48 protein-coding genes, 1 tRNA gene and 2 pseudogenes (2 of these 51 running past the window's edge) are annotated in these 57,671 nt (G+C 69.8%); 18 read left to right on the top strand and 33 right to left on the bottom strand.

The window, feature by feature from the left end; genetic code table 11:
* Positions 1 to 561: the beginning of an ABC transporter ATP-binding protein gene (locus tag ACTRO_RS27015; protein WP_034267491.1), read on the bottom strand. Its footprint begins 1,281 nt before the window's first position; the window shows 561 of its 1,842 coding nt (coding positions 1-561); the start codon lies at positions 559 to 561; its stop codon lies beyond the left edge, outside the window.
* Between the two features lie 304 nt (positions 562 to 865).
* On the opposite strand from ACTRO_RS27015, the gene ACTRO_RS27010 reads away from it, so the two are divergent.
* The gene (locus ACTRO_RS27010) at positions 866 to 1,069 is read left to right on the top strand and encodes a cold-shock protein (RefSeq protein WP_034267488.1); all 204 of its coding nucleotides are present in this window, start codon (positions 866 to 868) and stop codon (positions 1,067 to 1,069) included.
* A gap of 673 nt (positions 1,070 to 1,742) precedes the next feature.
* Entirely contained in the window at positions 1,743 to 2,582 is an 840-nt protein-coding gene (fdhD, locus tag ACTRO_RS27005; protein ID WP_034267486.1) for a formate dehydrogenase accessory sulfurtransferase FdhD, read from the top strand.
* Between the two features lie 63 nt (positions 2,583 to 2,645).
* On the opposite strand, the pseudogene ACTRO_RS51100 reads toward fdhD, so the two are convergent.
* The 4 genes and pseudogenes from ACTRO_RS51100 to ACTRO_RS26990 all read right to left on the bottom strand — a co-directional run.
* Positions 2,646 to 2,849: pseudogene (locus ACTRO_RS51100) on the bottom strand (response regulator transcription factor); the annotation flags it as partial.
* Positions 2,850 to 3,062: 213 nt separating this feature from the next.
* A pseudogene (locus ACTRO_RS49120) lies at positions 3,063 to 3,896 on the bottom strand (helix-turn-helix transcriptional regulator); the annotation flags it as partial.
* Between the two features lie 151 nt (positions 3,897 to 4,047).
* Positions 4,048 to 5,913: an ABC-F family ATP-binding cassette domain-containing protein gene (locus ACTRO_RS26995; protein ID WP_034267480.1), complete on the bottom strand. Its 1,866-nt coding sequence runs from the start codon at positions 5,911 to 5,913 to the stop codon at positions 4,048 to 4,050.
* A gap of 105 nt (positions 5,914 to 6,018) precedes the next feature.
* Complete coding sequence (locus ACTRO_RS26990; RefSeq protein ID WP_051451455.1) at positions 6,019 to 7,902, bottom strand: dolichyl-phosphate-mannose--protein mannosyltransferase; 1,884 nt, start codon at positions 7,900 to 7,902, stop codon at positions 6,019 to 6,021.
* A 55-nt stretch (positions 7,903 to 7,957) separates the two neighbouring features.
* Between ACTRO_RS26990 and rsmI the strand changes: the two genes are divergently transcribed.
* The 8 genes from rsmI (at position 7,958) to ACTRO_RS26945 (ending at position 17,557) form a co-directional block, all read left to right on the top strand.
* Positions 7,958 to 8,893: a 16S rRNA (cytidine(1402)-2'-O)-methyltransferase gene (gene rsmI, locus ACTRO_RS26985; RefSeq protein ID WP_245594503.1), complete on the top strand. Its 936-nt coding sequence runs from the start codon at positions 7,958 to 7,960 to the stop codon at positions 8,891 to 8,893.
* Between the two features lie 26 nt (positions 8,894 to 8,919).
* Positions 8,920 to 10,518, top strand: coding sequence for a methionine--tRNA ligase (gene metG, locus ACTRO_RS26980; protein WP_034267472.1), 1,599 nt, complete (start codon positions 8,920 to 8,922; stop codon positions 10,516 to 10,518).
* A 41-nt stretch (positions 10,519 to 10,559) separates the two neighbouring features.
* Entirely contained in the window at positions 10,560 to 11,456 is an 897-nt protein-coding gene (locus ACTRO_RS26975) for a TatD family hydrolase (protein ID WP_034267469.1), read from the top strand.
* 321 nt (positions 11,457 to 11,777) lie between these two features.
* Positions 11,778 to 13,547, top strand: a complete 1,770-nt coding sequence (locus tag ACTRO_RS26970) for a resuscitation-promoting factor (protein ID WP_245594502.1) — start codon at positions 11,778 to 11,780, stop codon at positions 13,545 to 13,547.
* A 31-nt stretch (positions 13,548 to 13,578) separates the two neighbouring features.
* Positions 13,579 to 14,496, top strand: a complete 918-nt coding sequence (gene rsmA, locus ACTRO_RS26965; protein ID WP_051451454.1) for a 16S rRNA (adenine(1518)-N(6)/adenine(1519)-N(6))-dimethyltransferase RsmA — start codon at positions 13,579 to 13,581, stop codon at positions 14,494 to 14,496.
* Positions 14,493 to 15,455: a 4-(cytidine 5'-diphospho)-2-C-methyl-D-erythritol kinase gene (locus tag ACTRO_RS26960; RefSeq protein WP_084316546.1), complete on the top strand. Its 963-nt coding sequence runs from the start codon at positions 14,493 to 14,495 to the stop codon at positions 15,453 to 15,455. The genes rsmA and ACTRO_RS26960 overlap by 4 nt, the downstream gene beginning before the upstream one ends.
* A gap of 475 nt (positions 15,456 to 15,930) precedes the next feature.
* A protein-coding gene (locus tag ACTRO_RS26950) for an IS3 family transposase (RefSeq protein ID WP_245594284.1) occupies positions 15,931 to 17,165 on the top strand; the annotation gives its coding sequence in 2 pieces (ribosomal slippage) (positions 15,931 to 16,207 and positions 16,207 to 17,165; 1,236 coding nt in all).
* A 116-nt stretch (positions 17,166 to 17,281) separates the two neighbouring features.
* The gene (locus ACTRO_RS26945) at positions 17,282 to 17,557 is read left to right on the top strand and encodes a hypothetical protein (RefSeq protein WP_034267466.1); all 276 of its coding nucleotides are present in this window, start codon (positions 17,282 to 17,284) and stop codon (positions 17,555 to 17,557) included.
* A 99-nt stretch (positions 17,558 to 17,656) separates the two neighbouring features.
* Here ACTRO_RS26945 and ACTRO_RS26940 read toward each other — a convergent pair whose 3' ends face one another.
* From ACTRO_RS26940 to ACTRO_RS26920, 5 genes are all read right to left on the bottom strand, one after another.
* Positions 17,657 to 19,198, bottom strand: a complete 1,542-nt coding sequence (locus tag ACTRO_RS26940) for a long-chain-fatty-acid--CoA ligase (protein ID WP_034267463.1) — start codon at positions 19,196 to 19,198, stop codon at positions 17,657 to 17,659.
* A gap of 53 nt (positions 19,199 to 19,251) precedes the next feature.
* Positions 19,252 to 19,710 carry a MaoC family dehydratase gene (locus ACTRO_RS26935; protein ID WP_034267460.1) on the bottom strand — a complete coding sequence of 153 codons (459 nt, stop codon included), beginning with the start codon at positions 19,708 to 19,710 and terminating at the stop codon, positions 19,252 to 19,254.
* Positions 19,707 to 20,471, bottom strand: coding sequence for a glucose 1-dehydrogenase (locus ACTRO_RS26930; RefSeq protein WP_034267457.1), 765 nt, complete (start codon positions 20,469 to 20,471; stop codon positions 19,707 to 19,709). Before ACTRO_RS26930 ends, ACTRO_RS26935 begins: the two co-directional genes overlap by 4 nt.
* A gap of 3 nt (positions 20,472 to 20,474) precedes the next feature.
* Positions 20,475 to 21,662, bottom strand: coding sequence for a thiolase family protein (locus ACTRO_RS26925; protein ID WP_034267454.1), 1,188 nt, complete (start codon positions 21,660 to 21,662; stop codon positions 20,475 to 20,477).
* Between the two features lie 87 nt (positions 21,663 to 21,749).
* On the bottom strand, positions 21,750 to 22,904 hold the full coding sequence (locus ACTRO_RS26920; RefSeq protein WP_034267451.1) for an acyl-CoA dehydrogenase family protein: 1,155 nt from the start codon (positions 22,902 to 22,904) through the stop codon (positions 21,750 to 21,752).
* A gap of 128 nt (positions 22,905 to 23,032) precedes the next feature.
* On the opposite strand from ACTRO_RS26920, the gene ACTRO_RS26915 reads away from it, so the two are divergent.
* Positions 23,033 to 23,689, top strand: coding sequence for a TetR/AcrR family transcriptional regulator (locus ACTRO_RS26915; RefSeq protein WP_034267449.1), 657 nt, complete (start codon positions 23,033 to 23,035; stop codon positions 23,687 to 23,689).
* Positions 23,690 to 23,705: 16 nt separating this feature from the next.
* On the opposite strand, the gene ACTRO_RS26910 is transcribed toward ACTRO_RS26915, so the two are convergent.
* Positions 23,706 to 24,917, bottom strand: a complete 1,212-nt coding sequence (locus tag ACTRO_RS26910) for a D-alanyl-D-alanine carboxypeptidase family protein (RefSeq protein ID WP_051451453.1) — start codon at positions 24,915 to 24,917, stop codon at positions 23,706 to 23,708.
* Between the two features lie 208 nt (positions 24,918 to 25,125).
* On the opposite strand from ACTRO_RS26910, the gene ACTRO_RS48265 reads away from it, so the two are divergent.
* From ACTRO_RS48265 to ACTRO_RS26895, 3 genes are read left to right on the top strand one after another with little or no spacing between them, the layout of a single operon-like run.
* Positions 25,126 to 26,082: a hypothetical protein gene (locus tag ACTRO_RS48265; RefSeq protein WP_051451452.1), complete on the top strand. Its 957-nt coding sequence runs from the start codon at positions 25,126 to 25,128 to the stop codon at positions 26,080 to 26,082.
* 43 nt (positions 26,083 to 26,125) lie between these two features.
* Complete coding sequence (locus ACTRO_RS26900; RefSeq protein WP_034267447.1) at positions 26,126 to 27,658, top strand: amino acid permease; 1,533 nt, start codon at positions 26,126 to 26,128, stop codon at positions 27,656 to 27,658.
* 41 nt (positions 27,659 to 27,699) lie between these two features.
* A complete protein-coding gene (locus ACTRO_RS26895) occupies positions 27,700 to 28,452 on the top strand; it encodes a pirin family protein (protein ID WP_034267444.1) in 753 nt (250 codons plus the stop codon).
* A 138-nt stretch (positions 28,453 to 28,590) separates the two neighbouring features.
* On the opposite strand, the gene ACTRO_RS26890 is transcribed toward ACTRO_RS26895, so the two are convergent.
* The gene (locus ACTRO_RS26890) at positions 28,591 to 28,779 is read right to left on the bottom strand and encodes a hypothetical protein (protein WP_157436465.1); all 189 of its coding nucleotides are present in this window, start codon (positions 28,777 to 28,779) and stop codon (positions 28,591 to 28,593) included.
* 190 nt (positions 28,780 to 28,969) lie between these two features.
* Here ACTRO_RS26890 and ACTRO_RS26885 point away from each other — a divergent pair, with 190 nt between their 5' ends.
* Positions 28,970 to 29,782 carry a trypsin-like serine peptidase gene (locus tag ACTRO_RS26885; protein ID WP_084316544.1) on the top strand — a complete coding sequence of 271 codons (813 nt, stop codon included), beginning with the start codon at positions 28,970 to 28,972 and terminating at the stop codon, positions 29,780 to 29,782.
* Here the strand turns inward: ACTRO_RS26885 and ACTRO_RS26880 are convergent, their stop codons facing one another.
* The 4 genes from ACTRO_RS26880 to ACTRO_RS26865 form a co-directional block, all read right to left on the bottom strand.
* Positions 29,783 to 30,145 carry an arsenate reductase family protein gene (locus ACTRO_RS26880; protein WP_034267438.1) on the bottom strand — a complete coding sequence of 121 codons (363 nt, stop codon included), beginning with the start codon at positions 30,143 to 30,145 and terminating at the stop codon, positions 29,783 to 29,785.
* Positions 30,146 to 30,174: 29 nt separating this feature from the next.
* Positions 30,175 to 31,041 (bottom strand): DUF4436 family protein, encoded by an 867-nt coding sequence (locus ACTRO_RS26875; RefSeq protein ID WP_051451450.1) that lies wholly within the window; start codon positions 31,039 to 31,041, stop codon positions 30,175 to 30,177.
* Positions 31,042 to 31,129: 88 nt separating this feature from the next.
* Complete coding sequence (locus tag ACTRO_RS26870; protein WP_034267435.1) at positions 31,130 to 32,083, bottom strand: DMT family transporter; 954 nt, start codon at positions 32,081 to 32,083, stop codon at positions 31,130 to 31,132.
* Positions 32,084 to 32,311: 228 nt separating this feature from the next.
* Entirely contained in the window at positions 32,312 to 32,608 is a 297-nt protein-coding gene (locus tag ACTRO_RS26865; protein WP_157436463.1) for a hypothetical protein, read from the bottom strand.
* 354 nt (positions 32,609 to 32,962) lie between these two features.
* On the opposite strand from ACTRO_RS26865, the gene ACTRO_RS26860 reads away from it, so the two are divergent.
* Positions 32,963 to 34,363: an NsdA family TPR-like regulatory protein gene (locus ACTRO_RS26860; RefSeq protein ID WP_034267429.1), complete on the top strand. Its 1,401-nt coding sequence runs from the start codon at positions 32,963 to 32,965 to the stop codon at positions 34,361 to 34,363.
* A gap of 153 nt (positions 34,364 to 34,516) precedes the next feature.
* Here the strand turns inward: ACTRO_RS26860 and ACTRO_RS26855 are convergent, their stop codons facing one another.
* The 12 genes from ACTRO_RS26855 to ACTRO_RS26800 form a co-directional block, all read right to left on the bottom strand.
* The gene (locus ACTRO_RS26855) at positions 34,517 to 35,857 is read right to left on the bottom strand and encodes a YncE family protein (protein ID WP_051451449.1); all 1,341 of its coding nucleotides are present in this window, start codon (positions 35,855 to 35,857) and stop codon (positions 34,517 to 34,519) included.
* Positions 35,858 to 36,153: 296 nt separating this feature from the next.
* Positions 36,154 to 37,521: an ISL3 family transposase gene (locus ACTRO_RS26850; protein WP_051450234.1), complete on the bottom strand. Its 1,368-nt coding sequence runs from the start codon at positions 37,519 to 37,521 to the stop codon at positions 36,154 to 36,156.
* A gap of 587 nt (positions 37,522 to 38,108) precedes the next feature.
* Positions 38,109 to 39,062 carry a hypothetical protein gene (locus ACTRO_RS43955; RefSeq protein ID WP_051451448.1) on the bottom strand — a complete coding sequence of 318 codons (954 nt, stop codon included), beginning with the start codon at positions 39,060 to 39,062 and terminating at the stop codon, positions 38,109 to 38,111.
* Positions 39,055 to 39,663: a SigE family RNA polymerase sigma factor gene (locus ACTRO_RS26840; protein ID WP_245594501.1), complete on the bottom strand. Its 609-nt coding sequence runs from the start codon at positions 39,661 to 39,663 to the stop codon at positions 39,055 to 39,057. The genes ACTRO_RS43955 and ACTRO_RS26840 overlap by 8 nt, the downstream gene beginning before the upstream one ends.
* Before the next feature lie 641 nt (positions 39,664 to 40,304).
* Positions 40,305 to 40,378: transfer RNA gene (locus tag ACTRO_RS26835), tRNA-Ala, on the bottom strand.
* A gap of 166 nt (positions 40,379 to 40,544) precedes the next feature.
* Positions 40,545 to 41,537, bottom strand: a complete 993-nt coding sequence (locus tag ACTRO_RS26830; RefSeq protein ID WP_051451447.1) for a hypothetical protein — start codon at positions 41,535 to 41,537, stop codon at positions 40,545 to 40,547.
* A gap of 135 nt (positions 41,538 to 41,672) precedes the next feature.
* The gene (locus ACTRO_RS26825; protein ID WP_245594500.1) at positions 41,673 to 42,326 is read right to left on the bottom strand and encodes a GNAT family N-acetyltransferase; all 654 of its coding nucleotides are present in this window, start codon (positions 42,324 to 42,326) and stop codon (positions 41,673 to 41,675) included.
* A gap of 2 nt (positions 42,327 to 42,328) precedes the next feature.
* Positions 42,329 to 42,832, bottom strand: a complete 504-nt coding sequence (locus tag ACTRO_RS26820) for a molybdenum cofactor synthesis domain-containing protein (RefSeq protein WP_034276914.1) — start codon at positions 42,830 to 42,832, stop codon at positions 42,329 to 42,331.
* Between the two features lie 149 nt (positions 42,833 to 42,981).
* On the bottom strand, positions 42,982 to 43,407 hold the full coding sequence (moaC, locus tag ACTRO_RS26815) for a cyclic pyranopterin monophosphate synthase MoaC (RefSeq protein ID WP_051452505.1): 426 nt from the start codon (positions 43,405 to 43,407) through the stop codon (positions 42,982 to 42,984).
* A 47-nt stretch (positions 43,408 to 43,454) separates the two neighbouring features.
* A complete protein-coding gene (glp, locus tag ACTRO_RS26810) occupies positions 43,455 to 44,699 on the bottom strand; it encodes a molybdotransferase-like divisome protein Glp (protein WP_034267422.1) in 1,245 nt (414 codons plus the stop codon).
* 28 nt (positions 44,700 to 44,727) lie between these two features.
* The gene (gene galU / locus ACTRO_RS26805) at positions 44,728 to 45,624 is read right to left on the bottom strand and encodes a UTP--glucose-1-phosphate uridylyltransferase GalU (RefSeq protein ID WP_063628079.1); all 897 of its coding nucleotides are present in this window, start codon (positions 45,622 to 45,624) and stop codon (positions 44,728 to 44,730) included.
* 97 nt (positions 45,625 to 45,721) lie between these two features.
* The gene (locus ACTRO_RS26800) at positions 45,722 to 46,456 is read right to left on the bottom strand and encodes a GGDEF domain-containing protein (protein ID WP_051451446.1); all 735 of its coding nucleotides are present in this window, start codon (positions 46,454 to 46,456) and stop codon (positions 45,722 to 45,724) included.
* Between the two features lie 110 nt (positions 46,457 to 46,566).
* On the opposite strand from ACTRO_RS26800, the gene ACTRO_RS46030 reads away from it, so the two are divergent.
* Positions 46,567 to 47,211, top strand: coding sequence for a 5-formyltetrahydrofolate cyclo-ligase (locus ACTRO_RS46030; RefSeq protein ID WP_084316539.1), 645 nt, complete (start codon positions 46,567 to 46,569; stop codon positions 47,209 to 47,211).
* Here the strand turns inward: ACTRO_RS46030 and ACTRO_RS26790 are convergent.
* Complete coding sequence (locus ACTRO_RS26790) at positions 47,171 to 49,621, bottom strand: penicillin acylase family protein (protein ID WP_034267412.1); 2,451 nt, start codon at positions 49,619 to 49,621, stop codon at positions 47,171 to 47,173. The genes ACTRO_RS46030 and ACTRO_RS26790 overlap by 41 nt on opposite strands.
* Positions 49,622 to 49,920: 299 nt before the next feature.
* Here ACTRO_RS26790 and ACTRO_RS26785 point away from each other — a divergent pair, with 299 nt between their 5' ends.
* The gene (locus ACTRO_RS26785) at positions 49,921 to 51,765 is read left to right on the top strand and encodes an ATP-binding SpoIIE family protein phosphatase (RefSeq protein ID WP_034267409.1); all 1,845 of its coding nucleotides are present in this window, start codon (positions 49,921 to 49,923) and stop codon (positions 51,763 to 51,765) included.
* A 69-nt stretch (positions 51,766 to 51,834) separates the two neighbouring features.
* Here ACTRO_RS26785 and ACTRO_RS51095 read toward each other — a convergent pair whose 3' ends face one another.
* From ACTRO_RS51095 to ACTRO_RS26765, 4 genes are all read right to left on the bottom strand, one after another.
* On the bottom strand, positions 51,835 to 52,191 hold the full coding sequence (locus ACTRO_RS51095; protein ID WP_034276910.1) for an FmdB family zinc ribbon protein: 357 nt from the start codon (positions 52,189 to 52,191) through the stop codon (positions 51,835 to 51,837).
* Between the two features lie 2,042 nt (positions 52,192 to 54,233).
* Positions 54,234 to 54,431, bottom strand: a complete 198-nt coding sequence (locus ACTRO_RS26775; protein ID WP_034267406.1) for a hypothetical protein — start codon at positions 54,429 to 54,431, stop codon at positions 54,234 to 54,236.
* Positions 54,432 to 54,447: 16 nt separating this feature from the next.
* Positions 54,448 to 56,232, bottom strand: a complete 1,785-nt coding sequence (locus ACTRO_RS26770; RefSeq protein WP_084316538.1) for an ABC transporter ATP-binding protein — start codon at positions 56,230 to 56,232, stop codon at positions 54,448 to 54,450.
* A protein-coding gene (locus ACTRO_RS26765; RefSeq protein ID WP_084316537.1) for an ABC transporter ATP-binding protein crosses the window boundary here: on the bottom strand, positions 56,229 to 57,671 show its 3' portion. 522 nt of this gene lie beyond the right edge of the window; the window shows 1,443 of its 1,965 coding nt (coding positions 523-1,965); its start codon lies off the right edge, out of view; it ends in the stop codon at positions 56,229 to 56,231. Before ACTRO_RS26765 ends, ACTRO_RS26770 begins: the two co-directional genes overlap by 4 nt.

The following is a 57,671-nucleotide window of genomic DNA, read 5'->3' as shown; positions in this document are numbered from 1 at the left end:
GCCGAACAGCACCACGATCCCGCCGAGCAGCGGGTCGATGACGATCAACAGGATGCCGACGGAGACGAAGGTGATCGAGTTGACCACGAGGAAGATCAGCGCGAACCCGAAGAACCGCCGGATCGAGGAGATGTCGCTCGTCATCCGGCTCACCAGCTGCCCGGACTGCCAGCTGTCGTGGAAACCGACGTCGAGGTGCTGCAGGTGCTCGTAGAGGTCGTCACGCAGATCGCGCTCGATCCCGAGCACGCTGCTGGCGAGCGTGAGGCGCCGGGTGAGGATCAGCGCCGCCTCGGCCAGCCCGAACAGCAGGGCGTAGAGCCCGAGCAGCCAGAGCGCATCCCGGTCGCCGGTGCGCAGCGGCCCGTTGATGACGGTGCTGGTCAGCAGGGGAACCGCGACCCCGATCAGGGTCGAGGCCAGCGCGACCACGAGCATCACCGCCATCTTGGCCCGGTAGGGCCGAACGTAGCGGCGAAGCCTCCACAGCGAGGCGAGTTGTCCGGTCGTATGGGGTGGAGAGGGGACGGGTGAACTGCCTGGCGGCAAGGAGGGGGGCATGATAACGACCGTAAGCCGTCTGCGCCCCTGATTTCCACCGGTTTTCCCTGCCCGGAAGCCCCGGCGGAATCACTCGCACGAGGGACCCTGCGAACGGGCCCGAGCGTGCTAGGGTGGGCCTTGGTTGCAGCTGCAGTTCCCTGAATGCTTCGTTGAATGCCCGCGGGAGTACGGCCGCGGGCCTTTGTGTTTGCGGCGCCACCCTCCGCGGTAGCCAGCGGGCGGGACGGTCACGAAACGGCAACCCGGGACGCACACGGTGTGCGTTTCGTTCGACGTCCCCCTGTTTTCACCAAGGAGAAAAATGGCTTCCGGTACGGTCAAGTGGTTCAACTCGGAGAAGGGCTACGGCTTCATCTCCCAGGACGATGGCGGCGCCGACGTGTTCGTGCACTTCTCGGCGATTGACTCCGCGGGCTACCGCACCCTGGAGGAGAACCAGCGCGTCGAGTTCACCGTCACGCAGGGCCCGAAGGGCCCGCAGGCCGAGCACGTCCGCGCGCTGTAAGAAGACGGCTCAAGCGGGGAAGACCGCCGCAGGCAAAGGCAGGCAACCAGAGCGCCGCGCGCAAGCAGCGGCCGCTCCAGCCTTGCTCTGCGGCCACGCGCGTTCGCGCAAGCACCCCACGGACCCGCACAGGTCTGCGCAGGTCCGCACGGAGCCCGTACGGAGTCCGCACGATTCGTCGAGCGGCCCGGATGCGCCCGGGAATGCCTCGCCGCAACGCGCCCGCAGCCCGCGAAGGCTTGAATTCACGAAGCGTCAAGAGCACGACCTAAGCTCTCGCCGTCCCAACCGCCCGCCCAGCGTGTAGTGCGGGACGACAGCGCTTGAGCTCGAGGCCCCTGAGTCCCCACTTGGGACCGGGGGCCTTGTGCATGCCGCGTGTTGTAGGCCGGCGGCTCGTCCTCGCGCTCACCCTCGCCACGACGAATGAAGTGCCACGCATCGTCAATCCGCCACGAATAATGAGTGTCGCACACCATGGGCCGCGCGGACCGCTTCTGGAGACGGCGCGCCGCCGCTTCCACACCGCGATAGTGCGCCGCGCTTCGCAGTGGTGCGCGCGTCGAGCGGGATGGGCTGTCGCGCGCCGCCCGGCCCGCAACCCGCGTCCTCCGGCGAGCGAAGGACACCCACCCGCAGGCCACCGCCCCGAGCACGCTTTAGTCTGGAAGCTATGGCCAAGGTGAACACGCGCACGACAGTGCTGCGGCTGGACGGCACGGGCGCGGTCGGCGCACGCGACAGTCTGGCCGCGGAAGAGCCCCTCGAGATACGAGTGGGCGGTCGGCAGGTCGCGGTCACCATGCGCACGCCGGGCGACGATTTCGACCTCGTCGCCGGATTCCTTCTGAGCGAGGGCGCAGTGCGCGGCCGCGAGCAGTTGGCGCGCATGCGTTATTGCACGGACAACCGCCACGGCGACGACGGGCATGAGCACGACCCGTACAACATCGTCGAGGTCGATCTCTCGCCCGACGCGCCAGAGCCCTCGTGGTCGTTGCACCGCAACACTTTCACCAGCAGCGCGTGCGGCATATGCGGAAAGAGTTCGATCGAATCAGTGCGGGCGACCGCGTGCTGGTCTGTAGCGGACGACCCGGTGACCATCACCCCGGAAGTCCTTTACTCCCTTCCCGATCGTCTGCGCGAGCGGCAGAAGATGTTCGATTCGACGGGCGGACTTCACGGTGCCGGACTCTTCGAAGCCGACGGCACGATACTCATCGCCCGCGAGGACGTAGGCCGGCACAACGCGGTCGACAAGGTCGTCGGCTGGGCGCTGCGCGAAGGCAGGCTCCCGCTGCGCGGGGCGCTGCTCGCGGTCAGCGGTCGCGCATCATTCGAGCTCGTCCAGAAGGCCGCAGCGGCCGGAATCCCGGTGCTGGCCGCGGTCTCCGCACCCTCGTCCCTCGCCGTGGACCTGGCCGAGACCGCCGGCGTCACGCTAGCGGGATTCGTCCGCGGCCAGCGGGCCAACGTCTACACCCGCCCGGACCGCATCGCGCTCCCCTGAGGATCTCTGCGGCACCGTCCTCGTATCTCGCCTCCTCCCGCCGTCGCGTCAGCGCTCAAGCAATCACGTTGCCGGCGCCAGGCCGACATCGCGTGCGACCGCCATCGCCCCGAGAGCGGAGTGCACTCCGAGCTTCGCCAACACCCGCTGGATGTGGGTGCGTGCCGTGTGCGGAGAAACGTAGAGCCTCTCAGCGATCTCGGACCGTCCAAGCCCTGCTGCGAGGCAGCGGAGCACCTGCACCTCCCGGCTGGTGAGGCGAGTGACAGTGGACGACGTTGCTCCGCTGCTGCGGACGCTCCGCCTCGTCGACGTGCCGTGCTGCACCGGCGCGGCGGCCGCGAGGCGAATCTGTTGCGGACGCGAGGGATCCGCTTCGAGCTCCACCTGAGGTCGCGGCGGGACGGGCACGCGACGCGCGGCACGAAGTCGGGCTTTGGCCGGGGGCGGCAATCGGCCGGTGAGGAGCGCGGCGGCCTGCCGACGATTGCAGACGCCGAGTCTGGTGAGGATGTTCTGGACGTGGCTTCGGACGGTCGCAGAGGTTATCCCCAGCCTGTGGGCAATCTCTGCGGTCGCCAGGCCGTCCGCCACCAGGACGAGGACTTGGTGTTCGCGCTCGGTCAGCTTGCGTAGAGCCGCGCGCTGGCCGACGTCGCGCGCGGGCACGGACGCGGAACCGGCAGCGGGAGCACGAGCGGCGGCGGGAGCAGCGTCACCGGCGGGGGCGGAAGCGGGAATTGAAGCGACGCCGGCGCTGAAGGTGGCGGATGCTCCCGGAGCGGAGCCGGTCAGGCTGGATGCGCTCTCTGCCAAGGCTCTTTGAACCAAGGCGTGAAGCACTGCCGCTTGGTTGCCGACGCGCTCGAGCAGGGCGCGCAGACCCTCGGACTGATGCGGGTGGCTGGCGACGACCACTTCGATGAGGCTCGATAAGGCCTCCAGAGGTCGGTCGAGGGCCCGGCACACGGCGAGCGCGTCGTCCCCGGTATCGCAGGGTTCGAGGATCTGGGCCGGGCGCGTGCGACCCGGCTCGATATCGATGGGCGACGCTCGAGCAGCCCGAGCAGGCTGCTGCGCGGCGGGCGCAGGTTCCGCGGGCGCAGGTTCCGCGGGCACAGGATCCGCGGCCGCAGGCCCGGCGGACGCGGCCACGGGCGCGGCGATGCGGCGCGTCCCGGATGCCCCACACAGCTGCGCGGTCGCCTGGAGGACGGCGGGGGCGGGCACGGGCGTGGCCCTGCCGTACAACGCTCCGGTGGACGCGATGCCGCCTGCCGTCGCGCTGTATTCCGGCTCGGTGATGTCGGACATGATGTGCCGGCCCCCTTGGGTTCCCCGTGTCCGGCCACGCGCCCTATTCGCTGTGGCCTCAACTGTTTCCACGGTACGTCGCACTACCGACAGAAGCAGTCTTTTCCGCGGAATCCACCCATCCCGACTCTTCGGGTTCTTATCCGACTAATCACTCCGCCAGCTCAAGCCACTCCTCTTCCAGGCGCATCCGCTCGTCGGCGAGCTCGCGCAGCTGGACATCGAGTTCTGCGATCTTGGCGTAGTCGGTCGCGGCTTCGGCCATGCGGTCGTGCAGGACCTTCTCCTGCGTACCGATCTTGTCCAGGCGTCGCTCGATGCGCGCGAGCTCCTTCTGGGCCGCGCGCTGGTCTTTCGCGGACAACCCCGACGCACCCGCGGTCGCCGATCCGGCGGCGGCAGCCTGCGCGGAGGTGCCGGCGGCTCCCGCTCCGGCCCCTGCTCCGGACCCGGCACCCGACCCGGCCGACCCCGCCGACCCGGCCAGCGCGGCGCGGCGGACGAGGTACTCCTCGACGCCGCCGGGCAGCATGCGGACCGTTCCGTCGCCCAGGAGGGCGTAGATCCGGTCCGTCACGCGCTCGAGGAAGTACCGGTCGTGGGAGATCACCAGCAGCGAGCCGGGCCAGCCGTCGAGCAGGTCTTCGAGGGCCTGCAGGGTGTCGATGTCCAGGTCGTTCGTGGGCTCGTCCAGCAGCAGCACGTTCGGCTCGGCCATCAGCAGCCTGAGCAGCTGCAGCCTGCGCCGCTCACCGCCCGACAGGTCGCCCACCGGCGTCCACTGCTTCTCACCGGCGAAACCGAACCGCTCGAGCAGCTGCGACGCCGTCATCTCACGGCCCTTGCCGAGGTCGATGCTGCCCTTGATCTCCTCGACCGCCTTGAGCACCTTCAAGCTCGGGTCGATCTCGGTGATCTCCTGCGACAGCGTCGCCTGACGCACGGTCACGCCGGTGACCACCCGGCCGCTCTCCGGCTGCACCACTCCGGTCAGCAAACGCATCAGGCTCGTCTTGCCGGCCCCGTTCACGCCGACGATGCCGAAACGCTCGCCGGGGCCCAGCTGCCAGGTGACGTGCTGGAGCAGGGGCCGCCGCTGCTCGCCCTCGCCGACGGCGTACGTCACGTCTTCGAGCTCGTACACGGTGCGGCCGAGGCGCGCCGAGGCGAAGCGCGTCAGCTCGGCGCTGTCGCGGGCCGGAGGCTCGGTGGCGATCAGCGCGTTCGCGGCGTCGATGCGGAACTTCGGCTTCGAGGTGCGCGCGGGAGCTCCTCGGCGCAGCCACGCCAGCTCCTTGCGCAGCAGGTTCTGCTTTCTGTCCCAGTCCGCCGAGGCGACCCTGGCCCGTTCGGCGCGGGCCAGCACGAACGCCGAGTAGCCGCCCTCGTACGCGTGCACGCGGCCGCCCGCCACCTCCCAGGTGTATTCGCACACCTCGTCGAGGAACCAGCGGTCGTGGGTGACGACGAACAGCGCGCTGCGGCGGCCGCGCAGGTGCTTGGCCAGCCAGGCGATGCCCTCGACGTCGAGGTGGTTGGTGGGCTCGTCGAGCAGGATCAGCAGGTCGCTCGCGTCCGGCTCGATCAGCGCCTTCGCCAGCGCGATCCGGCGGCGCTCGCCACCGGAGAGCGGGCCGACGATCGTGTCGAGGCCGTCCGGGAAGCCGGGTGCGTCGATGCCGCCGAACAGGCCGGTGAGCACGTCGCGCACCTGCGACTGGCCCGCCCACTCGTGTTCGGGACGGCCGCCGAGCAGCTGATCGCGGATGGTGCGCTCGGCGTCGAGCTCGTCGTGCTGGCCCACCACGACGACGTGGACGTTGCCGCTGTGCACGACCCGGCCCGAGTCGGGCTGCTCGATCTTCGCCAGCAGCTTCAGCAGCGTCGACTTGCCTCCGCCGTTACGTCCCACCACGCCGATGCGCTCTCCCTCGGCCAGGCCGAGGGAGACGCCGTCGAGCAGGGTCCGGGTGCCGTACGCCTTGCCGACCGACTCGATGTTGACCAGATTCGCCACCCGCTCAGCCTACGCGGGAGACGATCAGATCCAGGAATCGCCGGCGGGAGCCGGCCGGAGCCGGCTCCGAGCCAGACCGACGCCAGGCCGGAGCCGGACGCCGGGCTAGATCCAGGATTGGAACCACATGTGCGAGGACCAGTCGCTGTAGGAGATCGTCTGGTCGGTGTAGATCGGGTAGAAGTAGATGAAGATCCCCACGATCGCCACCACCATCGCCCCGCCGACGGCCGCGCCCCAGGCGCGCCGGACCGGTGGCGCGTCCGCTCGGCCCAGGATCGCGCCGACGCTCATCGTGGCCGCGAGGCACATGAACGGGACGAACGCGACGGCGTAGAACGAGAAGATCGTGCGCTCGGCGTAGTGCATCCACGGCAGGATCCCGGCGCCGATGCCCAGCAGGATGGCGCCGGCGCGCCAGTCGCGACGGCCGATCCAGAGCCACAGCATGTACAGGATCGACGCGGTGGCCAGCCACCACAGGAACGGGTTGCCGAGGGCCAGGACCTCCTGCGAGCAGCTGCCCATGGCCGGGGTGCAGCCGGACTGGCCGATCTTCGGCGAGTTGTAGTCGAACGCCACCGGGCGGCCCATCACCAGCCAGGACCACGGGTTCGACATGTACGGGTGCGGCGACTGCAGGTTCGCGTCGAACTGGTACTGAGCGTGGACGTAGTTCCACAGCGAGCGCACCCAGGCGGGCAACAGCTCGGTCAGCTGCCGGTGGAAGGGCACGTCGGGGAAGCCGTAGGCGGGGTTCGAGTTGGCCCAGAAACGGTTGTAGCCGCCGCCGTTGGAGGTGTTGAAGATCCAGCCGGCGTAGGTGGAGACGAACACCACGACCATCGTCACCGGCATGCTCAAGAACGCCCAGCCGACGTCCCGGCGCAGGGTCGAGAGCGAGGGGTAGCGCAGGCCGAGCGCGCGACGGGTGCCGCGGTCCCACAGCACGGTCAAGACGGCGAAGGAGGCGACGAAGAAGATCGCGTTCCACTTCGTGGCGGTCGCCAGGCCGAGGCTGATGCCGGCGGCCAGGCGCCAGACCCGGAATCCGAACTTCGGGCCGTGCTCACCGGCCAGCCAGGGGGTCTCGCGCGGGTGTTCGGCCGCCCATCTGGCCGCCTTCTCGCGCACCTTGTCGCGGTCGACCACGAGGCAGGAGAAGCCGGCCAGGATGAAGAACATCTGGATGCCGTCGAGCAGCGCGGTGCGGGCCATCACGAAGGCCAGGCCGTCGAAGCTCAGGAACAGCCCGGCGATCACGCCCATCAGGGTGGAGCGGAACATGCGGCGGGCGGTGCGGGCCAGGATGTAGATGGCGAGCGTGCCGAGGACGGCTTCCATCAGCCGCCAGCCGACCGGGTTCAGGCCCCAGATCTTCTCGCCGAAGCCGATGATCCACTTGCCGAACGGCGGGTGCGCGACGAACTCGGGGCCCGGGTTCCACTGGGTCGTGGCCTGGCAGCCGTACTTGCCGCAGATCTCGAACGAGTTGTTCGCGTTGCCGCCCCAGTTGTGCTCCCAGCCGTAGACCCACATCGACCAGCCGTCTTTGGCGTAGTAGGTCTCGTCGAAGATGATCTTGTTGGGCTGGGCCAGGTTCCACAACCGCATGAAGCCGCCGACGATGGTGACCAGCAGCGGCATGATCCAGCCGGCGCCGCGGAAGAACTCCGGGTAGAACGGCGGCACGAGGCGCTCGGTCAGCGACCCGCGTCCGTCCGGGCGGGGCGCGCCCTCGGGGCGCCACCACACCAGGCCGCGCTCGACCCGGCGCCACCGAGGCCGCCGCGGCGCCGCGTAGGCGCTCTCCTCCTCCGGCTCCTCGAGGTCCTCGTCCGGCTCGTCGAGGTCTTCGGCCACCTCGCCCTGGTCCGGGCGACGCGTCGCGAGGACTTCGGTGGCCACGGACGAGTCCGCCTCGGCCGACTCGTTCGGGCCGGCGGAGTCGTACGCGGGCCCTTGGGCGTTCTGCACGTCGCTGTCCACGCGGGCCATCGTATTGAGTACGCCTGAGAACCAGTAGTAAGCGATGATTGTTGGCGTGAAACTTGCACGCCCCGAGTCCGGAGTTGTCCGGGAATCCGCCCCTTCATCCGGACTGCTGGTGCTGGCCGGGACCCCGATCGGAGACGTGGCGGACGCTCCGCCGCGCCTGGCGCAACAGTTGCGCACCGCGGATGTGATCGCGGCCGAGGACACCCGGCGGCTGCGCCGGCTGACCCAGGAGCTCGGCGTCGAGCCGGTCGGCCGGATCCTGTCGTACTTCGAGGGCAACGAGGCCGCTCGCACCCCGGAACTGGTGGCGCGGCTGGTCGAGGGCGCGCACGTGCTGCTCGTCACGGACGCGGGGATGCCCTCGGTCTCCGATCCCGGATACCGCCTGGTGGCAGCGGCGGTGGAGGCCGGGATCCGGGTCACCGCGGTGCCCGGGCCGTCGGCCGTGCTGACCGCGCTGGCACTCTCGGCGCTGCCGGTGGACCGCTTCTGCTTCGAGGGGTTCCCGCCGCGCAAGGCCGGTGAGCGGGCCCGGACCTTCGCCGCGCTGGCCGATGAAAGCCGCACCATGGTTTTCTTCGAGGCCACGCACCGGATCACCGAGACCCTGCGGGCGATGGCCGAGGCGTTCGGCGCGGACCGGCCGGCGGCCGTGTGCCGGGAGCTCACGAAGACTTACGAAGAGGTCCGGCGCGGACCGCTGGGCGAGCTGGCCGAGTGGTCGCGGGACGGCGTGCGCGGCGAGATCACCGTCGTCGTGGCGGGCGCGGCGCCGCCGTCACCGAAGGACTACAGTGCGCGGTCGCTGGCCGATCTGGTCGCGGTGCGCGAGGCGGCCGGAGAGCACCGCAAGACCGCGATCGCGGCGGTGGCGGCGGAACTCGGGGTGCCCAAGCGGACCGTGTTCGACGCCGTGGTGGCCGCCCGGGACGCGGAGCCGGACGCCGCGGAGGACGACGGGGACGGCGGGATTTCTGGGTGATCTACGCCGCACTTTAGAATGCGGCCATGGCCTCCAGCGATAAGTCCTACTACGTCACCACGCCGATCTACTACGTGAACGACGCCCCGCACATCGGCAGCGCGTACACCACGACCGCGGGTGACGTGCTGACCCGCTGGCACCGTCAGCGCGGCGAGAGCGTCTGGTACCTGACCGGCACCGACGAGCACGGTGAGAAGCTGCTGCGCACGGCGCGGGCGAACAACCTCTCGCCGCAGGAATGGACCGACAAGCTGGTGCGCGAGGCGTGGCTGCCGGTGCTCGAGACCATCGACGCGGCCAACGACGACTTCATCCGCACCACCGAGAAGCGGCACACCGAGCGGGTGCAGGAGTTCTGGCAGCGGCTCTACGACGCCGGCGAGGTCTACAAGGGCGAGTACGAGGGCCTGTACTGCGTGGCCTGCGAGGAGCACAAGCTTCCGGGCGACCTGAAGGACGGGACCGGCGAGTACGAGGGCCAGAAGGTCTGCGCGGTGCACGGGCGCCCGGTGGAGACGATCGCGGAGGAGAACTACTTCTTCAAGCTGTCGCAGTACACCGAGAAGCTGCTGGCCTACTACGACGAGCACTCCGACTTCGTGCAGCCGGCCACCGCGCGCAACGAGGTGGTCTCCTTCGTCCGGCAGGGGCTGCAGGACCTGTCGATCTCGCGGACCAGCTTCGACTGGGGCATCCCGATCCCGTGGGACCAGAAGCACGTGCTGTACGTGTGGATCGACGCGCTGCTCAACTACGCCACGGCCGTGGGCTACGGCGTGGACGAGGAGAAGTTCGCCCGCACCTGGCCGGCCGACGTGCACCTGGTCGGCAAGGACATCCTGCGCTTCCACGCGGTGATCTGGCCGGCCATGCTGATGGCGGCGGGCCTGCCGCTGCCGCACAAGGTCTTCGGCCACGGCTGGCTGCTGGTGGGCGGCGAGAAGATGTCCAAGACCAAGCTGACCGGCATCGCCCCGGCGCAGATCACCGACCACTTCGGCTCGGACGCCTACCGCTACTACTTCATGCGCGCGATCCCGTTCGGGCAGGACGGCTCGTTCTCCTGGGAGGACCTGAGCGCGCGCTACACCTCGGAACTGGCCAACGACTACGGCAACCTGGCCTCCCGGGTGGCGGCGATGGTGGGCCGCTACTTCGAGGGCGTGCTGCCCGCCTCGACCGACCACGGGCCGGCCGAGCAGGTCATCGCGGACGCGCTGGCCGCGGCGGTGGCGACGGCGGACGAGCGGATCGGCGAGTCGCTGGACTTCCAGGGCGGGATCAACGCGATCTTCGACTTCGTGAAGCTGGTCAACGGCTATCTGACCGAGCAGGAGCCGTGGAAGGTGGCGAAGGACACGTCGCCGGCCGGGCAGGCGCGGCTGGCCACGATCCTGTACACGGCCGCGGAGTCGCTGCGGGCGGTCGCGGTGCTGCTGAACCCGGTGATGCCGAAGTCCTCGGCGGCGCTGTGGGAGTCGCTCGGCGCCGAGGCGTCGCTGGGCGCGCTGGCCGAGCAGAAGGTGCAGGACACCGGGCGCTGGGGACAGCTGCCGGCGGGTTCGACCGTGACCAAGGGCGCGGTGCTCTTCCCGCGCCTCGAGGAGCGGACCGAGGGCTGATGCCGGGTTCTGCCGGGACTGTGCGCGGATAAACTTGTCCCATGGGCAAGTCCAAGACGCAGCAGTCCCAGCAGGACGTTCCGCCGCCGGTGCCCGAGCCGCTGCCGCTTCCGGTGGCGGACTCGCACACCCACATGGACATGCAAGGCCGCACGCCGGCCGAATCGGTGGAGCTGGCCGCCTCGGTCAATGTGACGACGCTGGTCCAGGTGGGCTGCGACGTCTCGTCCTCGGAGTGGGCCGTGCTGCAGGCCAAGACCTTCGACTCGGTGCACGCCACGGTCGCGCTGCATCCGAACGAGGCGCCCCGGCTGGTGCTCGGGGACATGGACGCGTGGGCCGGGCGGGACAAGCACCGCGGCCCGGGCGGGATACCCGCCCTCGAGACGGCCCTGGCGCGGATCGAGGAGCTCGCCGTGCATCCCGAGGTGGTCGGGATCGGCGAGACCGGGCTGGACTACTTCCGCACCGGCCCGGAGGGGGTGGCCGCCCAGCAGGAGTCGTTCCGGCGGCACATCGCGCTGGCCAAGCGGGTGGGCAAGGCGCTGGTGATCCACGACCGTGACGCGCACGCGGACGTGCTGCGGATCCTGCGCGAGGAGGGCGCGCCCGACCGGGTGGTCTTCCACTGCTACTCCGGCGACGCGGCGATGGCTCGGGACTGCGCGCAGGCGGGCTACTACCTTTCGTTCGCAGGTCCGGTCACCTTCAAGGCGAACGACGAACTGCGCGCCGCGCTGCGGGCGACTCCGATGGAGCGCGTACTGGTCGAGACGGATGCGCCCTTCCTCACCCCCGTGCCCTATCGGGGACGCCCGAACGCACCGTATCTGATCCCGCTGACGGTCCGTTCGATGGCCGAGACGCTGGCCGTGGACGTGGCGGAGCTCTGCGGCGCCCTCGACGCCAACACCCGGCGCGTATTCGAACTCGTGTAACCATTTCTCGACAGTCTCTTCGAGCTAACCCAAATAGGTCATACATGGGAGAAAGCTCACACTGACGGACGTAGCGCATTATCGCAATGCACCCATTTGTCCCACATGGCAGTGTACTTATCGGACTATTCGACTATGCCTGGCGCCGGGGCGGGGTATAGCGACCTTGGCCCGGAGTCGGTTACAGTCCGGTGCTCGGTAGCCGGATCGGCGGAGCCGGAGTGGACCAGGCGGTCCGCGAAACGCGCCGCGGTCGCCAGCCACGCTGGCCCGCAGCGCTCCGAAACCGCGGTGCCCGGGATCAACGAGGTCTGGAGACTTGTGAGCGGTACGCGCTCGAACCCCCCTCATGGTTCCGCTTACGGACCAGGGGCCGACGGGAACGGCGGCTACGCCGCGCCCGACGGCCGGACCGGTTCGTACCCGGGGCACGAAGGGACGTCCGAAGCCGCCGAGTACTACTACGAGGACCAGTACAACCAGCAGCAGTACCCGTACGACCCGTACGCCGAGTCCTCGGCGGAGTACTTCGAACAGGCGCCCTATGGGGCCGGTCCCGGCTACCAGCCGGACTACCCCGCCGCGTCCTACGAGGCGACGTCCTTCGAGCCGGGGGTCTACCCCGAGACCGGCTACGCGCCGGATTACCCGCCCGAGTACGGCCCGGAGAGCCCCTACGGCGCTCCCGAGGCCCCCGGGCGCTTCGACGGCCACCCGGGCGGCTACCCCGCCGAGTCCGGCGACGGCTACGGCCACGGCGGCCTGGGCGCGCCGATGTTCGGCGCGGCCGCGTCCTTCACCCGGGCGGGCACCGCGACGGCCACCGCCACCGATCTGCTCACCGCGCCGGCCGAGGCACCCTCGCGGCGGCCCGGGATGCCCGGGCTCGACCCGTCGCCCGACGAGTTCGACCCGACCTCCTCGCCCGCGCGCCGCGGCAGAGCCCGCGACCCCGAGACCGCGCCCGCGGGTTCCGGCCGCAAGCCCCCCGTGCTGCGCACCCGGCCCCGCACCGGCCCGCTGGGCCGGATCGTGCAGGGCACCGTGCTCGCGGCCCTGGTCGCCGGCGCGATCACCTACGTGGCCCTCGACAAGTCGATCACCCTGACCGTCGACGGCCAGACGCAGACCGTGCACACCTTCGCCGGCACTGTCGGCGCGGTGCTCACCGCGGACGGCATCAGCACCGGCAGCCGCGACATCGTCACCCCGGCCGTGGGCACCTCCGCATCCGACGGCGCGACCATCACGGTGCGCTACGGGCGACAGCTGTCGCTGAGCGTCAACGGCGTGCAGCACACGACGTGGGTGCACTACCCCACCGTCGGCGCGGCGCTGGGCGAGCTCGGTGTGCGCACCGACGGCGCGCGCAGCAACGACGCGCTGACCATGCAGATCCCGCGCAGCGGCCTGAGCGGCCTGTCGGTCTACACCATGCGGCACGTGACGTTCCTGGTGGACGGCAAGACCGTGCCGCTGAACACGACCGCCGCCACCGTGAGCGCGGCCATCAGCCAGGCCGGGATCGCGCTGCACAACCAGGACGCGCCCTCGGTGCCGGCCGGGTCGGTGCCGCAGGACGGCCAGACGATCTCGGTCAACCGGATACAGGGGACGACCGAGACCAAGCAGGTCTCGATCCCCTACAACGTCAGCAAGGTCTCCAACGCGAGCGCCTACGCGGGCACCAGCACGGTGAAGACCGCGGGCGTGGACGGCGAGGAGACGGTCACCTACGCCCTCCTGATCGTCAACGGCAAGTCGCAGGCGCCGAAGGCGATCAAGAAGGTCGTCACCAAGGAGCCGGTCGACGAGGTCCTCGCGGTGGGCACCAAGGCGCTCCCGACCGACGCGGCCGACCTGAACTGGGCGGCAGTGGCCAAATGCGAGTCGGGCGGCAACCCGGCCGAGAACACCGGCAACGGCTTCTACGGCATGTACCAGTTCTCGGAGGGCACCTGGCTCTCGCTGGGCGGCACCGGCTACCCCTACCAGGCGAGCGCGGCCGAGCAGACCGATCTGGCCGAGCTCCTCTACGAGCGCAGCGGCTCAGGTCAGTGGCCGGTGTGCGGGCACTTGCTGTTCACGTAGGCAGACCGGTCCCCGCCTTAGAATTGCCGGTATGCGCTCGGAACCTTCACAGCTGGAGAACGCGGCGGGATCGAGTGGGCGAGTGAGCCTGCTCGGTCCCGCCGATGTCCGTCACCTCGCGACGGAGCTGGGGGTACGCCCCACCAAGGCGCTGGGCCAGAACTTCGTGATCGACCCCAACACGATCCGCCGCATCGTCGCGACAGCGCGGCTGCGGCCCGAGGACGTGGTGGTGGAGGTCGGGCCGGGCCTCGGCTCGCTCACCCTCGGCCTGCTCGACGTGGCGAGCCGGGTGGTGGCGGTGGAGGTGGATCCGGTGCTGGCCGCGGCGCTTCCGGCCACCATCGCGGCCCGGGCGCCGGAGCGGGCCGCGGCCTTCGAGCTCGTGCACGCCGACGCCATGCGCATCAAGGAGCTGCCCGGACCCGCGCCGACCGCGCTGGTGGCGAACCTGCCGTACAACGTCGCCGTGCCGGTCCTGCTGCACATGCTCGAGCGGTTCCCCAGCCTGCGCAGCGCTCTGATCATGGTCCAGGCGGAGGTGGCCGACCGCCTGGCGGCCGACCCGGGCAGCCGGGTCTACGGGGTGCCGAGCGTCAAGGCCCGCTGGTACGCCGAGGTGCGGCGCGCTGGAGCCGTGGGCCGCAACGTGTTCTGGCCGGCGCCGCACGTAGAATCCGGCCTGGTGGCGCTGGAGCGCCGGGAGCCGCCGAGCACGGGCGTCGACCGCCGCGCGGTGTTCGCGGTGGTGGACGCGGCGTTCGCGCAGCGGCGCAAGACGCTGCGGGCCGCGCTGGCCGGCTGGGCCGGTTCGCCGGCGCGGGCGGAGGAGCTGCTGCGCCGCGCCGGGGTCGACCCGGGCGCGCGCGGGGAGTCCCTGGGCGTGGCAGAGTATGCGGCGATCGCGGCGGCGCGCGCTGCCGAGGAATCGAAGGAGTCAGGCTCGTGACCGCGGTAGAGGACTGGGACGAGGGCCCCTTTCAGCCGGAGGCGATCACGGTCAGGGTCCCGGCGAAGATCAACCTCTCGCTCTCGGTCGGGCCGCTGCGCCCGGACGGCTACCACGAGCTGGTCACCGTCTTCCACGCCGTCTCGCTCTACGACGAGGTCGTGGCGCGCTCGGCCCGCGGCATCTCGCTGAGCGTGGAGCCGCTGCGGCGGGACTCGGACGTGGACGCGGTGCCGGCCGACGAGCGCAACCTGGCCTGGCAGGCCGCGGCGCTGCTGGCCGAGCGCTGCGGCCTGGAGCCGAACGTGCGCCTGACCATCCGCAAGGACATCCCGGTGGCCGGCGGCATGGCCGGCGGCAGCGCGGACGCCGCGGCCACGCTCGTGGCCTGCGACGCGCTCTGGGGCACCGGCCTGCGCCGGGACGAACTGCACGACCTCGCCGCGCAGCTCGGCAGCGACGTGCCGTTCGCGCTGCACGGCGGTACGGCGATCGGCACCGGCCGCGGCGAGCACATCTCGCCGGTGCTGGCCTCGACCGGCCTCGAATGGGTGATCGCAGTGCTGGACGCGGGCCTTTCCACGCCGAAGATCTTCGAAGCCTGCGACCTTCAGCGGCGCCGGGCCGGCGTGCAGGCGCCGGCGCCCGGCGTGCATCCCGACCTGATGGCGGCACTGCGCTCGCGCGACATCGGTGCCATCGGCGGCTCCCTCTACAACGACCTGCAGTCGGCCGCGATCGAGGTGCTGCCGGAGATCGGCCAGCTGCTCGCGCTGGGCATGGCGGCAGGGGCCTGCGGCAGCCTGGTCTCGGGCTCGGGGCCGACGACGGTGTTCCTGGTGGACAGCCCGCTGGCCGCGGCGAGCGTAGAGGCGGAACTGCGTGCCTCGGGCCGTTGCCGCGCCGTCCGCCGGGCCCGCGGGCCGGTGCCCGGGGCCAACGTCGTCAACGTGCGCTGAGTCGGCGGCGCGGTCTCGAACTCCCCGCCCCGCGGCCGGCCCGCTCGGGGTCGGTCTCCCTCGGCTCAGAACTCTGTGGTCTCGATCACCTCCGGCGTCGTCAGCGATCGACGATGAGATGGATCGGCGGTGAGGCGGATCGGCACTCCGGCGTGCGCGTATCCCTCGGTCTTGTCGTCATCGTGCGACCCGCTGCCCGACGAGGTGACCTCGACGGCGAGCGCATCCCGGGGCGTGTGCCTGGCGCGCGAGCATCGAAACCAATCTGTGATGTAACCGCGTTGGCTTGGGCTGCGTGTTCTTTCCGAAGTCGCGAGGAAGCGCGGCACCGTACCGGAGAGGGGGAGGCATGACGGTCGCGAACGAGCAGGATTTCGACGCGTTCTATGGTTCGGCACGCCGAAATCTGATCATGCACGTCTGAACCGTACCGGAGTTGATCCAGGCTTGATCTTTTGGAAGGATCAAGTCCGTCATGAGCAAGCCATACCCACAAGATCTCCGTGACCGGGCCGTGCGCCTGGTGCTGGAGACGAAGGACCAGTACCCCTCCGAGCACGCGGCGATCAAGTCGATCGCGGCGAAGCTCGGGATCGGCACCGCCCAGACGCTGACGAACTGGGTGCGCCGGGCCGAGGTCGACGCCGGTGCCCGCCCGGGCGTCACGACGGCGGAGGCCGAGGAGATCAAGCGGCTCAAGCGGGAGAACGCGGAGCTCAAGCGAGCAAACGAGATCCTCAAGGCGGCGGCGAGTTTCTTCGCGGCCGAGCTCGACCGGCCACACACACGCTCGTAGCGTTCATCGACGAGCACCGGGACCGCTTCGGCGGAGTCGAGCCGATCTGCACCGCGCTGACCGCGCACGGCTGCAGTATCGATCCCAGCACGTACTACCACTTCAAGAAGCGCCCGGCCTCGGCGCGCGCCGTGCGCGACGGCGAGCTCAAGGCGCTGATCGCCCGCGTCCACAGCGAGAACTTCGGCGTCTACGGCGCCCGCAAGGTCTGGCGGGAGATCAACCGCCGCGGCCAGGAGGTGGCCCGGTGCACCGTCGAGCGCCTCATGCGCGAGCTGGGCCTGTCTGGCGCGGTGCGCGGGAAGAAGGTGCGCACCACCGTGCCCGACCCGTCCGCCGAGCGAGCCCCGGACCTGGTCCAGCGCAACTTCGTCGCCCCCGCGCCGAACCGCTGCTGGGTAGCCGACTTCACGTATGTACAAGCCTACGGTGGGACCGTCTACGTCGCCTTCGTCGTCGACACCTTCTCCCGCCGCATCGTCGGGTGGTCCGCCGCGACCTCGAAGGCGACACCGCTCGTGCTCGGCGCCCTGGAGATGGGGCTGTGGCAGCGCGACCGCGCCGGCCAGGACCGGGAAGGTTTGATCCATCACAGCGACGCGGGTTCTCAATATACGAGTTTCCGTCTCGCGGCCCATCTGGCCGGCGAGAACATCGCCGCCTCGATCGGCACGGTGGGCGACGCCCTCGACAACGCCCTGATGGAGTCGACCATCGGCCTGTACAAGACCGAGCTGATCAACCGGCGCGGCCCCTGGCGCACCCTGACCGACGTCGAACTGGGCACCGCCGAGTGGATCGACTGGTACAACAACACCCGGCTGCACGGTGAGATAGGTCACGTCCCACCCGTAGAGTACGAGACAGAGTTCTACCTCACACAGTCAAAACCGCAGTTGGAACCCCAGCCATAGAGTCTGGACCGATCCCGGAGCGGTTCACAGCCGGCGGCCTCACCAGCGGCCACACTGCGCACCAGTGGATCTTCTTCTTCGCCGACGCCGCGTCCGCCCAGCAGACGTTCACCTGGTTGCAGAGCCAGTACAGCTCCTCCTGCCGTCCCGGGGCGACGGTCACCAAGACCGCCGGTGACGGGACGACCAGCGCTTCCTGGCTGACTGTGCCGGACAGCCCCCACTACGTGGATATCGCGGCCTACAACCGCGAGTACCTCGTCCTGCGGGGCAGCACCATCGCCTACGTCGAAATCCAGAATGGGACCAAGCTCTCGACGACATACGACGATGCCGGCCAGCTCTCCACGATCGCCTCGCACCTGTGCGTCTACGGTGGCGCCTGCAGCTGACCTGACGAGCCCCGCAGGAAGAACCACAGGATAAGAAGATGCAGGCCCGGGCCATTCGGCCCGGGCCTCGCGACGCGGCGGCCTGAAAACCGAGCGTGTTCAGCTGAATCGGTCGCGCAGTTCCCGCTTGAGCACTTTCATCGACGGGCCCAACGGGAACTCCGTCAGGAACTCGACCCGACGCGGGTACTTGTATTTGGCGAGGTACTCCTTGGACCAGCTGATCAGTTCCTCGGCGGTCAGCTCGTGCCCGTCCTGCAGGATGACGCAGGCGCAGATCTCCTCGCCGTGTACCTCGTCGGCCAGGCCGATCACGGCTACGTCCCTGACGGCGGGGTGGCGCAGCAACGTCTCCTCCACCTCGCGCGGATAGACGTTGAAGCCGCCGCGCAGCACCATGTCCTTCTTGCGGTCCACGATGCTCACGAAGCCGTCGGCGGACTTGGTGCCGAGGTCGCCGGTGCGGAACCAACCGTCACATATGGCGGCGGCGGTCGCCTCGTCGTTGCCCAGGTAGCCCGCGAACACGTTGTGGCCGCGGATCACCACCTCGCCGAGCTCGCCGCGCTCGACCAGCTCGATCCGGCCTTCGACCTCGGCCTTGGCGATCTCCACCTCCACGCCCCAGACCGCGTGGCCGACCGTGCCGGCCCGCGTGCCGAGCGCGGGCTGGTTGACGGTGGCCGTCGGCGAGGTCTCGGACAGGCCGTAGCCCTCCAGGACGTCGGCGTCGAAGATCTCGTTGAAAGCCTCCAGTACCGCGGCCGGCAGCGAAGCGCCGCCGGAGACCGCGATCTTCAGCTGCGGCAGCCGCTCCCGGCCGGCCGCCTTGCGCTGCTTCGCCGCCTGGACCAGGGCCAGATACATCTGCGGCACGCCGTGGAAGGTGTTCACGCCGTGCTCGAGCATGAGCTCTATCGCCTCGTCGGGCTCGAAGCGGGGCTGGAAGACCACCGTCGCGCCGACGCGGAAGATCGTGTTCATGGAGACGGTCTGGCCGAAGATGTGGAACAACGGCAGGCAGCCGAGCGAGATGTCCGACTTCAGGGTGTTGAGGCAGTCGAAGCCGTTGATCGTCGCGTTCATCACCATGTTGAGGTTGGTGAGGACCGCGCCCTTGGGCTTGCCGGTGGTGCCCGAGGTGTAGATGACCACGCACGGGTCCTCGGGCATCCGCGAGATGTAGGTCTGCAGCGGCTTCACACCGGCGACGTCGTCGGCCAGCTTCGGCACCGGTGCCTCGGCCGGGACGGGGCCCACGATGCGCACCGGGATCTCGGCCAGCGCGGCTGCCTTGATCGCGTCCTCGGCCCGGATCGCGTGTGCGATCAGGACCTTCGCGCCGCTGTCGCGGAGTATGTAAGAGATCTCCTCCGGCGTCAGCAGCATGTGCACCGGCACCACGACGCCGCCCGCGGCCAGCACCGCGTAGTACGTGCGCGGGAAATCGAGCACGTTCGGCGCCATCAGCGCCACCCGGTCGCCCGGCTGCACGCCGAGTCCGATCAGCGCGGCGGCCTGGGCGCGGGCTTGCTCCCACAGCTCGGCGTAGGACAGGGCCTCGGCCCCCTGGATCACGGCGGTCTTGTCCGGCGTCCGCCAAGCCGGTTCCGCGAGCACCGCGGCGAGGGAGAGCGTCATTGCCCCGTCCTACTCCGTCCTTCAGGTCCTTCTACGAATTGCCGTGAACGGCGCTAAAGATAAATCCGCGAGAGCGTTTCGGCTACTGCCGCGGGCTTTTCCGCGCCCTCGAGCTCTATGGTCACCGTCGTGGCCACCTGCAGCGCGTCGCCGGGCACGTCCTCGACGCCGGTGAGGGCGAGGTGCGCACGGACCCGCGAGCCGACCTTGACCGGGCTGATGAAGCGCAGCTTGTTCAGGCCGTAGTTGATCGACAGGCGTGCGCCCTCGATCGTGTAGACCTCCCAGGCCAGCGCCGGGATCAGCGACAGGGTGAGGAATCCGTGCGCGATGGTGGAACCGAACGGGCCGTCCGCGGCGCGCGCGGGGTCGACGTGGATCCACTGGTGGTCGCCGGTGGCCTCGGCGAACTTGTCGATCCGATCCTGCTCGATGGTCACCCACTCGCTGGTGCCGATCTGCTCGCCGACCATGCCCTTGAGCGAAGTCGCCTGCAGTGCAACAGGACTCATCGGTTCGCGCCCCCGTTCACCTGGATCGTCTGGCCCGAGATGAACGAGGACTCGTCCGCGGCGAGGAACGCGACGGTGGCGGCGATGTCCTCGGGCTCGCCGACGCGGCGCACCGGGGTCTGATCCGCGGCCAGCTTCTTGAGCTCCTCCGGGTCCAGGCCGACGCGGCGCGCGGTGGCGTCGGTCATGGCCGTGGCGATGTAGCCGGGGGCGACCGCGTTGACGTTGACGCCGTAGGGGCCGAGCTCGATCGCCAGCGTCGCGGTCAGGCCCATGACACCGGCCTTGGACGCGGCGTAGTTGGCCTGGCCGCGGTTGCCCAGCGCGGAACGGGAGGAGAGCGAGACGATCTTGCCGTACTTCTGCTTCACGAAGTGCTTCTGGCACTCGCGGCTCATCAGGAACGCGCTGCGCAGGTTGACGTTGATGACCGCGTCCCAGTCCTCGTCGGTCATCTTGAACAGCAGGTTGTCCTTGGTGATGCCGGCGTTGTTGACCAGCACGTCGACCCGGCCGAACTCGGCGACCACGGCCGCGACCAGGCCCTGGACCTCAGGGGTCTGCGAGACGTCGGCGCCGAAGGCCACGGCCCGGCCGCCGTCCTTGACGATCGCCTCGACCGTCTCCGCGCCGCGCTCGGCGGTCAGGTCGGCCACGGCCACGGCCGCGCCCTCCGAGGCCAGGCGGCGGGCGATCGCGGCGCCGATGCCCTGCGCGGCGCCGGTGACGATGGCCACCTTGCCCTCGAACCGGTGTCCCATGGGTCAGATCCCTTCGATGAGTACGGCGGTGCCCTGGCCCACGCCCACGCACATGGCGGCGAGGCCGCGGCGCAGCCCCTCCCGGCGCATCCGGTGGACCAGGGTGGTGACGATCCGGGCGCCGGAGCAGCCCAGCGGGTGTCCGAGGGCGATGGCGCCGCCGGACGGGTTGACCAGCTCGGGATCGATGCCGATCCCGTCCGTCACGGCCAGCGCCTGCGCGGCGAAGGCCTCGTTGAGCTCGGCGGTCTCGACGTCCGCGATCTTCCAGCCGGTGCGCGTGAGCACCCGGCCGACGGCGGGGATCGGGCCGATGCCCATCACGTCGGGGTGCACGCCCGCGGAAGCGCCGGCCACGTACCGCGCCAGCGGCTCGACGCCGAGCTTGGCCAGGCCGGCCTCGGAGGCCAGCACAAGGCCCGCGGCACCGTCGTTCATCGGCGAGGAGTTCCCGGCCGTGACGCTGCCGCCCTTGCGGAACACCGGCTTGAGCCCGGCGAGCTTCTCCAGCGAGGTGTCCGGGCGGATGCACTCGTCCCGGCCGACCGAGTCTCCGGCCGGACTCGTCACCGCCAGCACCTCGGCGTCGAAGTGCCCTGCGTCCCAGGCGGCCGCGGCCAGCCGGTGCGAGCGCAGCGCGAAGGCGTCCTGCCGCTCCCGGCCCACGTCGTACCGGTTCGCCACCTCCTCGGCCGTCTCGCCCATGGCCAGCAGGCCGTGCAGTTCCTTCATCTTCGGGTTCACCAGGCGCCAGCCGAGCCGCGTGTCAGCCATCTCCATCTTGTGCGGGAGCGCTTCGTCCGGCCGTGGTACCACGAATGGCGCACGGGACATCGACTCGACTCCGCCGGCGAGCACCACGTCCGCCTCGCCGGCACCGATCGTGCGGGCGGCGACGGTGAAGGCCTCCATACCCGAGGCGCACAGCCGGTTGGTCGAGGCGCCGGGCACGCTGTCGGGCAGACCGGCCAGCAGCACCGCCATCCGGGCCACATTGCGGTTCTCCTCGCCCGCGCCGTTGGCGTTGCCCCAGTAGACGTCGTCGATCTCGGCCGGGTCGAAGCCGGGCAGGCCGGCCACCAGGTCGCGGATCACGTCGGCGGCGAGGTCGTCCGGACGTATCCCGGACAGAGCGCCACGGAGCTTGCCGATGGGGGTGCGTCGGGCGGCGGCGATGTAGACGGGCTGCATGCGGATCAGGGCTCTTTCCGTACTCGGGTTCCGTACTCGGGGCTCGTGCTCGAAGACTCGCGCCGATGGCGGTGCCGACGCCGGCGCTCAGGCGATGGCGTTGATACCGGTGTGGGCGCGGGCGATCAGCAGCTTCTGCAGCTCGCTCGTGCCCTCGTAGAGGGTCATCACCCGGGCGTCGCGCACGAGCTTGCCCACCGGGTATTCGTCGATGTACCCGTAGCCGCCGAAGACCTGGAGCGCGTTGTTGGCGGCGCGCACGGCTGCCTCGGAGGCGAAGTACTTGGCCATGGACGACTCGCGGGCGAACTCCTCGCCCCGGTCGATCAGGTCGGCCGCGCGCCAGGTGAGCAGCCGGGCGGCGTCGACGTCGGTGGCGATGCCGGCGATCAGCTCGGCCACCAGCTGCCGGTGCGCGATCACCTTGCCGTCGAACTGGACCCGGGTGGTGGAGTGGGCGACCGCGGCGCGCAGGGCGGCCTCGGCTATCCCGACGCAGCCGGCCGCGACCGAGACCCGGCCCTTGGCCAGGGCGGACATGGCCACCGAGAAGCCCTTGCCCGCCGGCCCGAGCATGGCCGAGGCGGGCACCCGGACCTGGTCGAAGGACAGTTCGGCGGTGGCCTGGCCGCGCAGGCCGAGCTTGCCGTGGATCTCGGTGCGGGTGAAGCCGGCCGCGTCGGTCGGCACCAGGAAGGCGCTGATGCCGCGGTGGCCCGGCTCGCCGGTGCGGGCGAAGACCAGCGCGACCTCGGCCCAGGTGCCATTGGTGATGAACATCTTCGAGCCCGAGATCACCCAGTCGTCGCCGTCGCGCACGGCCTTGGTGCGCAGGTTCGCGGCGTCGGAGCCGTTGTCCGGCTCGGTCAGGGCGAAGCAGGCGAGCGAGCGTCCGGAGCACAGCTTCGGCAGCCAGTGCTGTTTCTGCTCCTCACTGCCCCATTTGTGGATGGACTTGCCGACCAGGCCGAGGGAGACCGAGACGATGCCGCGTACGGAGGAGTCGCCACGGCCCAGTTCCTCGAGCACGAGGACGTAGCCGAAGTGGTCGCCACCGGAGCCGCCGTACTCCTCCGGGATCGTCAGACCGAGGAAGCCGAGGTCGCCGAGTTCGTTCACGATCTTCCGGTCGACCAGCTCGGCCCGATCCCAGGCGGTGGCGTGCGGGGCGATCTCCCGATCGGTGAACTCGGCCGCGAGCCGTCGCAGCGCCTCGTGCTCTTCGCTGAGCGTGAGATCCATCGATCCTTCGTCCCTCGAACGTCCCGAAAACGTCTCCGCGTTCTCCGGCGCCACAAAACTTGCAGTGCTAGTTTTAGACTCTAACCCCCGAAGGGGCGGCGAGGGAAGGAAGGAGGGCTCGGCACGTCATGGCACGTCCGCGTTCTCCGCTGCTGAGCCGGGAGAAGATCGTCGAGGCGGCGCTCGCGCTGATCGACGAGGAAGGCCTCGGCGCGCTGAGCACCCGCAGACTCGCCGCGCGCCTCGGCGTGAGCGGCCCGTCGCTCTACAACCACTTCGCCACCATGGACGACCTGCTCGACGCGGTGGCCGACCAGGTCACCGCGAAAGTAGACCTGTCCGCGCTGCGCGATCTGCCCTGGGCGCAGGCGCTGCCGGAGTGGGCCCGCTCGTACCGCGAGGTACTCGCCGAGCATCCGAACCTGGTGCCGGTGATCGTGCACGGTCCCGGCCGCCGGCCCGCCGCGCTCCGGCTGGCCGACGAGGTCTACGGCGCGCTCGTCGACGCCGGCTGGCCGCCGCGTGAGGCCACTGAGATCGGCGCGCTGATGCGCTTCCTCGTCGCCGGCGCCGCGATGAGCTCCTTCGCCGGCGGCTTCTCACCCGACCCGGCGACGTACGGCACCGACTACCCGCATCTGAGCCGAGCTCACCTGCTCCAGGCGCGCTCGCGCGACATCGACAAAGGCGCGTTCGAACTCGGGCTCGAGACCGTGCTGGCCGGACTGGTCGCGCGGCGGGCCGCCGCCGATGAGCACGGGCCCGGGGACGCGCGGAGTATGTAGTGCGCCGCCGCGCCTCTCAGAGGTTCTCCCGCGCCAGCTTCTCCGACGCCATGACGGTGTCCGGGGCGCGGGCGCTGGAGATCTGCAGCGAACCGTCCTGAGAGATGTCCAGCGTGTAGCGCAGCGACGGCCAGCCGACCACGGTCACGTCGGAGCCGGCCACCAGCGGGATGTCGGCATGGCCGCGCTGATGGAACACCGCGATCGTCTTGCCCGAGTGCGCCACTGTCGTCGTCACCAGGGAGCGCTGCGCCGCCTCGATCAGACCGCGGGCCACCGTCTGCGCCCGGTCCATGATCGACCACAGCGGGCCGGGCTGGCCGAGCACCGCGCCGACCATCGTCACCGGCACACCGTTGACGACGCTCTTGGTGGCGAACAGCAGGCAGCCACCCGCTTCCGAGGTCGAACCCGTCTTGATGCCGATGTCGCCGTCGATGCCGAGCAGGTGGTTGGTGTTGCTGACGAGGCCGGCCACCGGCACCTGCGCCGACTTGAGCGCGACGATGCCCGCGAAGGTCGGGTCGTTGAGCACCTGCTCGCCGAGCATGACCTGGTCGTGCGCGGTGCTGCGGCTGTTCGAGTCGATCCCGGCCGGGTCCGCATATGTGGTGTGGCTCATCCCGAGCGCGTGAGCCTCGGCGTTCATCCGGTCGACGAACGCGGGCACCGAGCCGGCGTCCCAGGCGGCCAGCATCCGGGCCATGTTCCCCGCCGACGGCAGCAGCATGCCCTCGAGCGCCTGACGCTCGGTCAGCTCCTCGCCGGACTGGATCGCGATCCCGGATTCGCTGGCGTCGGCGCTGCGCGCGGCCGCGAACAACGCCGGGGAGACCTCGATGGTCGGCCCGTCCTGCCCGGCGGCGAGCGGATGGTCCTTGAGGACCTGGAACGCCGTCATGGTCTTGGTCACGCTGGCGATGGGCACCTGGGTCTCGGCCGGGCCGGACGAACCGATCGGGCCCATGCCGACGACGTCGAGGTAGGCCTCACCCCGCGCGGGCCAGGGCAGCGCGGGGGCGCGGCCGGCCACGGTGTATTCGGCGCCGATGACCTGGTTGAGCCGGACCGGGGCCCAGTACGCGCCCTTGGCCCAGAGCACGCCGCCGACCGCGAAGGCGAGCAGGAGCACGGTCACGGTGACGAGCATCCGGCGCGAGCGCTTCGTGCCCGTGTCCGGCTGGCTCCACTGCGGTGGGGAGGCTTCTTCGAGTTCGGTGTCGGCCACGAAGGCGACCTTGCCCTGATTATCCGTATGTGAACCAGTTCACTGATCCAAACGAGGGATGAGCCAAAGATCACCTAAGTCACCGGTACGAGAATTTAATCCCGTCGGCCCATTGCCTGTACTCGCCCTGTGCGCAAGAATAACTACTCCATGTGATCAGCGGCGGGGGTCGTCGATATCAGCACAGGATGAAGGAGGTGGCGTCGGCATGCGCGGGGGGTTCGTGTGGGATCCGGCGGGAGCCGACCACACGCTGGCTCAGGCCAGGACGGAACTGCGGGCCGGACGACGGGGACTGGCCCGGGACTCGCTGGCGCAGTGCCGCGGTGACGCGGCGGTGCGGTCGCAGCGCTCGCTGTTGCTCGGTTCCGTGGTGGCCGGCACCGACCAGGCCGAGACCTGGGTGAGCGAGGATCCGCAGGACCCGGATGCCCGGCTGCTCTACGCCCGGGTGGCGATGGTGCGCACGTTGCGCGCGGCCCGGGCCGGAGATCCGCGGGAGGGCGCGCTCGGCGCCTTGGCCTGGCAGGCGGCCCGGACGGCGAGCCGGTACGCGCCGGCCGATCCGACGCCGTGGGCCACCCTGCTCGCGGTGGCCCGACATCGTCCGACGCAGCCGCCGGACGAGCGTGATCCGAGTTCCACCGCCGCACCCCCGGGCCTCGACGTCGAGGGCCCGTGGGACCTGCTGGCCGAAGCCCAGGCCAGACGGCCCTGGCACCGCGAGGCGTTCCTGCGCCTGCTCGCGTATTTCCTCCCCCGCCACGGAGTCCGTGCGGACACGCTGTGGCAGGTGGTCTCGTGGGCCGCGGACGCGAGCCCGGCCGACGCCGACCCGCAGCTGCTGCCGCTGGCCGCCCGCGCGGAGCTGGCCCGGGCCCCCACCGGCACGACCGGCTCCGAACCGACCGAACAGTACGCCGCGTACGTCGCCGCCACCGTCTACGCGGACTGGTTCCCCGGCATCAGCCAACTGCGCTTCCCGCCCGTCGCGGATCTCTCCCTGCTGGCCCACGCGCTCGACCGCGGCGGCCTGCACACCGAGGCCGGCGAGGTCCTGGCCGTCATGCGGCCCTACGCCACGGCGTTCCCGTGGTCCCTGGACGGCGATCCCACCAAGGCCCTGCGCGCCGCCTACGCGCGCAGCCGCGTCCGGCCACCCTGAACCGCGCACCGCGCACGACTGCAGAAAACGGAAACCCCCACCCATGACACCCACCGAGACCACCCCCCTCGAAGAAGACGACAGCGCGCTGCACCGCCTCGGCATCCGCCGACGGCACGAGCGGCGGCTGAGCGCATCGGCCAATCTCTGCACCGGATTCACCTGCGTCGGCGTGCTCGGCGGCACACTGACCCTCTACGGGTACGGCATGGCCGCGGGCGGCCCGGCCCTGATCGTCTGGGCCTGGATGCTCGGCGGCGGGCTCACCCTGCTGGTCGGCCTGGCCCTGGCCGAGGTGTGCTCGGCGCTGCCCGACGCGGGCTCGCTGCACGTGTACGCCGGCAAACTGGCACGGCGCCATCCGCGCGCCGCCGCGTGGTGCGTCGGCTGGCTCAACGCCTGCGGCCAGATCGCGCTGACGGCGGTCGTCGACCTCGGCGCGGCGATGTTCATCGGCGCCTTCGCCGCGCTGGAATGGGGATTCTCGATATCCCGAGGCGCGTTGTTCCTCGTCTTCGCGGCCGTGCTCGTCGGCCACGCGCTGCTCGTCGTCTTCGGCGGACGCGAGTCGATCGCGGCCCTGGCCAGGTTCTCCGCCGGCTGGCAGCTTCTCGCCGCCGCGGTTCTCGTGGCAGTGCTCGCGATCAAGCCCGCCCGCTTGCAGTCGCCCGGCTTCGTCTTCAGCCACTTCGCGAATCAGACCGGCTTCGGAGCCGGCTGGTCCGGCAGTGCTCGAATATATGTATGCCTGGTCGGCCTGCTCGTCGTCGCCTTCTCGCTCTCCGGATTCGACGCCTCGGCCCGCGTTTCGGAGGAGACACAAGGAGCCAGCCGGTCGGCGCCTCGTGGCATCGTCGCGTCGATCGCGGCATCCTGGCTGGTCGGCTTCGCCGTGCTGACGGCGCTGACGTTCGCGATACAGGACTATCCGCGGGAGTCCGGCTCAAGTGCGCCGGCCGCGCAGATCCTTCTGGACGCAGCCGGACGGACCGCCGCCGCGACGGTGCTCGTCGCCGTCCTCATCGCCCAGCTGCTGTGCGGCCTGGCTTGTACCGAATCGAGCGCCCGGGTGCTGTTCGCGGTCTCCCGGGAGCGGATGCTGCCCGGATCAGGATTCTGGTATCGAGTGAACCGGCGCACCAGGACGCCCACGAACGCCGTCTGGCTGACGGCAGGAGCCGCGGCGCTGTCGGCGGTTCCCGCGCTCTGGGACGCGGACGCTTTCGCCGCACTGGCCGCGTTCGCAGCGTTCGCCTCCGGCCTGGCCGTCATCGTCCCGGTCTACCTGCGGTTGCGGCGGCGGGATTTCCCGCGCGGGCCTTGGCATCTCGGCCGCTGGTCGCCCCTCGTCGGCTGGATCGCAGTCGCGTGGACGCTGCTCGTCTCCGCGGCACTGCTCGCGCCGCAGGTCGCCCCGATCACGGTGCACAGCTTCGATTACGCGCCGGCACTGGCGATCATCGTGCTCGTCGTGGCCCGGACGCGTTGGTCCACCACGGCCCGAGGAACCGACATCCGCCCTTTGCGGCGCGGATATCCCGACGAACCGGGCGCCCTCGACGCTGAATTGTCGTAGCCGGTCTCGCGTGGAGGGCGCACGCGTGCGAGCCTGGAGAGGTGACGACTACCAGCATTCAGCGTGCCGAAGACCGATTCAAGACGAAGACGGGCTGGCTCGACTCGAAGCACTCGTTCTCCTTCGGCCGGCACTACGACGTGGACAACACCCACTTCGGCCTGCTGCTGGTGAACAACGACGACATCGTCACGCCGGGCACCGGTTTCGAGACCCACCCGCACCGCGACATGGAGATCGTGACCTGGGTCATGCGCGGCCAGCTCGTGCACCAGGACTCCGAAGGCCACAGCGGCGTGATCTACCCGGGCCTGGCCCAGCGGATGAGCGCCGGCCGCGGCATCATGCACTCGGAGAAGAACGACTCCTGGCGGCTGACCGGCGGTCCCGAGCACGCCGAGCCGGTACATTTCGTACAGATGTGGGTAATTCCCGACGAGGCCGGGAGCTCGCCCGGTTACGAGCAGCTGGAGATCGCCGACGAGCTGCTGCGCGGCGGCCTGGTCCCGGTGGCCTCTGGCCGTCCCGAGCACGCCGACGAGGCGGCCATCCGGATCCGCCAGAAGGACGCCACGCTGCACGTCGCACGGATGGAGCCGGGCCGCACCGTCACCCTGCCGAACGCCCCCTACGTGCACCTTTTCGTGCCCAGCGGCACCGTCGAGCTCGAGGGCGCGGGCACTCTGGGCGAGGGCGACGCGGCCAGGATCGAGGACTCGGCCGGCCAGCGCGTGACCGCGGGCCCAAGCGGAGCCGAGATCCTCGCCTGGGAGATGCACGGCAAGATCGGCTGAGCCGGCCGCGGCAGCGGATCATGCGGGCGAGTGACGGGCAACGGAGCAGCTACGCCGCACTAAGGCGAAGGCCGAAGCCTGCTTGCGATTCCCGGAAAATTCCCGACCACCGGCTGCGCCGGCCCGTCGTCCGCCCGGCTACTGAACGTTGCTACTCAACTCCAGCTCAGCCAGGTCGACGCCGTGTTCCTCGGCGATCTCGACGAGATAGCGCATCCGCTGGCTATAGGCCTTGATCGCGCCCGGCTCGTCCTCGGCCTGGGCCTCCTGCAGGGCTCGGTACGCGTCGGCCACCTGCTGGCGCAGCTCCGTTTCGAACTCGCTCACCTTCGGCTCCCTTTTCTCGTCCACCTCCCACGATTCCCCTCCTGGCTGACGCCAAGCTGAGGAAAGAGGCAAAATTTCCGACAAGAGATGGCGATCAGATGGCAGGCCGGCGGTCTGGTACGGCACGCCCCGGAGGGCGAAACGCCGCGAAGGTCTTGTGACCCACCCCGTCTGAGCCAACACTCTGGGCATGAGAACACGAATATCGCCCCGTCCGGCCCGGCTCGCCGGTGTCGTGGCGGCAGGCGTGCTCACCGCGTTCGCCGCCATACCCACAGCCCAAGCAGCCACCGCAGACTCCGCCGTCCCCGCCGGCACCACCGTGCACTTCCCCGGCCGCCCCGAGGTCGGTGCCCTCTTCGACGCTCCCGACTACACCGGCCCCGACGCCGCCCACTTCTGTACCGCCAGCGTCATCGCCAGCCCGCGCGGCGATCTCGTCCTCACCGCGGCGCACTGCGTGTACAACGCGTCGAAGAAGACGTACACACACGCCGCCATCACCTTCGCCCCCGGTTACGACGAGGCCCCGCGCGCGGACCTCGGCGGAGTGTGGAACGTCGAGCGGATCGACGTCTCCCCCGGCTATCTCGCCGACGGCGACACCGAAAGCGACTACGCGATCCTCGTCATCGCCCCGCAGAACGGCCACGAGATCCAGCGCTACACCGGCGCTCTGCTGCCGACCATCGCCACGCTGCCCGAGCCGGTCCAGGTCGTCGGCTACAACAACCTGGAGTGGGACGCCCAGGGCAACGAGGCGATCGAATGTCGCGCTCTGGCCTTCGAAGAGACCGACGACAGCGAGCCCTACGCCCGATTCAACTGCCCCAACTTCCAGGACGGCAGCAGCGGCGGCCCGTGGATCGTGGGCGGCACGAACCTGGTCATGGGCGTGATCGGCGGCTACGAGCAGGGCGGCGACACGCCGGACTGGTCCTACTCGGCGCTGTTCGGCCCGAGCATGCTGAAGTTCTACCTCGCGACCGCCTTCGGCAGCTGATCAGCGAGGCTCGACCACGGAACGCAGAGCCTCATCGCTGCGGCCGACGACGGCGTGCCCGTCGTCGGCCGTGATGATGGGCCGCTGAATCAGCGTCGGATGCCCAGCCAGCGCCTCGATCCAGCGCTCCCGGTCCGCCCCGGTCTTCCCCCAGCCGCTGATCCCGAGCTCCTTGGCCACCGCCTCCCCGGTCCGCGTGATGTCCCAGGGCTCGAGCCCGAGCCGCTCCAGCACCTCCCGCAGTTCCTCGGCCGTCGGCGGCTCCTCCAGGTAGCGGCGCACGGTGTATTCGGCGCCGGCCTCGTCCAAGAACTCGATCGCGGTGCGGCACTTCGAGCAACGGGGGTTGATCCAGATCTCCACCGCGCCAGTCTAGAGATGCACTGCCGTCGCTACTTCTCCCCGTGCAGCGGATCGCGCTTCCGCTCGGCCAGCACACCGAAGAACACGGCCGAGACGACTCCGACGGCGGTCAGCAGCTCGGCCCAGAAGAACGCGGCGTAGTCCAGCAGGCAGCCGATGGGCGGCGTCCCAGGAGCCACATTGCGCAACGCCGCGAGGGCGAAGAGCGTCGCCGCCATCCACCCCAGCGCCGGCCACACCAGCCCCCGCCGCCGCGACACCAGGATCCAGGCGCCGGCCACGACCGAGAGCCCCAGCGCCCACATCACGATCATCATGAAGATCGCCATGATCTTGGTCCCCTGCGCCCGAGAGACATGCTGGACCTGGTCGACGATGTGATTGCTCGTGCGCGAACTGACCGTGGCGAAATGAAAGAAGGGGTCGATGTCGCTGAACGTCATCGCGATCGGCACCTGCTCACCGTCGACCACCGCGGCGAAGGCGATCTCGGTGTCGTAGCCGTCGAACGGATAGTCGGAAATCGTCCCGTCGTACAAACCCATGTCCAGGTCCTGAGCCGCCGCCGACCGCCCCGCGGGAAACTGCACCTCGGACTGCGTCGGCGAGGTCGAGTACAGGGTGATCTGCTTCGAAGGCGCGTTGACGCCGCCCGGCGAAGCCAAATCGCCCAGCGGGACCACTTGGACCCGCAACTGCACCCGCCGCTGCACCGCGCTGACCTGCTGAGCCGTCACGAGCAGCTCCACCCGGTTCGGAGCCGAAGCATCGCCGATCACATCCGCCTGGTGCTCCACCGCCCGCCCGTTCACATACAGCAAGATCCCGCCAGCACACAGCGCCGGCACAACCAGCACCGCCGCCACCCGCCTGACCAGCGCGAACCCGCCTTGCACCCGTCCAGTCTCTCCCCGCCCCCGCCCGCGCCGCACCCGACCAGCGACGAACGGGCGAGCATGGCCGCCCGCGGATCGCCTCGCGGCTTCATTTTCGGCGGGAGGAGACCGGCTCCGGCGGATGTGGACGTGGCCGTGCCCGCGCCGGACGAAGCGCCGAAGGCTCGGACTCGTCCGGGTCCCGCGCGGAATTGAGCCCGACCGCACAGCCGACGATCACCGCCCCGCCGGCGAGTTCCCACAGCGAGGGGACCTGGCCGAAGAAGGCCAGCCCGAACACCAGGCCCCACACGCTCTCCAAGGTGAGCAGGTTGCCCGCGCGAACCGGGTCTACATGCTCGAACGCGTAGTTGATCAGAAACAGATTCAGGACGTTGAGCGCGCCGCCCACGATCACCGCGATCCACGGCAGCATGCTGCCGTCGGTCTCCAGCCGCGGCAGGCCTTCACCGTGGGCCAGGGAGAGCAGCGCGACACACACCGCACCCGCGCCGACGGTCAACTCCGTGATCTCGGCGTTGTTGAGGGTGCCGTCGTGCCACGGCCGTCCGATGTAGCCGACCGCGAGGGCGAACATCGCGATGAGGGCGAGCAGGTCACCCTGCCCGACCGAAGAGAGCGAGGTCAGCCCACCACCGGAAAGCGAGAGGAGCGCGGCCCCCGCGGCCGAACCCAGCACATAGAGCATTCGGGTGCCGGTGACGCGCACGCGGCGCAGCATGAGGCCGAAGGCCGAGACGAACGGCAGCGCGGCGATGAAGGAGACATCGCCGACCGGAGCGAGCGTCGCCGCCTTGGAATAGAGGACCGTGCCGATCATGTACATCAGTGCCATGCGCACGGCGATGACGCCCCACTCGCGCAGACTGACCCGCAGCACGACCCGCCAGCGGATCGACCGGCTGAGCGCGCATGCGCCGATGGCGAAGGCGACCGCCGAGCGCAGGTACACCTGCTGCGCGACCGTGAAGCCGGTACCGAGGTACCGGGCGAGCACGGTGAGCAGCGCGAAGGAGAGCGCCAGAAGGACGAGCACTGCCACGCCCCGCGCCTGTTCGGCGCGGTAGCGAATCTTGGGAACCGGAAAGATGTCGATAGAAGGCAGCCTACCCACGCCCCACATGGGACGGAGCGTTTCCATGAAGTGGCTGTGCAATTGGCTCATGAGAAAACCCGAGTCTGTCCGCTCGGCGGGTGTTCGACGCCGAGACACGAAATCGTCGTACCATCAGGTGAGTGATCTGACTTCAGTGTTCGGAGTCAAGGTCGATCACTGGCATTGATCGTGCACGCGGCCATCAGGTGCGGCTACGTCGTCGCCGCACCGCCCGCCGCCTTCCCGGGCGTTCGGCTGGACGTCCATCAGCGCGTCCGCCGGGACGCCCGTCGTGACTCCCACCGGCCCGGATGGCGGTCCGGCCGGCCGCTCCCGGCGCGAGAGCGACTCCGCCAACAGCCAGGACGCCGCCAGCACCGGCACCGGCACGACGTACTCGACCCACGTCCCGCGGATGAGCGTGCCGAACGCCGTGAGAATGATCGGAATCAGCTGAATCATCTGCATCACGAATGAGACGTGATCATATCCATTGGCCCGGCGCGTGCCCTCCGTCGGACTCTCAGGACGCGGATGTGCGGCCGAAAGCCGCAGCTCCTCGGCGCGGTCACCGGAAGAGCCCGGCTCGGGTCGGTCATATCGATCCTGCATGGGGCCAGAATGCGGCCGTCGCCATGCGGCGGACCACTGTCCGCCGGCAACTCTCGCCCAGCGTGAGTTCTCTGCACGCGGCACGTGCAAAGCGTGGTCACCGCATCGACACTCGCCTCGAGACGGGCCTAACATCCAATCGAACCCGACGAAGCTCTCCTCTCCGTCCCTTCTCGCCTGGCGGACGGAGGCCATCCCGAGGGAGCAATAGCCATGGCGAACGACAACCAGGAGATAAGGCGCGCACGTAAGATCGCCGCCGAGACCGAGGCGGCCGGCGGCTCACCCTGGAACGCGGTCGAGGCGATAGTCCGGGACTGCGATCTGTCCATGCTGAGGGCACAGCGCATCGTCCATCGGCTCACGCTGGCGGAAGTGGTCGACCGGCTGAAGGAGATTCTCCGCGAGAACGGCGTGTCGTGCGGCGGACCGACACATCAGAGTGTCTCGCGCTGGGAAATGAGCCCGGATCCGCCCACGCACCAATACCTCGACGCACTGTGCCGTCTCTACCGCACGCGGCCCGACCGGCTCGGATTCGGCCACGACTACTCGCCGGTCGAGGAGACCGGGAAGACGGCGGAACCATCGGTATTCCAGCTCCGGCCCGCGCTCGCGCGACCCGTGCTCCAAGTCTTCAAGGAGATCGGCTCGGCCGTCGCCGTGCCGGGCCGGTCAGTGGCGAGCGCGGCGGAAGTGGCCGAACTGGAGGACAGCACGGAACGAGGCGGCTACCTCCTCTACTCGCTGACGCCGGGTGAGTTCATCGACGATCGGATGCAGGACTTCAAACAGGCGAACAGCATTCTGCTGGCCGACGGACTGACGGCCGGACTGCGGCGTCGCCTGAACCGTGTGGTAGCCAAGAACGCCGGCTTCATCGCGTTCACGTTCAACGACATCTCCGACTTCACCCACACGGTCAGCTGGCACCAGATGTCGCTCCAAGCGGCACGCCGGGCGGAGGACCAGGGGATCGAAGCGTGGATCATCGGCCATTCGGCGTACATGCACGCCTGCCACCGCGTCAGCCTGTCGCAGGGGCTTGGGGCGGCCCGCTACGCCCAGGCCGCCAGCGGCGGCAAGCCGACCTCGGCGAAGGTCTTCGGCCTGCTGGCCGAAGCAAACCTGCAGGCCCGGCTCGGCCAGCAGGTGGAGGCGATGCGCCTGCTGCGCGAAGCCGACCGGCTGTTCGCCGCCCTGCCCTCGAGCGCCACCGCCGACGACGGCATCGGCACCTCCGAGTACCGCCTGCGCTGGCAGCAAGCCGAGACGCTCAGCACACTCGGCCGCCGAGACCTGGCCGAGGCGGCACGCGACCGTGCCCTGGAACTGCCCAAGGCCAGCCAGGACCTGACCGGCTGGGCCCTGCTCGAAATCGACCGCGCCATCCTCCTGCTCCGCGAAGAAGCGGTCGCCGACGCGGCCGCCCTCCTCGGCGCGGTATGGCGGGAACTGCCCGACGGCCTCCGGAAAGGCCAGGTCCCGATGCGGATCATGCGCATCGTCAACGGCGCCAAGCCCTCGGTGCGCGAGGCGCTCCTGCGCGAAGAACCCACCCTCCCGGGCGGCCGCGTAGCCGGTCGCGCACGACAGAACGGCGACATCGGCTGACACGCAGAGCAGTGTGACGATGGCAGCCACGTTGCCATTCGGTGCCGTAGCAAATGTTCGAGGGCCGGTAACCATCAACTGGCTACCGGCCCCCCGGCCCCGTCGCCGCGTTTGCCCGACGCGGTCTGACAGTGTTTCCTCGGGCATCCAGTGCTAATCGAACTGAATGGTGATGCTCGCGCTGGAAGCGGTCAAGTGCGCGTCACCGACGTAGGACACCTGGTAGGTGACGTCGTGGGCGCCGGTGGGCGTGTCGGTGAAGCTGAACGCGCCGTCGGCGGCCGTGATGACATCGGGCAGGGCGACCGTCTTGCCTTGCGATGAGATGCGAGTGACGTGGAGGACTTGGCCCGCGGTGTATGGGGATGCGCCACCAAGGGTGCCACTCGCGGTGATCGGCCGGTGTTCGTGGACCCGAGTCGGCCCGGACAGCACCAGGGTCGACGCGGTCTGCTCGGGCTGGGCGATGATGTTCAGGACCGGATTGTTGCCATAGGAGTCGGCAGTGATGGCGAACAGCTGGTTTCCGTCGGGCGTCACGGCCAGACCGCCGGGTGCCAGATCCGTGTAGGCGGCCACGGGGTAGGACGTGATCGCAACCGGATTGCCCGGAGCGAAGACATAGATCGAGTCGCCGTAGTAGTCATCGGACCCTGCGATCACGGTCCCGTCCGCGGCGATGACGACGGAGTCGGGATAAGCCGCCGAGTCGTACTGGCCTACGGGACTGAGGTCGGAGACTTTGAGAACCTCGTGGTAGTAAGGCGCGCCGCTCGCCGTCACCACGTCCGAGCCGTCAGGGCTGATCTGGAGATCACCCAGGTTGCCCGCCGTCATGTCGAAGGACTGGGGAGCGAGGACCACGGGCACCCCGCTGGACACGTCGTAGCTGGCCAGTTCGTTCGGGCTCTGGCTCGGCTCGGCAGCGACCAACTCGCCGTCGGGATTCGCGGCAAGCATCGGCGCGATCCCCCAGGTGTCCGGGCTGGCGGCCAAGGTGACCTCGGCCGGGCTGGTGGCGGCGTCGATCGATCCGATCATGCCCTGGTAGTCGGACTCGTAGCTGAACCAGATCTTGCCGGCCGTGTAGGCGACGTACGTCGGGCCCGTGCCGTCCCCGGTCGCGTAGCGAGACGTTTCGGTCAAGGTGCTCGTGCTGATGGCGGAGACGGCGTCGGCGTCCGCGAGTGCCACGTAGACGGTGTCGCCGTCCGGAGACATCGCCAAGCCAGTGGCACCTGGCTCATTGTCGATGGTCGCGACCACGGCCCCGGCGAAGTCGGTGACCAGGACGGTGCTGTAACCGGTGCCTCCAGTGATGAACAAATGGTGGTGGACCGGGTCAATGAGCATACGCGAGTAGTGCGCGAGCGGCAGAGCCACCGACGCGGTCGTGGCGGCTGCCTCGGCCGAGGGAACATACAGGGTGCCGGCGAGCAGGGCCGTGCCCACGACAGCGGACGCGGTCCCGGGCAAAAGGCGCTTGACGTTCATCAGTGTTGAAACGCTCCTGTCGGCGAGTCGGGTCCGGAAAATCCCGAGCAACCCGCAGCGTAATGGACAACTTCGTGCTCTGATACTCCTTATTCGCAGCGGCTGGACATGGTGATGCCGCCGAAGCCGTGCCGTGGCTGGAGGACGATCTCGTGTTCATCACGTTGAACGGCACTGAGCTGGACGCGCACAACGTGTTGCGCTCCGACGCCGACGTGCTGGTCGAGGACACGTGATGGACCGGCTGCTCCCACGGGAACCCGAGCGATAGTGGCTCATCGAGCTTGACCGTGCTGTCAGGCTTTTGAGCGGCGTCTGGGTTGGGCGTGGGGTCCGCTGGTGTGGGTGGTGAGGTGTCCACGGGCGCGGCGGGTGGTGGCGGCGCGTGCGCGTAGGCGCTGGTTGGCGGGGTTGCGGTAGCCGTAGGCGGTGCGGGCGTCGGTTTTGATCACGCGGTTGGTGCCCTCGGAGCCCGCGTTCGTCACGCCGGTGGTGATCGCGGCGAGGATCTGCGGCCACCAGGTCGAGACGGTGCCGGCCAGCCGCGTGATCTCCGGCAGGCCGCAGGCGGCGGCGTTCTCGTAGAACCTGATCAGCAGAGCGCTGATCTGTGCCCGGTCCGGGTGTGTGCCGTGGAGTGCGAGCAGGTCCATCAGGTCTTCCTTGACGTTCCATGCCTTGAGGATCGGTATACCGATCTTCGCGGGCAGTGCCCGGAGGTCGTCGATCATCGGGTCCAGGTGCTTCGCGTGCATCCGTGTGCCGGCGCGGGTGAGCCTGTTTCTCAGCTCCCACTCCCGGTTGCCCTTGCGTCCTCGGCGTCCGCGCGCCTGGACGGTGACGCGGCGGCGTACCTCGGTCAGCGCTGTGTTCGCCAGTTGCGCGACGTGGAAGCGGTCGACCACCAGCGCCGCGTGCGGCAGGCTGGTGCGGATCGCGGCCTTGAACACGGTGCACATGTCGATCGCCACGACCTGGACTCCGGCTCGCCATTGCGGGCTCTGCGCCTCGATCCACGCCGAGAGCGTCTCGGCGGTGCGGCCCTCGACCTGCCCGAGCAGTCCGGCGCCGCCGCCGAGATCGACCATCCCGACGTGCCATTTATCGGCCACGACCTCCCACTTCTCGTCGCCGCCTTCGCCGGGCACGAGCCGGAAGCGCGCCTTGCCGCGCCGGATCTCGTCGATGCCCAGGCGTGCGACCTGCGGTGTCTCGGCCGGTAGCGCGAGGCGGGTGTGGGCGGCGAACGCCGTCTGCGCGATCGGCCAGGACACCTCGTGGTCGCGGGCGGCCTGGATCACGGTGCGCCCGCGGTCGGCCACCGCCGCTCCGATCGAGGCGCGAAGCCGACCGGTCAGCCGGGCACGCGGCGGGATCTGCGGGACCGACTCGGTGAAGGTCGCCCGCTCACAGGCGGCGTTGCGGCAGCGCCAACGCCGCTTGGTCCACGTCAGCGCCGTCCGGCGCCCTGCCACCGGCAGATCCCGTGGCCGGGTGCGCACCCACGAATGCGCGTGCTGTGAACGCATCCCGCAGCCGGGACAGCATCTGGCCTGCTCAGACGCGGTCACCAGTGCCAGTATCGGATTCTCGTCGTCATCGAGCATGACGCGCACGACCTGCACCCCGTCGAGTCCGAACAGCAATGTCGTATCGTTGACCAAGCCCGTGGCTCCCTCGCGATCACTCTTGTCTCAGCAACTCGAATGATCACAGAGCGCCACGGGCGCCTCTACTTCAGCAAGACCCTGATCTACGGGCCACCGAACGCCCTACACCTCAAGCACGGTCAAGCTCGATGAGCCGCGATAGTCACCCGGTTAGTCACCCAAAGCGATAGGGCCGGCCCAGGTATTCATACCTGGACCGGCCCCATCTGCATTTCTGCGGTGGACCTGAGGGGACTTCACCCGTTCCCAGTCGGCTGCTCCACTGACCTGCGCTTTCGCCAGCCGGAAGGCAGACTCCACTGGCGTGTTGTCGCGCCCTTGTCGCGATAGCCTCGGATCCGGGCGACGAATCGTCGCGAAGCCGCGAGGCGGCTCACAACCGGGTGCACCGACGAAAGTTGGTTCAGCTGTGCCGTCCAGATGATCCTTGGCAGATTTTCCCGCGCTCAAGGTGGGCATTTCCCGCCCCCGGTCCCGAAATGGTGAAGGTAGCGGAATCCGACCAGCTTGGTGTACGGGGCGTTGACCGCGCTGTGCCGATGGCGATGACCACGGGCACAGCGCGGGTGAAGCAGATACGGCTAGCCGACGGCGGCGACGAGCCTGGCGAGGACGGACTGGTCATCTACATCGCTGAGGTAGAGCTGGCTGGGTGCGCCGGAGGCACTGCCGGTCGTCACGTCGAGAATGGCGATCGCGGATCCGTGCTGAGCGATGTATTCATGGTTCTCCTGCACGTCGCCTTCGAAAGTCTTGCTCGTGACCGGGGTGGGGTAAACAGCGAAGGCTACGGCCTGGGGTCCTGTGGCAGTCACGTGAACGCCGGGAGAGGTCTGGTCCGCCGACCCGCCGGTTTCGCAGGCACGCGCACCGTTCGTGATCGTCTGGAGGGCCTGGGTGGCATCCTGGTCGCTCGGGAAGGTATAGAGCTCCTCCCGTGCAATGAATGTGTTGTAGTACGGGTTGCTGGCATCTATTCCCTGTTCGGCACTGCGTGCCTGCACGCCGGTGGCGCCGAGCTGAGCGAATGTTCCATTGGTGCTGCAGACATAGCCCAAATACTGCGCCGTGGGCACGGCGGACCAGGTCCAGTGGTAGATGTTGTCAAGCGGAACGGCCGTCGTGGGCAGCCACGGAGAGGCCGCACCCGTTTGCACGGCGGTCGTCCCGGCGCCAGGGCTTGCGTGCACTGACTGCGTACCGCTCCCGGTGACTTTCCGGCTTGCCGAAGTGCTGGCGGACGCGGATGCGCTGGCCGACGCGGACATGCTCGGCGAGGCCGGCGCACTCGGGGCCGAGGTTGCCGTGCTGGTCGAGTGCGCTGTCGGGATGCCGTTCGTGCTGCCGGGCAGGGTGGTCGCCGCGACGCCGCCGATCACGCCGAATACGACCAGCGAGAGGGTGGAGGCGGCTACACGGCGACGGGTGCGGCGCTGGTGGCCGCGCTTGCGGGCCGCGCCGGCGCCGGGCTCGCGGGCCGCGCCGGCCGCGGTCTCGACCACTCCGGAAAGCAGGTCGTCGAAGTTCTCAGACATTGTGGGTTCCCTCCTTCGGGGCCGTCGCAACGGAATCGATACGCTCTGTACTGTTCGCCGTGGTCCGCCGGGCCGCACGGGCACGCCCGGTCTTCTTTCGCCCGTCATCCCGGCCCTCCCCGGCGAACTCGGACAGGTGCGGAGCCAGCCCCTTGCGGCCGCGCACGAGTCGGGCCTTGACCGTGCCGGTGGGCACGCCCGTCTCCCGGCTGATCTCCTCGACCGAGCGGTCGAGCAGGTGGTGCAGCACGATGACCTGTCGCAGGTCCGGCTCTATCCGGCGCAGCGCCGTGATCACGGCGAGGCGGTCCGGGCTCATCCCGGGCAGGTCGTCCTCCTCGGCCGCATGCCGCTTGTGCGCGGTCAGCCGGTTGACCGTCTTGCGCCAGGAGGAGACTGAGATCTTGAACGCGACCGAGCGCACCCAGGTCTCCGCGTCACCGTATGCGCTGATCCTGTCCCAGTTCTGCCAGGCGCGGGCGAACGCCTCCTGTACCGAGTCCTCCGCCTCGGACAGGCTGCCCACCATCGCGTACACCTGGCCGACCACGCGTCGAAACGACGCTTGGTAGAACTCATCGAATTCGAGTTCCGCCGCCACAATCCCACCCCTCACGTGCTTCAGAGCCTCGGCACCTGTACGGTGTGCCGTCATGAGAGTCACGCGTGGCCCGCGGGTCCGGTTGTCCGGCGAGCGAACAAAAATCTGACGGCCAGTCAGTCGGCTGCGGCAGCCGCTGCGCCCGGGCGCGGCTACCTGGCCGGATGGCTCGCGGGAGACCGGCTGTTCGACAACTCCGAACCAGCCGGCTTCCAACCACCGCTCCGAGCCTTGGGCTACCGGCCGGTGTTCGACTGCGCCAAGGACGACCTCGGGATCAAAGAGGGAGTCGGCGGAGCGATCCAGGTCGAGGGCGCCTGGTACCGCCCGAACATGCCCGAGCCCCTGATCGAGGCCACCGCCGACCTTCACAAAGAACGCATCGACGAGGCCACCTGGCAGCAACGGATCGCAGCCCGCGCACCCTATGGACCCCCGCCGGCCACCTCGACCGTGAGCTCCAGGCAGCCTGACCAGCAGCACCCCCGGGGCCAGATCAAACGCTCATCTCGAAGAGATCACCAGACCAGGTGGAGCCAGAACAGACGCCCTAACGGGGCCATTTCAGAGTCTCAAACTCACCTGACATGCGACGCGGGTCCCCAGTCCGATTCGGACTGGGGACCCGCGTTTTTGCGTTGTGGACCTGAGGGGATTTGAACCCCTGACCCCCTCGATGCGAACGAGGTGCGCTACCGGGCTGCGCTACAGGCCCTTCTCCACTGCGTCACACAGCGAGCCGCGCGACGTGGTCGAGATTATCACAGCCGTGCCGGTGCGCCGAAACGGATATCCGCACCGGGACCGCGCCGCGGTTCCGGGCCGGAGCCCGGGCCGGGCGAGGCCCCGGCTGCGGCCCGTCTCAGACTCCGGCCCGCCGGTCAGCCGTTGGCGGCGCGGGGGAGGTCGCGGGGGTCGGTGGCGGGGTTGGCGGGGGCGGCGCCGGGGCCGGAGACGCGGCGCTCGGCGCGGGAGCGGGCGGCGGCGGCACGGCGGCGGGCGGTCGTCTCGCGGCGGGCCTGCTCCTCCCGCTCGAACGCCTCGCGCTCCTCCTCCGCACGCACGAACTCCTCCCGGTCACGGCGCTGGGCCTCACGCGCTTCGCGGGCCGCGCGGGCGGCCGCGGCGCGGTGGCGGGCCCGGTCGGCGGCGCGGGCGCGCTCGTCCTTGCGCACCCACACGATGTACGCGGAGAGCACGGCGGCCGGGAGCAGCATCGCCCAGACGAAGCGCAGGCCGAGGTCCATCGAGACGATCGCGCCCAGGCTCGTCACCGCGAACAGCACGCCGACCACGCGGCGACGGCGGGCACGGAGCATCGGCGACGTGGCGTTCATCGCACCGATCGGCATACCCGGGGCGCCGGACGCGGCGGACATCGAGCCACCGGAGGCGACGACGCCGGCGACGCTCGCGTGCACGACGGAGCGGCGGACGGACGAGGAGGCCGCGGGTACTGCGGCGGACGCGGGCTTCCGGCTCCGGCCGGGCTTCGCGGCGCCGGCGGCCGGAGCGCCGCGGCGGTCCGCGGACGCGTCCCGCGCCGAGCCTCGGACCCCGTCGCGCGCCGAGCCGGCGGTCCGGCGCGTCTGCTCGCGTTCCTTCGCGCGCACGCGCTCGAGCGTGTCCCGGCCGGCCTCCGGCGCGGCGCCCTGGCCGACGGCGGCCGGCAGCCGGGCCTCGTCCGTGCCCTCGCCGGTCCGCCCGTATCGGCGCTCGAAAGAATCCTTATGCGACAATACCTTGATGGCCGTCGTATAGCGCCGGGTCTGCCTCGCCTCGTTCAGCTCATCCTCACGCCGCAGCCACATGGGGACAAGGTATACCGCCCAGGCGCCGACGATGAAGGCATAGATAAGCCCGCTGCTGCTCATAACACAACCGTAGAGTGGTACGACGTCCTAAGGCGACAGATTTGCGCGTGTCGCGATAGGAAAATTCGAGTGATCCGATAACCCGGATTGGCGCCCATCCTCTTTTACCCCGCCGGGTCGGGCTCACTCGCCCGGTCACCCGATCGGGGAGGCCTGCGCGGCGCGCCACCGCGCCAGCATCCCCTCCGGGACCTCGTCCTGGGTCACCGCGTAAGAACAATGATCCCGCCAGTTGCCGTCGATGTGCAGGTACCTGACCCGCAGGCCTTCGTCGCGCAGGCCGAGTTTCTGCGCCACCCGCCGGCTCGGGGCGTTCTCCGGGCGGATGTTCACCTCGATCCGGTGCAGTCCGACGGTTTGGAAGCAGAAATCGATGGCCATCGCCAGCGCCGTGGGGATCACGCCGCGGCCGGCCACGCGCTCGTCCACCCAGTAGCCGATATGCGCGGAGCACAGCGAGCCCCAGGCGATTCCGGCCACGTTCAGCTGACCGACCATCCGCTCCGGGGCTTCGCCCTCGAATCGCGGGTCGGCGGATTCGTCATACCAGACGTTGAACGGCAGCATCCGGCCCTGCGCGGCTTCCTGCCGTCCCCGGCGCACCAGCTGACGGTAATTCAACCGACGGGTGTACGGGGTGTTGGGCGGGACCGTGGGATCCCAGCGGGAGAGCCAGCCGCTGTTGCGCGTCTGCAGCTCCCGCCAGGCCTCGGCGTCGCGTACTCGGGGCGGGCGCAGGCTCACCGCTCCCTCGGTCAGAACCCGGGGGTAGCCGCGCACACCAGACACCGTCAATCGTCTCCTCGCGGATGGTCGCCACCGGCCAGCTGCTCGAGCGCGTGCCCGAGCAACGGCAGCAGTACGGCCAGTCCGTCTTTCACTCCGCCGGGCGATCCGGGCAGATTGACAATCAGAGTACTCCCGGCCACGCCGCTCACCCCACGGGCCAGCACGGCCGTGGGCACCTTGCGGTAGCCCTGGGACCGGATCGCCTCCGCGATGCCCGGCACCTCGTAGTCCAGCACTGCTCTGGTGGCTTCGGGAGTCCGGTCGGTCGGGGAGATCCCGGTGCCCCCGGTGGTGATCACGAGCGAGCTCCCGGCCTGCACCGCTTCGCGCAACGCCCGCTCCACCGGCTCTCCGTCCGCCACGACGCTGACCATGATGTCGGCGAACCCCTGGGCCTTGAGCGCCGCGAGGATCAACGGCCCGGTGGTGTCCTGATACACCCCGGCCGAGGCCCGGTTCGACGCGACGACGACGCGGGCTCCACCTCGCTGGGAGTGCGCCGACACGCCGTGGCCCGGCCCGTGCTCGCCGCTGTACTCGATGCCTCCGCCGACGCCGTCGGCGTCACGACCGTGCCGCGCGACGTGGCTCTGCTTCGCGTCATAGCCGTGGTTCGCCTCGTCGCCGTGGTACGCCCCGTGGCTGTGCTGCGGGTTCATCGGTGCCAGTCTCCGCTCATCCCCCCGGTTTTGGACTCCACCTGGATCTCGCCGAGCACGGCGGCCGGATCGACTGCCTTGACCATGTCGATCAAGGCGAGTCCGGCGACGGCGACGGCCGCCAACGCCTCCATCTCGACTCCGGTGCGGTCGGTGGTGCGCACCTTGGCCCGGATGCTCACCGCCTCGTCCTCCACCGTGAGCTCGACGCTGACGCCGGCCAGGCCGATGGGGTGGCACAGCGGAATCAGCTCGCTGGTGCGCTTGGCGCCTTGGATGCCGGCGATCCGGGCCACCGCCAACGCGTCGCCCTTCGGCAGGGCTCCGCCGCGCAGCAGCTCGATCACGCGTCCGTCGACCTTCACCCGGCCGCTGGCCTCCGCCGCGCGGGCGGTGACCGGCTTGTCCCCCACGTCCACCATGTGGGCCGAGCCCTGGGCGTCGAGGTGGGTGAACTGGTCCGAACGGGTCACACCGACTCCAATTTGAGGATGCTGATCTGCTCGCCCTGCTCGACCCGGGTGACCTGCTCGGGTACCACTATCAGGCAGTCGGCGTGGGCGAGGCCGCCCATCAGGTGCGATCCCGAGCCGGAGGCGAGCCCGACGCGGGTGACGGCGTGCTCCCCGTTGTCGGTGGAACGCACCAGGCGGCCGCGGAGGAACTGCCGGCGCCCCTCGGGAGAGTCGAAGGATTCGGCGGCCACCGCCGTCTGCGTCTCATCCTCGTGCGGACCGAGGCCCTGCAGGGCGCGCAGGGCCGGCTTGACGAAGATCTCGAAGGAGACGAAGGCGGAGACCGGGTTTCCGGGAAGCGTGAAGATCGGCGTCTCGTCCGGGCCGATCACTCCGAAGCCCTGGGGCATGCCCGGCTGCATGGCCACCTTGACGAACTCGACCGTGCCGAGTCGGCTGAGCGTCTCCTTGACCACCTCGTAGGCGCCCATGCTCACGCCACCGCTGGTGATCACGAGGTCGGCCCGGATGAGCTGGTCCTCGATCGCGTCGAGCAGAGCCTTGCCGTCATCCGGGACCATGCCGACGCGGTAGACCTCGGCGCCGGTCTCCTTGGCCGCAGTGGCCAAGGTATAGCTGTTGGAGTCGTGGATCTGCCCGGGGGCCGCTTCGGCGCCGGGCTCCACCAGTTCGGCTCCGGTGGAGAGCACCACTACCCGGGGAGCCGGGCGCACCGCGACCAGGTCGCGGCCGATCGCGGCGAGCAAGCCGATCTGACGCGACCCCAGATACGTGCCCGCGGTGAGCACGACCTGGTCCGCCCGCACGTCCTCGCCGACGGTACGGATGTGCTGGCCGATGCCGGGGGCCCGGCTCACGCGCACGCTGCCGTCGCCCACCGCGCCGGCGTCGGTCCACTCCACCGGCACGATCGCGTCGGCGCCGGGCGGCACCGGCGCCCCGGTCATGATCCGGGCGCAGGTGCCGGGCTCGACTTCGGTCTCGCTGGGCGCGATGCCGGCCGGCAGTTCCTGCTCGACCGAGAGGATCACCGGGTTCTGCTCGCTCGCGCCCAGCACGTCCACCAGCCGCACGGCATAGCCGTCCATGGCGGAGTTGTCGAAGGCGGGCAGGTCCCGCTCGGCCGTGATGTCCTCGGCCAGGAAGTGCCCGTGCGCGTCGAGCAGGTGCTGCTCGAACGGCGGCAGGGGCCTGAGCCGGGCCAGGATCACGGACAGATGCTCTTCGACGCTCCTCATAGGAGCAGCGTAACCGCGCGGGCCAGGATCAATCGGAGAAACCCTTGGACACGTAGCCCTCCAGCCAGTCCCGGAAGCCGGGGCCGAGGTCGTCCCGCTCGCAGGCCAGCTTGACGATGGTGCGCAGGTAGTCCGAGCGGTCGCCGGTGTCGTAGCGGCGGCCGGTGAACAGCACGCCGTGCACCGGCCCGCCGATCCCGGGGTCGGCGGCCATCACCCGCAGCGCGTCGGTGAGCTGGATCTCACCGCCGCGGCCTGGCGGGGTCTCGCGCAGGATGTCGAAGACGGCGGGGTCGAGCACGTACCGGCCGATCACGGCCAGGTTGGACGGCGCGGCGGCGGTCTCGGGCTTCTCGACCAGGTCGCTGATGACCAAGAGGTCGGATTCCCCTTCGACCGGGGTCACCGCGGCGCAGCCGTAGAGGTGGATCTGATCCGGATCGACCGCTATCAGCGCGACCACCGAGCCGCCGTGCTGCTCGCGCACCTCGATCATGCGGGTGAGCAGCGGGTCACGCGGGTCGATCAGGTCGTCGCCGAGCAGGACGGCGAAGGCCTCGCCGCCGACGTGCGGCGCGGCGCACAGGATCGCGTGGCCGAGGCCCTTCGGGTCGCCCTGGCGCACGTAGTGGACCTTGGCCAGCTCGGCCGACGCGCGCACGGAGTCGAGCCTGGCCTGGTCGCCCTTGGCCTCGAGGGCGCTCTCGAGCTCGTAGGCGCGGTCGAAGTGGTCCTCGACCGGCCGCTTGTTGCGTCCGGTGATCATCAGCACGTCGTCGAGGCCCGCGCCGGCGGCCTCCTCGACCACGTACTGGATCGCCGGCTTGTCGATGACCGGCAGCATTTCCTTTGGCGTCGCCTTGGTGGCGGGCAGAAACCGCGTACCCAGACCTGCGGCGGGAATCACGGCTTTACGGATCGGCATGAGGGCACGATACCGGGTCGGCTCCTGCGCGTGCGGGTCACCCGATCATCCGACCGGATAAAAACCCGCAACCGGATATCCCGGGAATAGGCAGGAGTCAATCGGACAGTACAACGTCGATCTCGGCCAGACGCCAGCCGTCGCCGCCGCCGGACTTGGCTTCGGCGAGGGCCTTGTCGGCCGCCGCGACCAGAGACGCGGCGTGTTCGCCGGAATCCGGGAAGCAGGCGATGCCGATGGACAAGGTGAGTCTCGGTTCGACCGATCCGCCCGGATCGCCCCACGACTGCCCGTTCGCCGTCAGCCCTCGGCGTACCGCGTAACACAGCCGCTCGGCCACGCTCGCGGCACCCTCTCCGCGAGCGTCGGGCAGCAGAGCGACGAACTCGTCCCCGCCGTAACGCGCGAAGGTGTCCCCGGAGCGGATCTCGACGCTCAGGCGCTGGGCGAGATCGCGGAGGGTGCCGAGGGCCCGCTGATGGCCGTGCACGGCGGTGTAGTCTCCGAAGCCGTCGATATCACAGAGCAGCAGCGCGAACGGGCGGCCGTCCTGCACCGCCCAGGCCAGCTCCTTGGCCAGGGCCTGCTGGAGATAGCGGTAGTTCCACACGCCCGTAACCGGGTCGGTGGCACTGAGCCGCTCGAGATCGCTGCGTCCTTGTTCCAACCCGGTCAGTTCGCGGCGCAGGGCGGCGAGCTGCGCGTCATTGCGCCGGTCGCGCTCGCGGAGCAGGAGGGCGAGCCGGGCCAGGGCGAAGGCCAAGGACACGGTTGCCAGACTGAGCACCAATACAGCCCAGCCGCCGGAGGAGAGCCAGTCGGTTGCGCCCATAGCCGTCGCCGTGCCGATCCCTTCTCACGCGCCCTATAGATAAGGCTTGGTCGTGCAGGATGCCCCATCCCCAGAGCGCCATGAAGGCCCAGCATCGTACAGGAACCAGAATGCCCGATCCGGCTGACGACAAGGCCACGGCACGATCACGTTTCGTCAACAATCGGCGAGATCTCGATTACGCAGAGCGAACTCGCCAATCTCGCGCGGCCTGCGCGCGGCTGCTCGATACACCGCGCCTGAGCAGTGCGGATACCGTCGCGGCCTACTGGCCCTTGGGTACTGAGCCAGACACCCGGCCCTTACTCGACGCACTGTTGGCACGTGGGACGCGGTTGTTGCTGCCCGTGTTGCTCGACGACCGAGATCTCGACTGGGCGCTCTATGTGGGCGCCGACACGGAATTCGTGGCGGGTGGCGCCGGCACGAGCCACCCGGCGAGTCTGGTGCTCGGGGTCACGGCGGTGCTCCAGGCCGATGTCCTGATCGTGCCGGCGTTGGCGGTGACGGACCAGGGCGTGCGGTTGGGTCGCGGAGGCGGGAGCTACGACCGCGTACTGGAGCGGATCGGACACGCCCGGACCGTCCAGCCGTGGGCCTGTGCCCTGCTGTACGAGCACGAACTCGGCACTCTTCCGCCCAGTGCGGTGGAGGCGCACGACGAGCCCGTCGACGCGGCGTGCACGGCCACTCATCTGGCCGAGTTCGGCCCTGCTAGCCGTCCACAGGACGCAACACGAGGTCGTCGAGGGTAGAGGCGCGTACGGCTGAAGGAGTGAACGGCCACGGACGAGTCTCGCCGGCCGCCCACATCGGTGCCTGGTCGAGGTAGTGAGTGTCGTCCACGTGCCCGGACTCACCGGTTTGGCCGATCCAGCGGGAGTTATCGGGGTCTGACAAATCGACCACCATGCGTAACGCGGGTGCGGCGCCCACGGTGAACGCGTCGGAGCCCACATTCCAGTCAGCCGCGGCCACATCCGAGCCGCCGCCGGACAGTTGCAGGCTCTGACCGTCGAGCAGCCACTTGATCACGGCGGGGCGCGCGCCGACGCCGAGAGTCTGGCTCTCCGGCGTCAGCGTGTGCACGCGGCCCCAGGTCCAGGTGGTCACGTCCTTGCCCATCAGGGCCGTAAGGTCGAGCCGGGCCTTGGCCATCGCCTTCGCGAGCATCGCGTCGCGGGCGCTCTGGTGGTCTGGTCCGGGTGCTCCCCACCAGGGATTGTTCGGCTGGGTCAGCAGCGTATTGACGACCGAGTCCCAGCTCACCGAGCCGTCAAGGCCGAGCTGCGCGGCCGAGGCGTCCTGCGGCAGCTGACGGCCGATCACCAGCCTGAGCAGTTCCGCCCAGACGGCGTTGTAGTAGGCGGCCGCACTGGATCCGGCCGGTTCGGTGTAGTCCCAGGTGCGCAGTAGGGCTACCGCCGAGTCGGTGAAGTCATCGACGTTCACCCGCAAGAGGTACGGCACCAGGACCGCGGCCTCCGGGTCGTACGCATCGTCCTGAACAGCGGCAAGCCCCGCCGCATCGAGCTTGGCGTGCTCGATCCTGCCGCCGACGAGATCCGCGACAGTGCGTTGGGCTCGAACCCCGCCGGTCGCCCCTGGCGAAGTGGCGATGTAACCGTCCTCCGGATCGAACTGCTGCGCGGGCAGCGCCGAACCGGGAGCGCCGGTCCAGTCGTGCGCGGAAGTCCATCCAGGCAGCGGCCAGGTCCCGCCATCCCCGGCGGCACGCGCGGGCGCGCCCCCGGCCGCCTGATATCCGATGTCCCCTGAGGTATCGGCGTAGACCATGTTCTCGGCGGGCGCGGTCAGGCCGCGGGCAGCCGAGGTGAACTGGTCCCAGCTGGTCGCCTGATCCAGCGCGAGCAGGGCGTCGGCGGTCGTGTTGGGGGCCAGGGCGGTGGAGTCGACGGCCACGCCGTACGCGATGCCAGGCGGAGCTCCTTGACCCGGCTCTCCCGCGCGTGCGGCCGGGGCGGTCGTCCCTGCGCGGCGGAAGACCGCGGATAAGTCCGACAGCAGCGGTCCGTGGCGAGTGGAGCGGACAGTCACCGTGACGGGAGCCGCACCCGCCACCTGGATCTTCTCGCGGCGCTCCGACACCGGGTATTCGTGACCGTTGTAGAGGTACTGGTTGCCGTCCACCTTCTCGAGGTAGAGGTCGGAGTTGTGGACGGTGCCGCCGCTCCAGCTCCACGCGATCGACTGGTTGTGCCCGATCAGCACCGCGGGCACGCCCGGCTCGGTGTAACCGGAATCGTCGTAGGGGCAGGTCGTGTCGCGGTGCTCGCAGTGCAGCCCGATCTGGTACCACGTCGATGGAAGCGATGGAGGGGCGATCGGCGCAGCCGCAAGCATCGGCGCGCCGGTCGAAGTCAGCTTGCCGGACACCGCCCACGCGTCGAGAGCGGAGCCCGCGCCGTCACTGGGATAGAGCGCGTCGATCTGAGTTCGCGTCAGGGTCTGGGTGAGCAGCGAGCGGGTGGCCTCCTGAGCGACGGCACTGTCCTGGTCCCAGGAGACGGCCTCGAGCCAGCTCAGCGTGTCGATCGGCGTCCACGCGGCCGGCCGCGGGCCCTGAGCGGTACCGGTGTAGGGCAGCCCGAGCACGGAGTACTCCACGGACAGCGAGCCTGCCCCGGGGTGGGCGTGGAGGTAGTCGTTCACACCCTGTGCATAAGCCTGGAGGTCGGCCTTCGTCTCGGGCTGGAGCAGGCTGTAGGAGTGGAGGGCGACGGAGCGCAAGTCAAGAGCGCGCGCGAGCTCGTCGTGCGCCACCCAGCTCGCTCCCAGCACCGCCGCCAGCGTCCCGTCGGCGTAGCGGCGCGAGACGTCCATCTGCCAGAACCGGTCCTGTGCCTGCACGTATCCCTGCGCGAGGAAGAGATCGTGCGGGGTGGAGGCGTAGATCTGCGGCACGCCGGCCGCGTCGCGTTCGACGTCCGCCAACCCGCCGAGCCCGTCCGCGTCGAGCGAGCCGGAAACCTGCGGGTAAGAGGCGCGCAGCACCGTCGCCAGCCGCCAGCCGGCCACCCCGGCCGCGGCCAGCAGCGCGAGCACCAGCAGGACGGCCACCGCGGCCAGCGCGCGCCAGAGCAACCGGCGACGGCGGCGCACGGCCGGACCGGCCGACGCCCCGGGATCCGTGCTCGTCGCCACCGCCGGCTCCTCACACCACGTCGCTGCTGATCTGACACATCGTCACCTCGACCGGCCGGGAGCACGGCAAGGGCCGTACGCGCCCCCCGCGGCCGGTCGGCGGCTCTGGCCGGTCTGTCAGCGGACTGTTATTCTGGCGCGACCCGACTCGTCCGCTCACTCCAACACTCCCGCAAGCTCCGGGCAAAGCCTCGGCTTTGCTGTTTTCGACGCGCCGGAAGTGCCACACTGGATCAGCCGGACGGCGGGTCGCGCGGCACCGGCGTCGCCTCCGGCGCGGTCGCACGAAAGGTGGGCTGATGGCAGGTCAGTTGACGGGTCGCCAGGACTCAAGCCTGGTCGGAGCCACCGGCACGGTGGTCCCCGGCCGCAGACGGGCCGAACACGCCGAGCCGGGCTCCGCCCGCGCCACGCTGCTCTCCCGGGCCGGTCGCCTGCTCGGCACCTCCCTCGACACCGGCCGCACCCTCGCCGCGATCGCGGAGCTGGTGGTGCCCTCCTTCGCCGACCAGTGCGTAGTGGACCTGCTCGAGGACACCGGCGTCCTGCGCCGCGCCGTAACGGTGCGCATGGACCCGGAACGCTCCCGTCGGGCCTCGCTGCCCGGTCCGGCCGACCGCCGGGTGGTCTACCCGCCGGAGCACCCCTGCGCCATCGCGCTGCGCACCGGATCGCCGGTGCTGGCCGAGTTCGACCAGGTGGAGCCGGCGGCCGGCGAGCCGGCCGGGCCCTCGCGCGCGGCGCACAGCCTGATGACGGACGCCGCGATGGTGATCGCCGTCCCGCTGCTCGGCCCCCGCGGTATCAAGGGCGTGCTGGCCGTCGGCGCGGACGGCCTGAACAGGAAGTTCAGCTCGGCGGACGTCGAACTCGTCGAAGAGGTCGCGGCGCGCGCCGGATTCGCGCTGGAGAACGCCTCGCTCTACGAGAGCATGCGCTCGCTGGCCCTGGCGCTGCAGCACTCCCTGCTGCCCGCGCACCTGCCCACGATCGACGGCGTCGAGGTACAGGTCGGCTACAGCGCGGGCGACGAGTCGGACGTCGGCGGCGACCTGTACGACGTCATGGAACTTTCAGCCGGCCGCGTCGGCATCGTGATCGGAGACGTGCAGGGCCGCGGCGCCCACGCGGCAGCCGTGATGGGCCAGCTCAGGGCGGCGCTGCGGGCGTACGCGGTGCTCGACGAGGAGCCGGCCGAGGTGCTGCGGCACCTCGACAACCTGGTGCAGGGCCTGAACGAGGCACTGCTGGTGACGTGCGTGTACGCGGTGTTCGACCCGTTCACCCGCGAGTGTGTGCTGGCCAACGCCGGCCATCCGCCGCCCCTGCTCGCCGGTGCTCACGGCTGCCACCCGATGGAGGTCCCCCCGGACGTCCCGCTGGGCGTAGGCGGCGTGACGTTCACCGACCACGTGTTCAAGGTGGCGCCGGGCGACACGATCTTCCTCTACACCGACGGCGTGGTGGAGCAGCGCGACAGGTCAGTGGACGAAGGCGTGCGCGACCTGTGCGCCGCCCTGGAGGAGGTTCTCGACGGCATCGGCGCCGGCGGCACGGATGCGACCCCGGCCGCCCTCTGCCGCGCCGCCCTGCGGTCTGCGACAGGGCCCGCCGACGACGACCGCGCCGTCCTGGCGATGCGCACGAGCGTGGGCCCGCTCCCGCTGTGGCGCCTGAGCCTGCCGGCCACCCCGTCCTCCCCGTCCGCGGCCAGAGCGGCCATCCGCCCCGTGCTGGAGCGATGGGGTCTGCAGGCCCAAGTCGAGACGGTGGAGCTACTGCTGTCGGAGCTGGTCACGAACGCGGTGAGACACGCAGCCGGCCCAGCCCCCGCCCCCCGCTTCGACCCGGAGAAAGTCGACGAGCTGGACCTCGACTCGCTGGAACTCGCCCTGCTCGACAACGCCCTCGAACCCGGCGGCGCGACCGCGGCACGCGCGGACCGCGAGGTGGAGATCGTCGCTCGCCGAGGCAGCGGCTCGCTCTGGGTGGAGGTCTACGACCAAGACGTCCGCATGCCCCGCGTCCGCAACGCCACCGCCAACGACGAAGGCGGCCGCGGCCTGTTCCTGGTCGACCAGCTCTCACGCCGTTGGGGCGCACGGGACACGCTCTCGGGCAAGGCCGTCTGGTTCCAGATTTAGGACAGCCGGATCAAGCCCCTCGGTGTGCCGACTGAGCGCCGCCGCGGAGGCTTGATTCGCTGCGGAAACCTACGCCGCAGCGGACGACGTGCTGCTGCCCGAGCTCGACGAGGACGAGGACGAGGACGAAGAGCTCGAAGACGAGGACGAGCTCGGCGTGGTCGAGGAAGACGAGGAGGCGGAAGATCCGCCATCCGAGCTCTTGCCCGACGAAGAAGACGAAGAAGACGCCGACGAGGAGCTGTTCGACCCGCGGCTGTCGGTCCGGTAGAAGCCCGACCCCTTGAAGACGATGCCGACCGCCGAGTAGACCTTGCGCAGGCGGCCTTCGCAGTTGGGGCAGACGGTCAGGGCGTCGTCGGTGAACTTCTGGACGACTTCGAGCGCCTCGCCGCACTCGGTGCACTGGTACTGGTACGTCGGCACGTTCACGCTCCCGTTTGGCACTCTGATGCTTCGAGTGCCAATTCTGCGTCATCGCCCGCCGAGCTGTCCACTCTGCACCCCACTTCGCACCCGCGACCGTCGGGGTGACATGGGGAAGTTCCGGTACGACTGTCGCACGATTCCTCCCAATTAGTGAAATCTGCGCTTCTACTGACCAATCGTCCCGAAACGGGTGGCATAGAAGCGCGGATGCCCTCAAGCTGACAGAGGGACCAGCAAAAGCGCTGGTCAGGAGTCCAGGCGGGGAGCGGCCAGCACTGGCCGACGCAGGACGACGCAGGACGACGCAGGACGGAAGAAGTCGGCGGCGAGCCGTCGGCGGGGAAGGGGCGGGAAGCATGCGCGAGACGGAGTACGAGAGCCAGCACACGAGCGGATACGACCAGCTCCCGTATGAGCCCGAGTACGGGGCCGACTACCTGGCTGTGGGCGAATGGCAGCCCGACCCCGGGCTCGAATCGGGCTACCCGACGCGCTACGCGACGTCGCAAGCGCACCAGCCGGGCAGCGCCGCCGAGACGTGCCGCGCGCCGGAGGAAGCAGAGCCGGAGCGCTACTTCACGCCAGATGCGGAGTACTTCTGCGAGGAAGCGCCTCGCACCGCCGTGTACGGCATCAGCATCCCGTCCCCCGCCGCCCAAACCGCGCCGCCTCACTACGACGCACCGACGCTCCCCATCTCGCCCGGACCCGCCACCCGACCTACGGCCGCGTCACAGCCCGAAGCCCAACCCCAGCCCCAACCGTTGGCGGTGCCCCGACACGACACCCCACCCCAGTCCTACGTCTCGCCTCAACACCCCATGCCGCTCCAACACCACAGCTCACCCGAGATCTATGCGTCACCCCAGCTCGTCGTATCGACCCAGGCTTCTGCCGCGCCTCAGCAAGACGCGTCGTTTCAGCTCTCCGCATCGCCCCAGCACTATGCGTCTCCGCAGCTCTGCGCCTCAACCCCGCACCACACTCCGCCGCGGCACTACGCCTCGTCCGCGCCGTGCGCATTCCCCTCGGCGTCGCAACAGCTCCACCCAGCGCCTCGCTCGTGGGCGCCCCCAGAGCCCCACCCCTCGCCGCAGCACTTCGTGTCTCAAGACGGCGGCGATCCCCCACCACCAGAGCGAGGCGTCCCGCCCGCCGCACCCCCAGCAGCCGGGTGCCAGCCATCCTTCGCCGTCAGCGCGCCGTCTCTATCAAGGAGGTTCCCAGAACTCGAGCTCTATCCCGCTGACCTGCGCCCCATGCTGACGCGACATCGCCTTCGGCGCCGCCGGCACCGGACAGCCGCGTCCATGCTCACGGGAGCCGCGCTCGCGTTCGGCGTCTCCGCGCTGCGGCCGTGGACGGCGCTGACCTCGGACTCCGCCACGTTGGCGCGAGGCCCCACCCTGCCGTCAGCTGATGCACGAGTCCGAGGAATGCCGAACTCAATAGGTCTCTCAGATACTCGCGCCCGAAACTTCGGAGAAAACGCCGGCCCGCCACCCAAAGTCCGTCGTCTCGAAAGCGATGTGGCGATGCCTGGAGTCCGCCGTCACCGGAAAGGAGAGTGATTCATAGAACGCGAGTTTTCTGCTGCGAGTGGCTTCGCTCGAGCTCGACCTGCGCTCATTTTAGTCTGGCGCTGCAGCCTGCGCTGCTTTCACCAAGCAATCTCGAACAACGACAGCCGCTGCTCTCCGGGCGCTCTCGACAAACCAGCACAGTTCAGCGGAGTGGCACGCCGGCGGGTCCGTCCACTCGACTGACGCAGCGCGCTGTGCAGCGCGTTGGCGTGGGCCGCAGGCGTGGCCGTTAGCGTGAACCGTCGGCGTCCGGCCGGCCCGACGGTTAAGGGCAGCTCTGGCCGGCAGGCAGGCCTACCCGCCGCTCCGGTGAGTGCGCGGGCTGGCAGGATCCGGCAGGTCCAGGCCAGGCCGACCACACTGGGCCAGCCGGGCACCTGCTTGGTCGGGTCGGGCGGCGGGAGTTGCCCACGATGGAGGGGGAGGCGGTGGCGGTGGCGGTGGCCGTCGCCAGTGTCAGTCGCCGTGGTGCGGCGGGCGCTCGGCGAGGAAGCGTTCGATGTCCTCGTCGGCACCGCTCGGGCTGTCGGACCAGGTGCGCTCGCCCCAGCCGATGTCCGTGTCGTCGCGTGTCTGCTCGTAGCCGGAAGGGGCGACCAGGGCCCGCTCGTCGCGGCCCCAGTCCTCGTCGTACTCGTCATCCAGATAACTCATAGCACTCCGATCGTAGCTAAGCCGCGTGACCATCCGGCAAAGACTGGTCGGACGCGCCGTGCCAGCTGTCCCACAGGCGGGCGTATGCCCCGCCTGCGGCGATCAGCTCGGTATGGGAGCCGAGCTCGGCAATCCGGCCTTCCTCGATCACGGCCACCCGGTCGGCGTCGTGGGCGGTGTGGAGGCGATGTGCGATGGAGATCACAGTGCGGCCCTCGAGGACGGCGTTGAGGGAGCGCTCCAGGTGGCGGGCGGCGCGCGGGTCGAGCAGGGCGGTCGCTTCGTCCAGGACGAGGACCCGCGGGTCGGCGAGGACGAGGCGGGCGAGGGCGAGCTGCTGGGCCTGCGGGGCGCTCAGCTCGAAGCCGCCGGCGCCGAGGGCGGTGTCGAGGCCGTGCTCAAGCGTCTCGGTCCAGGCGTCGGCGTCGACGGCGGCGAGTGCGGCCCGGACGTCCTCGTCCGAAGCGTCCGGGCGGGCCAGCACGACGTTCTCGCGCAGCGTGCCCGAGAACACGTGGTGCTCCTGGGTGACCAAGGCCACCTCGCCGCGCAGGCGGGCGAGCGGGAGCTCGACCAGCGGGGCGCCACCGACCGCGACCGTGCCGCGGCTGGGCGCGCTGATGCCGGCGAGCAGACGGCCGAGGGTGGACTTGCCTGCGCCGGACGGGCCGACCATGGCCAGTCGCTCGCCAGGTCGAAGCGTCAGATCGACGTCGCGCAGGACGTCGCGACCCGGCACGTACGCGTAGCCGACGGCCTGCGCTTCGAGTCGCGGGTCGCTCGGGTCCGGGGTGACACCCGTCTCCGTGCGGTCGGCGGGGATGTGCGAAACGCCGACCAGTCGGGCCAGCGAGGCCGAGCCGGTCTGGATCGTGTCCAACCAGTCAAGGAGGGTGCTTACCGGATTCGCGAGTTGTTGCACGTAGAGCGTTGCCGCGGTGACCTGGGCGATGCTGACCCAGCCACGCGTATAGCCGTAGCCACCGAACAGCAGCATCAGCCCGGCGGGCAGCAGCTGAGAGGCCTCGGCGGTGGGGTAGAGCACGTTGCGCAGACCGAGGGTGAACCTCTCGGCCTTCCACGACGCGCTGATGTCCGCGTCGGTCTGCCGGACGTGACCCGGCCCGAGCCGCAGCGACTCGACGGCCCGCGCGCCCTCGATCGTGCCCGCCATGTTCTCGATCAGCGCGGAGTAGGTGGCGTTGGTGGCGAGGTAGCCGTCACGCGCGTACCGCAGGTACCACCGGGTGACGAGCACCAGCGGAGGGAGCGTGACGAGACCGACGACGGCGAGCTGAGGCGCCGTCACCGCGAGCGCGCCGAAAGTCAGCACGCTGGCAGTACCGGCGGCCAGGATGGTCGGGATGCCCTGCTGCGCGGCCTGGCGCAGAGCACTGACGTCGCGCGACGCCCGGTTGATCAGGTCGCCGCTGCCGGCCTGCTCGACCTTCGACAACGGCAGGTCGAGCACGCTGTCGACGAAGCTCTCGCGCAGCTCGGCCAGCACGGTCTCGCCGAAGATCTTGCCGGCCATGTAGGCGGAGCGGTTCAGCGTGGCCTGAATCAGCACAGCCAGGACGAGGAACCCGGCGAGGACGTCGATGTGTCCGGACGTCGTGCCGGACTGCACGTCTTGGACTATGTCGCCCAGCAGTCGAGGGGCGAAGAGCCCGGCGACGGTGGTGAGTGAGGAGAGAGCGATCAGCAGGGTCAGCCGCCGCTTATGCCTGCGGCCGACCTCGCGGGCGTACACGCGCACGGCGGAGCGATCAGCCACGGGCAACATGGTCGTGCTGCTCATGAGGGAGCTCCTTCGGTCACGTACGCGAGCGACTCCTGCTGCGCCGAGGGCATATCGGGGTCCAGACGCTCATCCGGCGACGACGGCGAGTCGGGCGAGGACTGCGAGTCCGGCGGCGTGGGAGCGCTGGAGGCTGCAGCAGGAGCCTGCGCTTGGTCGTCTGCCTCGGCCCGGGTGACGAGGCTGCGGTAGCGAACGTCCCGAGCGAGCAAGTCGGCATGGGTGCCGATGGCAGCGACGCGGCCGTTCTCGACATAGGCGACCTCGTCGGCCCGGTCGAGGACGAGCGGGCTCGTGGTGAAGAGCACGGTCGTCCGGACAGGAGGGACGGTGCCCGGTGCCGGAGCCGGAGCCACAGTCGGAGCAGCCACTGCCGACGCCGACGCCGAGAAGGAATGCGAGTCCCCGGCCGAGTGGCGGTAGGGGCCGAGTCGCTCGGCGATCCGGGCTTCAGTGTGGGCGTCGACGGCGCTCGTGGCTTCGATCGCGACCAGAATCTCCGGGTCGGCGATCAGGGCTCGGGCGAGGCGGAGGCGCTGGAGCTGGCCGCCGGAGAAGTTCCGGCCCTTTTCCTCGACCGCCGTGTCCAGCCCTTCGTCGAGGCTCGCGAGCACGTCCTCGGCCGACGCGGCGTAAAGAGCTTCGCGCAGCTGCTCGTCCGTCGTACCGGTCGCGATGCCGCACAGGCTTTCCCGGAGCGTTCCGGCGAAGACGCGGTCGGCGTTGTCCGACAGAAGGATCCGCTCGCGTACTTCGCCGACCCTGAGTTCTCTCAGCGGCACGTCCGCGAGCCGCGCGTCACCCGAGTCCACGTATCTCGCCAGTCGCTCGGCGAGCGTCGTCGCGTCGGCGGGCTCGGCGCAGGCCACAGCGAGCAACCTGCCGGACCCGACGCGGAGGCCGGACTCTCGCTCCTCGAGCACGACGCCGGCGGCCGGCATCGGCTGCGGGTGCTCGGGCTCGGTGATGGGCGACTTCAGGCGGAGGACCTTGATGATGTGATCGGCCGCCACATGGCCTCTGGTGAACGCGTCGGCCGCTTCGCCGAACGTGGAGAGCGGGAGGACGAGGAACGACGCGTAACCGTAGAACGCCACGAGCTGGCCGATCGAGATCTCGCCCTTGAGCGCGAAGTGCGCGGCGAGCCACGTCACGAACGCCGTCAGCAGCCCCGGCAGCAGCACCTCCTGCCCGGCGAGCAATGCCTCGATCCGCCCGACGCCGACGCCCAGGCCGCGCAGCCGTTGGGAGGTCGCCGCGTACCGCGCGGAGAACGTCTCCTCGCCACCGATGCCGCGCAGGATCCTGATGCCCTGGGCGATGTCGATCGTCTGGTCCGTCAGCCGACCCTGCAGATTGCGGTACTCGTCCTGGCGGCGACGCAGCGGGCGCAGCAGCAACACCGTGCAGATCATCATCACCGGCACGCCGATCAGCAC

This window comes from Actinospica robiniae DSM 44927, assembly GCF_000504285.1.
Lineage (GTDB): Bacteria > Actinomycetota > Actinomycetes > Streptomycetales > Catenulisporaceae > Actinospica > Actinospica robiniae.
The sequence above is the reverse complement of the archived record's forward strand: the minus strand, read 5'-3'. Positions and strand labels throughout refer to the sequence as shown.

Coding starts and splice junctions, on each gene's coding strand:
- ACTRO_RS26785 (WP_034267409.1), top strand. CDS start 49,921: ATGGCAGGTCAGTTGACGGGTCGCCAGGACTCAAGCCTGGTCGGAGCC.
- ACTRO_RS27010 (WP_034267488.1), top strand. CDS start 866: ATGGCTTCCGGTACGGTCAAGTGGTTCAACTCGGAGAAGGGCTACGGC.
- ACTRO_RS43955 (WP_051451448.1), bottom strand. CDS start 39,062: ATGTCTGAGAACTTCGACGACCTGCTTTCCGGAGTGGTCGAGACCGCG.
- ACTRO_RS26855 (WP_051451449.1), bottom strand. CDS start 35,857: ATGAACGTCAAGCGCCTTTTGCCCGGGACCGCGTCCGCTGTCGTGGGC.
- ACTRO_RS26800 (WP_051451446.1), bottom strand. CDS start 46,456: ATGGGCGCAACCGACTGGCTCTCCTCCGGCGGCTGGGCTGTATTGGTG.
- metG (WP_034267472.1), top strand. CDS start 8,920: ATGGCCTCCAGCGATAAGTCCTACTACGTCACCACGCCGATCTACTAC.
- ACTRO_RS26920 (WP_034267451.1), bottom strand. CDS start 22,904: ATGGATCTCACGCTCAGCGAAGAGCACGAGGCGCTGCGACGGCTCGCG.
- rsmA (WP_051451454.1), top strand. CDS start 13,579: ATGCGCTCGGAACCTTCACAGCTGGAGAACGCGGCGGGATCGAGTGGG.
- ACTRO_RS26940 (WP_034267463.1), bottom strand. CDS start 19,198: ATGACGCTCTCCCTCGCCGCGGTGCTCGCGGAACCGGCTTGGCGGACG.
- ACTRO_RS26930 (WP_034267457.1), bottom strand. CDS start 20,471: ATGGGACACCGGTTCGAGGGCAAGGTGGCCATCGTCACCGGCGCCGCG.
- ACTRO_RS26860 (WP_034267429.1), top strand. CDS start 32,963: ATGGCGAACGACAACCAGGAGATAAGGCGCGCACGTAAGATCGCCGCC.
- glp (WP_034267422.1), bottom strand. CDS start 44,699: ATGAGGAGCGTCGAAGAGCATCTGTCCGTGATCCTGGCCCGGCTCAGG.
- moaC (WP_051452505.1), bottom strand. CDS start 43,407: ATGGTGGACGTGGGGGACAAGCCGGTCACCGCCCGCGCGGCGGAGGCC.
- ACTRO_RS26975 (WP_034267469.1), top strand. CDS start 10,560: ATGGGCAAGTCCAAGACGCAGCAGTCCCAGCAGGACGTTCCGCCGCCG.
- galU (WP_063628079.1), bottom strand. CDS start 45,624: ATGCCGATCCGTAAAGCCGTGATTCCCGCCGCAGGTCTGGGTACGCGG.
- ACTRO_RS26770 (WP_084316538.1), bottom strand. CDS start 56,232: ATGAGCAGCACGACCATGTTGCCCGTGGCTGATCGCTCCGCCGTGCGC.
- ACTRO_RS26900 (WP_034267447.1), top strand. CDS start 26,126: ATGACACCCACCGAGACCACCCCCCTCGAAGAAGACGACAGCGCGCTG.
- ACTRO_RS26915 (WP_034267449.1), top strand. CDS start 23,033: ATGGCACGTCCGCGTTCTCCGCTGCTGAGCCGGGAGAAGATCGTCGAG.
- ACTRO_RS26925 (WP_034267454.1), bottom strand. CDS start 21,662: ATGCAGCCCGTCTACATCGCCGCCGCCCGACGCACCCCCATCGGCAAG.
- ACTRO_RS26885 (WP_084316544.1), top strand. CDS start 28,970: ATGAGAACACGAATATCGCCCCGTCCGGCCCGGCTCGCCGGTGTCGTG.
- ACTRO_RS48265 (WP_051451452.1), top strand. CDS start 25,126: ATGCGCGGGGGGTTCGTGTGGGATCCGGCGGGAGCCGACCACACGCTG.
- ACTRO_RS46030 (WP_084316539.1), top strand. CDS start 46,567: ATGCCCGATCCGGCTGACGACAAGGCCACGGCACGATCACGTTTCGTC.
- ACTRO_RS26935 (WP_034267460.1), bottom strand. CDS start 19,710: ATGAGTCCTGTTGCACTGCAGGCGACTTCGCTCAAGGGCATGGTCGGC.
- ACTRO_RS26830 (WP_051451447.1), bottom strand. CDS start 41,537: ATGAGCAGCAGCGGGCTTATCTATGCCTTCATCGTCGGCGCCTGGGCG.
- fdhD (WP_034267486.1), top strand. CDS start 1,743: ATGGCCAAGGTGAACACGCGCACGACAGTGCTGCGGCTGGACGGCACG.
- ACTRO_RS26775 (WP_034267406.1), bottom strand. CDS start 54,431: ATGAGTTATCTGGATGACGAGTACGACGAGGACTGGGGCCGCGACGAG.